The following is a 57,671-nucleotide window of genomic DNA, read 5'->3' as shown; positions in this document are numbered from 1 at the left end:
CCGAGCGGCAGACCGATCGCATACGAGATAACGGTCGAAACAATGACCATATACAGGGTTTCCCAAAGGCTCTGCGCCCAAACATTAAACGGAAGCATAATCGGCTACCTCCTCTGCGTGTACGTTCTGGGTTTCGAGGTACGCCAGTGCGCGTTTTGCCGCGCGTTCGTCCTCGGGAAGCTGCAGGATCATCTGACCGTAAGCCTTGCCATCCATGTTCTTGGTGTCCGCGAACATAATATTTACCGGCGCCTTGCACTCGAGCACCATGTTGGAGATCACCGGCTCGAACGACGAATTGCCGTCAAACACAATGCGGCAGTACCGCTTGCCGGTCGCAAGAGAATTGCGCTTGCCGTCCGGATAGATAAGCTGCTTGGCCATTGCGGATTTCGGTCGGGTGAACACCTCGTCCACCGTGCCGACCTCGGCAATACGGCTGGAATCAATGATCGCAACTCTCTGGCAGATCTCCTCGATGACCGCCATCTCATGCGTGATAACGATGATGGTGATGCCGAGCGTCTTGTTGATCTCCTTGAGCAGCGCGAGAATGGAGCGCGTTGTCGTCGGGTCGAGTGCGCTTGTCGCCTCGTCGCACAGCAGGATTTTCGGGTTGGTTGCAAGTGCTCGTGCAATCGCCACACGCTGCTGCTGACCGCCGGACAGCTGGCTCGGATAGTTATCCGCTCGGTCTGACAGACCGACGATCTCGAGCAGCTCACGCGCCCGTTTTTCCGCATCTGCTTTGCTCGTTCCCGCAATCTCCAGCGGAAAACAGATATTCTGCAGTGCGGTTCTCTGCTGCAGCAGGTTGAACTGCTGGAAGATCATACCCATCGACCGGCGAGCCTCGAGCAGCTGCTTTTTGCTCAGTCTGCCGAGTTCCTCTCCGTCCACCGTTACCGTGCCCTCGGTGGGCTTCTCCAAAAAGTTGATACAGCGTACCAGTGTGGACTTGCCTGCGCCCGAAAGACCGATAATGCCGAAAATCTCGCCGCGATAGATATCAAGGTCGATACCGTTCAGCGCAACTACCGTTCCGGCTCTGCCGCGAAAGGTCTTGTTCAGGCCCTGAATCCGGACGATCACATCCTGTGCCACATTCATTCCTCCTTACATTTTCAAAAGAAAAGCGGAAAGCAGGTTTCTGCTTTCCGCCCGTTTTCTGTATCAGCCGCATGAAAAGCGGCCCGCCTATGCGTTTCAGCCTTACGGCTGCTTCGCAGAAAAACGAGCAGAACCACACATCATGCACATTTCCATTCGAACTGCACGCACTGTGATTTCCTCCTTTTCCTACGGTTTTATAAATAATCTAAGCTGTGGGATAAGTATAGCTTTTTGCAGACGATTTGTCAAGTAGTTTTGTCCAAACAGAACGCAAAATACGATCACTCGATCAAATACTGCTTAACCAGACGGGCATAGAACATATTGCCGTAGGCATAGCGCCAGCCACCGTTTTCCTTCACCGCCATCGGATTGTCGTACTGGACAGTGTTGCCGCCGGACTGCTCCTCCGCGAACTTTTCCGCCAACTCGGTGCTGTAAACGCCGTTGAACTTAGCTGCATAATCGAGAAAACCGCTGCCGTAATTATACGCCTGAATGATGCAGTCCAGATCACAGTCCAGCGATTTGCCCTTGCGCAGCAGGTGTGCAAAATAGGTGCATCCCTGCCGGATCGAGCTCTCCTCCTCGAGTGAATCGTTCGGCAGACCCGCGCTGCCGGAGGACTGCATGATATCGGTCAGCTTGCCGCCGCTCTCCACCTGCATGATAGCCAGCAGTACATCCGTGTACTCCGGAATGCTGTTCTGTTCGGCGTATTTCTGCACCACCGGCTGATAGTACATAACCGACTGATAGACATTCACTGCCTTGGCTACCTGCTTGACCTCCTCGGTCGCGCTCGTGCCGGAATTGCCGGTATCACCGTTCGCGCCGCTCTGCTGCGGTGCGCTGATCAAATGCCGAAAGGCGAAAATAAGCACAACGAGCAGGACTGCCAGCCCGAGCAGTGCAAACTGCCGACGGCGTGCCCGCTGTCTGCGGCGCACTTCCGCCTCAGGCAGACAGCGTCTGACCGTTTTCTGCGTTCTTACCGGCTGCATATGCCGCGTACTGCGATGTGCATGGGCGGATTTCCGCCGATAGCTGCCTCTGTTATGTCGTTTTTGTTGCTTTCTTGCCATGTTATCGCTTTCCTGTGACAAAGTGGTTGTCTCTCACCGGTGACCGGGCGGAACCTTCCCTGTCACCATTGGCATTATTGGCTATTTTACCACAACATTGCGTTTTGAGCAACATTTCAGGCGATTATCATGTAATATCTTCCAATTTTGATTTGCTCCGCAGCAGCCCCTCCTGCTGTGCCCAGTCGCGCAGCACGCGGTTTTTTTCGTTGACCGGACCGAACAAATCCAGACAGCAGACCGCATTTCCGCACTGCCGTACAAGCGCCTGCGCACGTGCGTAAGCGTCCTCGCCGATTGGCTGATACGCCCGCTCGGTGACGGTCTCGACCGCCAGAGCACGCGCCGTCGGCAGCTCTACATCGTTCTCCGGCAGAACGCCTGCCGCGAATGGAATGCCGCGCCGCTGCAGTCTGCGGTACAGTGCCGTTCCGCTTCCGCCGCCGCCGATAACGAACACGCGCGGCTCGCCTGTCACCCGCTCGAGCTCCAGACTGCCGAACTGCTCGTTATAAGTGCCGCGCTCGAGGTCATACAGGGTGCGGATGTAATCGCCGGTGAATACCTGCTCCGGCGTACCGCAGCGCTCAATTCTGCCGTTGTGAACGCAGATGAGCCGATCGGACAGCTTCTGCGCCAGATCAATCTCATGCAGCGAGAGAATGACCGCCACCTGCTTTTCGCGCACCAGCTGCTTGAGCACGGTCAGCAGTTCCAGCTTGTAGCGAATGTCGAGGAAGGAGGTGGGCTCATCGAGCACAATGACCTCCGGCTCCTGGCAGATGGCGCGGGCCAGCAGCACACGCTGCCGCTGTCCATCGCTGATGCAGGAAAAATCGCGGTCGGCAAGCTCATCCGCGCCGACAAGCGCAAGCGCCTCGTCCACCTTGGCGCGGTCCTCGTCGCTGAGCAGACCAAGCCGTCCGGTGTACGGATAGCGGCCTGCAGCCGCCACATCCCAGCAGGTCATCAGCTCTGGCCGCACATGCTCGGTGAGCAGCACGGACATCGTGCGCGCAAGATCACGCTCGGGCAGGGTCTGCAGCGATTTACCGTCCAGATACACCGTACCGCCGATGAGCGCCAGCTGACGAATGAGGCTTTTGAGGATGGTCGATTTACCCGAGCCGTTCGGACCGATGAGCGTTAAAATCTCACCGCGGTGAACACTCAGGGCGATGTCGCGGATGAGCGGCACACCGCGGTAGCCGACGGTCATTTCTTTTGTTTCGACAAAAGGATGGGACATTTTGTACCTTCTTCTTTAACATGATTGCTTACGAAGCAAGAGAATCTTGCCTACCCGGCAGGGGCGCCGTGCCCACAGCGAGGGGCATAAGGGTGGACACCAAGGTTTCCACCCTTATGAATCCCGTTTCCTTTTGGGATAGCACGGCGAAATTTGCAGAACTGAGACTCGCAAAGGAACAACAGTCGGGTTACTTTTGCGTGTCTTTCTCCGCCTTTTCGCAGTTCACAGATAACATACTGCTACACATGCGGGCTACTCTACGCTGGGCGCGACATGCCCGTGTCGCGCAACTCTTTTACGCGTTATTCCAGACAACACCTGCGCAGATAGATTATACCAAACCGATAAATCCGCAGGTGCTGTCTATATACTCCAGGCTAACGACTTGCGCGGCACTGTCATGCCGCGCCTGCGCTGATTGAACCGCCTGTGTAGCAGCAAGGAATCTGGCACTGCGTATGGGTTTCGACATGGGAGCACACTGTGCTCCCCTACGATAGGAAAAATCGTCTGCCGTTCCTCCTTTTCGAAGCGGTCGCCGGTCTCTGGTATGCGCCAGACTATCTAACAATAGGAAACTGGAGTTCCAAGAGGATAGAAACCTTGGTGTCTATCCTTTTGGTCCCCAAGCCAAGGGTTGGCACCCACTCCCTCTGCGTGAGGACGCAGACTCACCCTCTGGAGGACTTCCGGTGCACCATAATATAGATAACGACCGGCGCACCAAACAAAGCTGTCACGGTGCTGATACTCAGCTCCGTCGGTGCAAACACCGTCCGCGCGATGAGATCGCACAGCAGACAGAATCCCGCACCGCCGAGAAAGCACGCCGGTATCATCAGGATCGGTTTTGCCGTGCCGAACAGGCTTTTCGCAAGATGCGGAACCGCGATGCCGACGAACGAAATCGGTCCGGCAAACGCCGCTACACACGCCGAGAGCACACTCGACAGCAGGATCAGCACCACGCGGAACGCGGTGATATTGACGCCCATGCTGCGGGCATACCCCTCTCCGAGCTGGTACGCGCCGATCGGCTTGGACAGCAGAAACACGCACACGAGCGCCGCGAGCACGACCGGCGTCATCACGCGGATATTGTCCCAGGAAATGCCCGAAAAGCTTCCCATAGACCAGTTATGCAGGTTGACAATATTGGAATCCTCGGCAAAGGTAATGACGAAATCCGTCACCGCCGAGCAGATATAACCGATCATCACGCCGCTCACGACCAGCAGCGGCATCTGCCGCACGCGCTGCGCGATGAGCAGCACAAAGCCCATCGAGAGCATGGCTCCCGCAAAGGCAGCTGTTATCATGACAGCAGAGCCGAGCACGCGCCCGCAGGACAGGGCGCCGATCATCGTCAGCGCAACCGTCAGCTTGGCGCCCGAGGAAATACCCAGCACGAACGGTCCCGCGATCGGGTTGGCGAAAAAGGTCTGCAGCAGAAAGCCGGAGACCGACAGCGCACCGCCGAGCAGAATGGCCGCGAAGATACGCGGCAGACGAATCTCCCACACGATGACCGCATTGTCGCCGCTGTGCGTCAGCAGAATCTGCGCGACCTCTCGCACTGACAGGTGCAGGCTGCCCGAGTTGACATTCCACACGAACAGCACGGCCAGCAGTGCCAGCAGCACGGCAAACGCGCCCGCATAGCGCATTTTAGGCTGCGGTTTCACGGGAAATCCTCTCCTTTCAGGACAGTTTGTGTAAATATTTCAGCGTGGACGGGTCTCCATCTGCAATGACGGTATGGAAGTCGCGGATCAGCTCGTCCAGTTCCATTGTGGACTGGTACAGGTTCTTCTCCGTACACCACACATTACCGGTTTTCACGGCCTTGAAGTCCGCAAGCAGCGTACTTTTTTCCAACAGCTGATCAAGCGTCTGCAGCTCACTGTCGATTGTGGCGTTGTAGATCATCACATCCGCGTCCCTGGCTCCGGCGTAAAAGCTTTCCATCTGCATATTGACGGTGGACTTTGCCGTATCATCCGTCAGATCATCAAAAATGTACTTTCCTCCTGCCAGACTGAGCATCTCCGCGATATAATCCGTGGATTTGCGAACATTGACCGCACCGTTTGACGTGATGTAAAAGAACGAAACCGTCTTGCCGGCTGCCGGCTTCTGTAGGATGTCCACAATGCCGTCCACCTTATCCGCAAACAGCTTTTCCGCCTTGTCCTCGCAGCCGAGCAGCGTGCCGTACACCTTGATCCATTCCATGCGGCCGAGTGCGTGCGGCTCGTAGCTGGAACGCTCGACAAACACCGGAATACCCAGCTTTTCGAGCTGCTCCTTTACCTCAGGCGTATGGTAGATCATGGTGTTCTCAATAGCAAGATTGCAGTCAGCGGAGTAGATGGTCTCGTAATCCGGCGCGCTGTACTTACCCGCGTAGACGATTTTTCCGTCCGCCATCGCCTGCTTGGCCTCATCGATGTACCAACCGTCCTGCCTGGTGCCGGACAGTGAAATGCTGTCCAGCGCATCCAGTGCAACGAACTGGTCCATGACACTTGAGGAGACCAGATAAATGCTGTCCAGCGGCTGCTGCAGCACCGTAATATCCGTGTCCAGACCGTCCGGCACGGACGTGTTTTCCGGAACGACCAGATAACGTGCGTCGTCCTTCACGGTAATGAGCGAATAGCCGCCGTCATAGTGATCGACCGAGAAGCACTCGGCATACTCCAAATCCATGCTGTCGGTCGGCTGCATGTCGCTCCACGAGACCGCCGCCTGCGTCTGTGCGGTCGATTGCCGGGCAGTTCCGCAGCCGGACAGACCGCCGAGCAGCAGTGCTGCACTCAGGCACCATGCTGTAATTCTTCTCATTTTGCTGCCGGAGCGATGGACGCAGAGTCAAAACGCAGCGTATACTCGATCTCATGCGGCTCACTCATTGCGGTGGTGTCGGCTACGACCGGCATCGCCCAGTCAAAGCCCGCAACCGGAATTTCAAACGTGGAGTGCTCATTTTCGATCACAGCATCGTACTTTTCGTCGTTTACCTTCATGTAATCGTAGTTTTTGCTGCTCCAGATGATCTTAGCCGTCACCTTGCCGCCCGAAACGGTCAGCGCTGCAGGAGATTCCACGCTTGCACGGCCGGAGCCGCCGGAAAGCGTTACGTCAGCGGTGTAGGTGCCGTCTGCGAGAGACAGGCTCTCAGCGGTGGTCATTACGCCGTCTGCCAGTGCGTCTGCCGGCAAAGAGTCCGAACGGAACACCAGAGTGCGGTCGTACCACTTCTCCTTCTTCTTGCTGAAGGCTGCGCAGTCAATTCCCTCATCAAGCGCCTTGACCGGAACGGTAAAGCTGTGTGTGCCGTCGGCTTCCTCGGTAAACGGAATGTAGCCGGCCTCAGCGGCAGCGGCAGCCTCCTCGCCGGTGCCCATATAGACGTACAGATAACCGGTACCGCCCATGTGCATCTTAGCGGTCATTTCGCCGTTCTTGACGGTCAGCTCGCATGCGGTAACGTTGAACATGTTGGAGCTGGAATCGACGGTTACATCGTAGGTGCCGTCCTTCACTTTGTCGCCGGTGATCGGCGTCATGCCGTCCTCAACAACGTCCTCGACACCGGCCATATCGGACGCAGAAGCGACCTGAGAGGTGGTGCTGCTGTCCTGCGCGGAGGTATCCTGCTGGGTGCTGCCGCCGCAGGCGGAAAGCAGCATGAATGCCGCAAATACGGCGCTTAACAGTGCTTTTTTGTTCTTCATTGTGGTTTCTCCTTTGTTCTGCGATATAAAAACGGGATTTTGATGAATGGCTGCCATTCGGGGCATTTGCGCTTGAGAAGCGAACGGAATCTTGCCTACCCGGCAGGGGCACAAGAGGGGAGACACCAAGGGTTCCACCCTCTTGTGAATCACCCCTTTCCTATCATAGCACGGCGAAAATCAGAAAGACGAGACCGCTCTGAAAAAAGGAATGGCAGTCGGGTTACCGCAGCGTGTCTTTCTCTGCCTTTTCGCAGTTCACAGACAGTGTACTGCTACACAGGCCGGAAGGTCTGCGCAGGCGCGACATAACCGTGTCGCGCAACTCTTTTACGCGTTGTTACTCGCAGCACCTGCGAATTACACCTATCACGTTCTCTTCACTCTGAGTATAATTTTCCATTCTCCATTTTCAATTCTGCACACCGAAATCGACAATCAAAATCTCACAAAAACAGGGTCCGTCCGCATTCCACGGCTCGGACCCTGCTGTTTACTTGATTTACTTCAGGGAATCAATCGCTGCCTGTGCGTGTGCAACAAACAGATCCTGAATTGCCTGCACAGAGCCAAGGCCCTCAACTACGGTGGTTACCTCGAATCCTGCCTTCTCAAACTCGGTCTTCCAGGAGCCGTCCTCGTCGCCTGCCATATCGTTATTGGCATGGTCGCCTGCAACGATCATCAGCGGACGCAGAACAACCTTCTTATAGCCGCCTGCCTTAACGGCTGCGATTACGTCATCGAGGGACGGAGTTGCCTCAACAGTGCCGACAAAGTAGTTGTCGTAGCCTGCGGCCTTGAGGGTTTCCTGCATCTTGGTGTAAACGCTGTTGGAATCCGCCTCGGTGCCGTGACCCATGAAGCAGATTGCGGTCTCGCCGTCGTCATACTCCTTGGTTGCGTCTACGATGGCATTCATAACCTTCTGGAAGTCGTCGTCAGAGGTCAGCAGCGGCTCACCGAGCACGATCTTCTCAAAGGAATCCGAATAGCCTGCCAGCTCATCCTTGAGGTCGTTATACTCCAGGCCGTTCATCAGATGGGTCGGCTGAACAACCAGAGTCTTTACCTTGTTAGCTACGGCGCGGTCCAGTGCCTCGGTTACGTTGTCAATCTTCTCGCCGTCACGCTTGTTTACATGGTCGATGATGATCTGGCTGGTGAAGCCGCGGCGTACTGCGTAATCCGGGAACGCCTTCTGCATAGCCTTTTCGATGGCGCCGATGGTCTCACGGCGGCTGTCGTTATAGCTGGTGCCGAAGCTGACTACGAGCAGCTCGGTATCGCCAATTTCATCCTGATTCAGCGGATCATCCAAGGAAGCGTCACCTGTTTCATAATTTTCGTCCGGATCGGTCTGATCCTGTGCATCGGTCTGTGCAGTGGTGTTATTGTCCTTCGTGTCGTCCGCAGCTGCGGTCTTGCTGCCGCCGCAAGCGGTCAGCATGGACATCAGCATGCCGGAAACGATCAGCATAATGCCGAGCTTCTTCAGTTTGCTTACTTTGCTCATGGTTTTCCTCCTTCATTTTGCTCGCAAAGCGAAAGCGCACACTTTGAAAGAAAAAGGGTACGGAAAACACACAGTCCCCCCATCAATATATGATGAAAGGGACTGCCTGAATCAAAAATCATGCGGTATCAGTACAATCAATAACTCGTGATCCGGAAGCAGCTTCCCGTACCAACAGACCGGCAGGTTTCCTGACTTGCGGCTCTTAAGGCAATACCACATAATTGAACAAGGGCGATTTGCGAGTAAATTCTCGCGTACTGACGAGGCGTGGTTTTGCGGTAATACTTGATGTATTACCGTGAAATCACAACGAAGTCAGAACACAAAATTTCCGCAAAGCGCCGCAGCTTTCATCATGCGATGTTGCCTTAGAACTGCCGCCTTCCCGATACCGTAATATCAGTGACGTAAATGGCAGTCCATTCCCCGCTTACAGTGACGAGATCGTGCAGGATTTGCACCTGCTTCCCTTTTACCCGCTGCTCCTTTACAGACAGCGGCACCGACTGTTCGCTTATTTACTTATTGCGCGGGAAATTCCCGCATTGCACGAGTATTATACTATATTTAACCGTCAATTACAACCGTTTTCCGGAGAAAAACGCGCGCTTATATCTCCTGCGGCCGGAAAACCTTTTTCCGCACGATCAGGTAGCACACAAAGTGCGCCAGGATGGTCAGTATCCACGAGATCGGGTAGGACGCATACAGGATGAACAGCGTATGCTGCACGCGAAAGACCGTAAAAATCCAGATGATACGGAACACACATGCGCCAATCAGCGAGACGATCATTGGCAGCATGGAATAGCCCAGACCGCGTATTGTGCCCGCGAGCACATCCATCATGCCGCACAGGCAGTAGGTGACGCTGATGACCGACAAACGCTGCATACCGAACGAAATGACCTCCATATCGTCCGAGTAGATGCCCAAAAGGTGGTTGCCGAGCAGATGCGCGCCGTTGCCGAGCACCAGACCGATCAGTGTGACGATGCACATGCAGCGCACGAGTGTCTGGTCGATGCGGTGATAATTCTTTGCACCGAGATTCTGGCTGGTGAAGCTGATGGAGGTCTGATAGAGCGCGTTCATCGAAATGTACACAAACCCCTCAATGTTGGCGGCTGCCGTGTTGCCCGCAACCGTTACTGCGCCGAAGCTGTTGACCGAGGACTGAATGAGTACGTTCGAGATATTGAAGATAACGCTCTGCATACCGGCAGGCAGACCGACCTGCATGATTCTCAGGAACTTATCCATGTGGAAGTGCAGACGGCGCAAGTCGAGATGGCACATGCCGTCCGATTTTACAAGGCACAGCACGGTCAGCGCCGCAGAGACACACTGGCTGAGCACGGTGGCGATCGCAGTTCCGGCAACGCCCATGCCGAGCAGGCACACAAACAGCAGGTCGCCGAGGACGTTCATCACGCCTGCCGCCATCAGGAAGTACAGCGGACGCCGGGTATCGCCCACGGCACGCAGCACGGCCGCACCGAAGTTGTAGATCATGGTTGCCGGCATACCGATGAAGTACACCTGCATGTACAGCACGGCCTGGTCGATAACCTCGTCCGGTGTGGCCATCAGCGTCAGCATGGGACGTGCGAGCACAACGCCGAGCACGATCAGTATCGTGCCGCCGATTAAGCCAGTGAGCAGCGCCGTCTGGATGGTCTGCTGCACACCGTCGTAATCCCGCTCGCCGTAATGCCGCGCGACAAGCACGTTCGCACCGACCGAAATACCGATGAATGAGTTGACCAGCAGGTTGAACAGCGAGGTGGTCGAGCCGACCGCCGCCATCGCATTGCTGCCCGCAAATTTGCCGACTACGACAATGTCGGTCGCGTTGAACAGCAGCTGCAGCACACCCGAAAGAATCAGCGGCAGCGAAAACAGCAGGATTTTGCTCAGCAGCGGACCGCTGCACAGGTCCATCTCGTAGCTGCGTTTCATTCGTTGAAGCACTTCCCTTCTTGCGTAAAGTTTTCCTATTGCCTATATTATCTATCGGAATATCGGTGGTGTCAATGGGTGATTGTGTTTCGGACGCATTCATGGTATAGTGAAGTCACAGTAGAATGATAAATCGAGATTTGATAAAGGAGCGTGATTGCATGAAAAAAGGTGTCATTCTGAAAGTGATTAGTATTGTTTTTGCTCTCATAACCATTTTAGCAATCGCCTGTGCTATTACAGGTTCAGGAAGTGGCTTCTTGGATTTGAGCAATATTGCGAGAGCCGTATGCATCGGAGTTGCTGTAATCTGCGGTATTCTTGCATTTGTAACTTGGAAATGCTCTAAGTCAAAAGCTTGACCAATTCCAGTTTGATCAAACAAAGAAATTATTGGAGGGGAAAAATAAGGAATTAGAAAGCGAAAAGAAAGTGATTGCAGATAAAGCAGCATCCAAGGAGACGATTATATGAAAAAACGCCTGTTATCTGTCGTTTTGGCGCTGGTTCTATGTGCTTATCCCGCTATGGCGGCTGATTTCGACACGCTGACAATCTCCTCCGACCGTGAGGTCATAGATGATTCTGTACTGTATGAGCTTACCGAAGCAGACGAACCCCGCACGCTCACCTTGCACACACCGAACGGTGAAACCGGCTCTCTGACGTTCGATGGAACAAAGTATCACCTGCAGCCGTGCGGACAGACTGACGAATTCATCTATTCGGTTTTGTTTTCCGCAGACGGCGAAAACGCCTATGGTCTCCCCTACACCGAATGGTTTATGGCCGATTCCGACATTGGGCAGCACATTTTTGATCCGGTGACCGAGTGGGACGCACGGCATATCTGTTCTGTGCCGCGCTGGCGCGACTGTGGTACACTGCGCCTGACCGGACAGAACAAACTCAAGCCGCCGTATACGCTGCTGACGCGCTTTTTTGCAATCCATCGAGACCGGACTGCCGCCATTTCTCTGGAAATGCAGCCTGCTCTGGGACTGCCCCTGTTCCTTGCATACCATAACGGAACTTACACGCTGACCGAGATCGGTCCGGACCGGTTTATCCGCACCGAGTGGACACAGCTTGTGCCGCTTCCTACGAATGACCTGCGCACGCTGTCCCTCACGCTAATCAACGCCATCGGCGAACAGCGCCCGCTGTTTACGTTTCCGTATCCGGTAACGTATCTGACATTACCTTCTATTGTGTAACAATCAAATTTGCAGGAGAGTCCCCCGCTATGATTAGAGAATTACGAAAAGCAGATATCAATCAAGTTGCCGATATATGGCTGGATACCAATATAAAGGCACATTATTTTATCCCTGCCCAATATTGGAAAAGTAATTTGGAGCTTGTGAAAGAACTGCTGTTGCAGGCAACTGTCTATGTCTATGAGGACAATCAGAAGATACAAGGATTTATCGGGCTGAATGGCGAATATATTGAAGGCATTTTTGTTTCTGAGGCAATGCAGTCGCAGAGTATTGGTAAAATACTGCTGAATTATGTAAAGAATACAAGAAGCAAACTGATTTTGAATGTATATCAAAAAAACACACCAGCAATATCTTTTTATCAAAGAGAAGGATTTGAAATTCAGTACAGCGGCCTGGATGAAGCTACCGGGGAAAAAGATTACGGAATGGCGTGGCAGCAGAAGTAAAAATACAGTTTTTCAAACAGTTATAGAAACACAAACCCCCGTCAAAGACGGGGTTTTGTTATGCCTGAAAAGAAAGAGTGGAAAGCGCTTCACTCTCCACTCTCAAACTTTCACTCTAAATTAGCGGCTCTCCAGCAGACGGGTCGTCTCGGAGGAATCAATCAGGTTGGTCATGCTGCGCAGGCTGATGCCCAGCGTAGACAGGTTGTGCATCATCGCAGAGGTTGCGGGAGCCAGCACGCCGGCAACGCCCAGACCGATCAGCGAACCGTTAAAGCCGATTACAAAGCGGTAATTGGAGTTGATGCGGCTCATCAGACCCTGTGCGATACGGCGCAGCGCAACCAGCTCAAACAGATTCTCGGCTGCGATGGTGATGTCCGCAATCTCACGGGCGATGGCAGCGCCATCGCTGATGGCTACGCCAACGTTAGCCGCCGACAGCGCCGGAGAATCGTTGATACCGTCGCCGAGCATGATAACCGTATGGCCTGCCGCGCGTTCCTGCTCGACAAAGTTTGCCTTGTCCTCCGGCAGAACCTCAGCGCGGTAGTCGTCCACGCCGACCTCAGCCGCGATAGCCGCTGCCGTGCGCTCACTGTCGCCGGTCAGCATAACCGTGCGCTGAATGCCAAGGGCACGCAGTGCCTTCATCACATCGCATGCTTCCGGACGGAGCGGGTCCGCGATGCAGATAACAGCCGCCAGCTCACCGCCGATCGCCAGATACAGATGAGAAAACTCAACCGGAAGTGCATCGTACTTCTCCTGCTCACCGACCGGAACCGTGCACTTCTCATCCTCGAAGATAAAGTGTGCACTGCCGATAACGACCTTCTTGTTTTCAACCATGCTGGAAATGCCGTGCGCTACGATATACTCAACCTGCGAGTGCATTTCCTCGTGCGCCAGATTGCGCTCACGCGCAGCGCGGACAACGGCGTTTGCCATGGAGTGCGGGAAGTGCTCCTCCAGGCAGGCTGCAACGCGCAGCATGTCGTCTTCGGAGCGACCGCCGAACGGGATAACCCTGGCAACAACCGGGCAGGCATGCGTCAGTGTGCCGGTCTTGTCAAATACAATGGTATCTGCCTGCGCGACAGCCTCGAGGAACTTGCCGCCCTTGACCGTGATATGATACATGCTTGCCTCACGCATGGCGGACAGGACCGCCAGCGGCATAGCCAGCTTGAGCGCACAGGAGAAGTCAACCATCAGCACGGACAGTGCACGGGTGACATTGCGGGTCAGTGCGTAGCTGAGCGCACTGCCGACCAGCGTATACGGCACCAGCTTGTCCGCCAGATTGGCGGCATGGCTCTCCGCAGCACTCTTCAGCTGCTCGGACTGCTCGATCATGGAAACGATCTTGTCGTAGCGGCTCTCGCCGGAGGACTGTGTGACCTCGATCACGCAGTCGCCTTCCTCGATGACCGTGCCGGCGTAAACCTGCGTACCCGGACGCTTTGCAACCGGCATGGATTCTCCGGTAAGCGACGCCTGATTAACCATGACTTCGCCTTCAACAACCTCACCGTCCAACGGGATAACGCTGCCCATGCGAACCAGAATACGGTCACCGACAGCGATGTTGGACAGCGGTACAAGCACCTCTGCGTCATCGGTCTTGAGCCATACTCGTTTTACGTTGAGCGACATGCAGCGTGCCAGATCGTCAACCGACTTTTTATGCGTCCACTCCTCGAGCAGCTCGCCAATATCCAGCAGGAACATAACCGAACCTGCCGTGGAGAAGTCCCGGCGTACCATCGAAACACCGATGGACAGCGCATCGAGCAGCTCAACCTTCAGCTCTCTGTGAATCAGGCGCTTGAGGCCGCGGCCGAGGAACGGCAGCGACAGCCAGATCGTGCGTGCAATCTGCAGCGGCGCCGGCAGGAACAGCGTGCAGGCAAACTTCGTAATAACCTTGCCGACCAGCTTTTCCTGATACTCACGGTTGAGCGCACGGCCGCTGTGGGTCGGCATCAGCGCCGTAACAGACGGTGCAGTATAGTTAAACTGAGCGATCGCGCGGATGATATTCTCGCGGTCACCGATGTAGCGGATGACAGCACAACAGGTGCGCTCGTGCACGGTTGCGCTGAGTACACCCGGCTGATTCTGCAGATACGCCTCCAGCAGATCAGCCTGCTCCAACGTCATGCGGTACTGCTTCATGCGCACACGAAGCCGTCCGCGGCTTTCGTGTTCAATGAATGCTTTCATAGTAAAATTACCTCCAGCTTACTTCCGGTAGATAGGAAAAGAGGGGCTCTGCCCCTCTTTGATATTCGTCCCATGAAAACCGGGAACATGTACCTCGGTTTTCATTCCCTAAGAGGGAGAAAGCTTCCGAACGGGAACTTTCGGGCGACTTTGGAACGGCTCACAGTCCGTTCTTCCTGTCCGCCAAACCACGGTTTGGCGACAGGTTCTTATGCCTCAACCGGAGCAGCAGTCGGGTCCTCATCGGTCAGCTCAACCTCAATGTCTGCATCCTCAACAGCAGCAGCCTCTGCCTCAGCAGCGCGCTTCTCGTTGATCTCCTCTGCGGAAGCGAGGATGTCGCCGACGTTCTCCTTAACGCAGTCAACGGTGTTCATAACGGTATCCTTCATGCGAAGAACCGCTGCGGTAGCATGGGTATATACGTTCTTAGCATCCTTGCTGCTCAGCAGCTTGATACCTGCGGAACCGAACAGAGTGCCACCAACAAATACGGCGATGTCCTTGTAAATCTTCTTCATAATATGTTCCTCCTATCAATCTCACTTGCGCTTACAGCCGGTAATCATCGTCATTACCATGCAGAACAACGCGGCCCATGCCCAAAAACGATGCTGCTTCATACAGTACACCTCCAAACATGGTGTGTTTTTTTGTTTGCGATTATCATATCACAATTTTCCCTGCTTGTCGCACAGCTTTAGACATGAAACGCACGGAATCGGACATTTTCGCAGTTTGTTGCCGCTAATTTTTAGTTTTATCATCAAAATAGTTGCATTTTGCTAACTTTTTCGAGCTTGTCGGCGGTACTGTGAGGGCGTCAGCTGATAGCGGCGCTTGAACGCCACACCGAACTGACTGGCGCTGTTATAGCCGACCGCCGCTGCAATATCCACGATGGAGAGCGGACTCCGATGCAGCAGTTCGGCAGCATGCTGCACCCGCTTTTCAAGCAGATACTGGTGAATCGGACGACCATAGGTCTGCCGAAATATATCCTTCAGGGCGGTTGGCGAAATGCGGAACCGTGCAGACAGCTGGTCGATTGTAAGCGGGTCGGACAGGTGCGATACCATATACTCCTGCACCTGCCTCACTGTATCGGTCAGATAGTGATCGCGGGAGACGGATTCCGGCGGTATCGTCAGCAGCGGACTGTCTGTACTGATGAGGTACAGCAGCTCAATGGCTTTGATTGCACTGTAGGCGGCTCTGTCCCGCTCCGGAACGGATTGCAGTGCCGCAGCCAGATTATCAATCCACACCGCGCTGCGCAGCACTACGCAGCCCAGATGCGGAGTGACTCGTGCTCTGATTCGTGCTGTGTTGACCGTCAGACGGCACGGTGCCGCTGCGCTCTGCTCGATGAGCACCAGCTCACCGCTGAACAATCCGTCCGCGACCGAAAGGCTCTGCACACTTGCGCCGAGCAGCAGCAGTACCTCGTGCTCATGCAGAAACACTTGCCGCCCATTGGTCATGGTCAGCCGCAGACCGCCCTGCCGGCAGAACAGCACCTCGCACGGCACCTCGGATGGCTCCGCAGGCATGGCCGGCGGCACGGTCAGCGCGCAGTCAAAATCGCACACGCGCACGCCATCCATCGGCTGGGTCCAGCGTACGCAGCCGGACAGCGATGCGCCGGTATTCGGTTTGAGCAGAGTTTCCAGCACTGCGATTTCCTCCGTTGGTATATATCGGTTTATTAGGTTAGATTTTGCTAACCTGTGTTGAAAAGCAAAGCCGCTGCAAGGCGGCCTTACTCTGCTCATTTATGCAGAAAGGAAAACAGTCCCTTTTTCTCATATCGCTCCTTGGAAAAGGACGTAACGGTGTAGCCGGTAGCGTTTACCGCATCGCGGACAGCCTGCTCATCGAGATCCTGCTCAGTGAGGATAACCGTCTGCCCCTTGCCGTGAGAGGAAGTGACCTTCTTCACGGGAAATGCCTTGCGAACCGCATCGTTGACATGGCTTTCGCACATGCCGCACATCATGCCGTCAACGCCGAGAGTAATTTTCAACATGGGTGTAATGCTCCTTTTGTACCCGAGCTGGTTAGCTTTTACTAACTAACAATATATCACGAAATAGCGCAGATTGCAAGGGGGAATCCTTAGTTTTGCGTAGGAGTTTGCTCATACAGGATTCGCCGCACCCGCGGCAGGGGCAAGAGGGGAGACACCCGCGGGTTCTACCCTCTTAACTCCCGTTTCCCTTTATTTCTTAGTCTGGCGCAAACCAGAGACCGGCGACCTCTTCGATAATGGGGAACGGCAGAGGATTTTTTCTTCCGTATCTTTCTCAACCTGTTCGCAGGGTCAGATAGTATTCTGCTACACAGACCGGAAAGTCTGCGCAGGCGCGACACAAGGTGAATTGCCCGTAGGGCAAGAGAGGGTCCCCTGGGGGATAACAGTGTCGCGCAACTCTTTGGCGCGTTGTACCGCACGGCACCTGCGGATTAGGCATTTGGTACAATTTATCCTCGTAGGTGCTGTCTATCATAACGCGCTAACGAGTTGCGCGGCACGGTTATGCCGCGCCTGCGTAGAGTAGCTCGTCTGTGTAGCAGAACGGTATCCAGCACTGCGTATAGGTTTCGGCATGGGAGCACACTGTGCTCCCCTACGGAAGAAAAAATCCTCTGCCGTTCCCCATATTTCGGAGCGGTCACATATCGGTAATCTGCACCAGGCTATCCAAGGGAAAGGGGTGATTCTCAAGAGGGTGGAAACCGCAGGTGTCTACCCTCTTGTGCGCCCGCGCGGCGTCAGCGCAGATTCCCTCGCTTCGCAAGCGCCCCACTCCCGATGAGCATATAATCAAGATTGACAAATACCCGCAAAAAGGGTATACTAATCTTACCTGCGGGTATGGCGGAATTGGCAGACGCGCCAGATTTAGGTTCTGGTGTCCTCGACGTGCAGGTTCAAGTCCTGTTACCCGCACCAGCAAAAAAACGCTGTGGAATCTCTCCACAGCGTTTTTCTTTTGCCGATTTTTACTTGGACAGCTTGCTCTGTGCCTTCTGCTCAAAGCGCTCCTTGGCTACGATGGCGCGCTGGTGCGTGCCTTCACCGATCAGGCCTGCCTCATCGTATGCGGCAACCTTGAAGGTAAGCATCTTGCCGTTCGGCGCGATCTCGGTCAGCTCGGTCTCGATGCGGACTTCCATGCCCTCCGGCGTAGCGGCAACGTGGCTTACGTTTACCAGCGTGCCGACCGTGGTCTTGCCCTCTTCCAGCTCACCGGCTACACTGCCTGCAGCAGTGTTCTCGATGGCTGCAATCATCATCGGGGTTGCAAACACGGATACCAGACCGCTGCCGACATTGCATGCCAGCTGATCCCTGGTTACGGTAAACTTCTTCTCGCCCTTAATACCAACCTGCATTGGAATCTCTCCTTTTTTCTATAGTAAGGTAAATTACTTTCTGCGGATCTCAGTCATGCCGCCCATATACGGCTGCAGCGGCTTCGGGATTGCAACCGAGCCGTCCTCACGCAGGTTGTTCTCGAGGAATGCGATCAGCATACGCGGAGGTGCAACAACGGTGTTGTTCAGCGTGTGTGCGAAGTACAGCTCCTTCGGATTCTCCTTGCTGCGGACACGGATGCCCAGACGGCGAGCCTGTGCGTCGCCAAGGTTGGAGCAGGAGCCGACCTCGAAGTACTTCTTCTGACGCGGAGACCATGCCTCTACGTCGCAGGACTTAACCTTCAGGTCAGCCAGGTCGCCGGAGCAGCACTCGAGCGTGCGAACCGGAATGTCCATCGAACGGAAGAAGTCAACCGTGTTCTGCCACAGCTTGTCATACCACATCTTGCTCTCTTCCGGCTTGCAGACAACAACCATTTCCTGCTTCTCGAACTGGTGAATACGGTATACGCCGCGCTCCTCGATGCCGTGTGCGCCGACTTCCTTACGGAAGCACGGAGAGTAGCTGGTCAGGGTCTGCGGAAGGGTTTCCTCATCGTTGATGGTGTCGATGAACTTGCCGATCATGGAGTGCTCGGAGGTACCGATCAAGTACAGGTCCTCGCCCTCGATCTTGTACATCATGTTCTCCATTTCCTTAAAGGACATAACGCCCTTAACGACATCACCGTGGATCATGAACGGCGGAATGTAGTAGGTAAAGCCGCGGTCGATCATGAAGTCGCGTGCGTAGGACAGGATGGAGGAATGCAGACGGGCAATATCGCCCTTCAGGTAGTAGAAGCCGTTGCCGGAGGTGCGGCGTGCAGCATCGAGGTCGATGCCGTCGAAGGACTCCATAATATCAACGTGATACGGAACCTCGAAATCCGGAACGACCGGATCGCCAAACTTCTCAATCTCAACATTCTCGGAGTCGTCCTTGCCGATCGGAACGGACGGGTCAATGATGTTCGGGATGACCATCATACGGTTCTTGACTTCCTCAGCGAAGGTCTTTTCATCCTCCTCGAGCTTGGTCATCTCATCGGCCATTGCCTTAACCTCGGCCTTGATCTTCTCGGCTTCTTCCTTCTGGCCCTTTGCCATCAGACCGCCGATCTCCTTGGACTTCTTGTTGCGCTGTGCACGCAGCTCGTCACAGCGGGTCTTGGCTGCACGGTACTTCGCGTCAAACTCGATGACCTCGTCAACCATCGGGATCTTCTCGTCCTGGAACTTCTTCTTGATGTTTTCCTTTACCGCATCCGGATTGGTGCGGACAAATTTGATATCCAGCATTGTTTCTATATCTCCTTTTACATTATATACATATTATTCTGCCGTGTCGTTCGGCTCTGCATCCTGCGCTTGCTCAACCTGCTCCAGTGTCGCTTTGGCCGACTGGAACAGTTTGCTGATGTTCTCATCAAAGCCATCCTCGCTGCTGCCCAGCAAACGCTCCTCGCTGTATTTCGTCAGCATTTCGTCGTAGGTCTTGCGGGCATCCGCGGTCTGCTTAGCCGCCAGAGAAACGCCGATCTGCGCAAGGTACTGGTACACCTCACGCTCCTCCATACGCCGCTCGGTCGCGCCGACTACATCGGTTGCCGCCTGCTCACTGTCGAGCGTCTTGCGCACCTTATCCAGTGCAGTATTCTGCATGTCGTACTGCTTCTGCAAATCTTCCACTTTCTGGGTTGCGCCCTGTGCCACGGTCTGCTGCTGTGTCAGCTGCGAGCTCAGGTTTTTGACCTGCTTGTCCGCACGCGACTGCGCCACATAGCTGATCAGAATCAGCGCAATTGCTACAGAAAACAGTCCGACGATATAAAAGGTCAGCGTGGTGCGGCTGAGCTTTTTCTCCGGTTTGTTCTGTTCCGGCTGCTTATTCTGCTCGTCCATTGCTTGCCTCCTTTATACACGCAGGTTTCGGAGTGCTTCACTGAGCCGCTCCAAATCTTCTGCGCCGTAATATTCCAGCGTCAGCTGGCCGCTGTGCTTGCCCTGCTGAATGCTGATCTTGCGTCCGAGGACGCCCTCCAGCTCCTTCTCCAGCTCGGCAATGTAGTCCACGGAAACCTCAGGCGGCTGCTCAAGCTTTTCGACCGGTTTTTTGTTCATGCGCTTGGCCAGCGCCTCCGACTGACGGACCGACAGGCCGACCATCTGTCTGGCTGCCTCTACGCGCTTATCCTCCTCGTTTACCGCAAGGACTGCCCGCGCGTGACCGCCGGAGATTTCGCCTTCGCTGACCATCGTACGCACCTCGGTCGGCAAAGCCAGCAGACGCAGTGCATTTGCTACCGCCGAACGTGACTTGACCACGCGCTTGGAAACCTGCTCCTGCGTCAGTCCAAACTGCTTCATCAGACGCTCATAACCTTCGGCTTCTTCGATCGGGTTCAGGTCCTGCCGCTGCAGATTTTCGATCAACGCCAACTCCATGACCTCGTCTTCCTCGGCCTCAATCACCATCGCAGGAATATCTTCCAAGCCTGCCTGACGTGCTGCACGCCAACGGCGCTCACCTGCAATGATCTGGTAGTAGCCGTCCTTCTCGCCCTTGCGCACTGTGATTGGTGTGATGACGCCGTGCAGGCGAATGCTCTCTGCCAGCTCGTCCAGAGATACCTGATCAAAGGCCTTCCTCGGCTGATCGGGATTCGGCTCGATTTTTGCCAAAGGCAGTTTTTTTGTGCCGTTATCCAGACTTTCTTCCATCAAATCGCTGGTATCACTGCCGAAAAGGTTGGACAAGCCGCCTCCCAGACCCATTTTTGCGCCTGCCATCAGCTTCTCCCCTTTCGGTCATTTTTCTTCAGAATCTCGTCCGCAAGAGCCAGATAAGCCTCTGCGCCGCGGCACATTCTGTCGTAAGCTGTTATGGGCTTGCCGTGGCTGGGTGCTTCGCTCAGGCGTACGTTACGCGGCACAACAGCCGAAAATACCTCGCCTGGGAAGTGCTTTTTCACTTCCTCAACCACCTGAATCGACAGATTGGTGCGTCCGTCAAACATAGTCAGCAGCACGCCTTCCATCACCAGCTTGCGGTTGAGCGCCTTCTTTACCATGCGCACGGTCGTCATCAGCTGACTCAGACCTTCGAGCGCGTAATACTCGCACTGCAACGGCACCAGAAAGCTGTCGGCTGCACACAGGCAGTTGAGAGTCAGCAGACCGAGTGACGGCGGACAGTCGATAAATACATAGTCGTAATCGTCCTTCACCTGATCGAGTACGTTTTTCAGACGATACTCTCGGTCGGACATTCCAATCAAATCCAACTCAGCGCCCGCCAGATTAACATTTGCGCCCAGCAGATCAACCCACTTAGTCGATACGATAGCGCTCTTGACATCCGGTTGGTCGGCTACGATCAGGTCGTAAATCGAAGTTTCCAGTGAGCGCGGATCCACGCCAAAACCGGAGGTTGCATTGCCCTGCGGATCGAAATCACACAGCAGAACGCGCTTTTCGCGCTCCGACAACGCTGCCGCGAGGTTGATAGCGGTTGTAGTTTTTCCCACGCCGCCCTTTTGATTGGCAAACGCGATAATCTTCCCCATAGTCATTTCCTCTCGTCCATGGTTTTTTTCTACGGATTTCATTATATCACATTGCACTTTTAATTGCAAAGCAATCGCAGTATTTTTACAGCTGTTTCACGTGAAACATCAAGTATTTTGCCGTTTTATAGGATACAACTGGTAAATCAGCCGGCTTTTGTTTCACGTGAAACAAAAGAGAGCCGTTCGGCTCTCTTACCTTATTATATATATGTATATAATATATATGCGTTACACACTTTCCAATCTGCACACACTCTTATCCAGCAGTGCCGTCCGTAATAAACAATAAAAACCGTTGGGAAACACTGTCATGTTGCCCCTGTATAGGCTAAACCGCATGTGTAGCCGTACGTTATCTGTGAACTGCGAATCGTTTACGAAAGCCACGTAAGAGTAACCCGACTGCCGTTCCCCTTTTCGCAGCGATCGCCGCTCTCCGATTTTCGCCGTGCTATCTAAGGGGAAAGGGGAGAAAATCAGAGGGTGGTACTCATTTAATCCGCGCACGGCGCGGAAAAAAGGTTTAGTGGCCTACGGGCAAACCTTGGTGTCTACCCTCTTGTGCGCCCGCGCGGCATCAGCGCAGATTCCGTTTGCTTCGCAAGCAACTATCCCATGTTTCACGTGAAACAAAATCCGCCCTCCTGTGGAACAAAAGTGTTTCACGTGAAACATCAGCTCTTTGCGTGCGGAATATTGATTGTCAGCGTAATTCCATCCTCGTTTTCCTGCCGGTCTACGGTTGCACCGATTCCGGCATCCACCATTACGCCGACCGCCCGATTGAGCGTATTCAGGAAAAAACGCACATCCTTAATAAGCCGCACAACATTATCCTTATGCGGCGGCTCCGCTAACTCCGGATGCTTTTTCTGCTCCAGCAGGTTCTCGATGTACTCCTCCGATCGGCTGACGTTTAATTCGTTCTCGATAATATAGTGCGTTGCGTTCATCCGTTCCTCATCATCATGCAGACGCAGCAGACAGCGCGCGTGCCGCTCTGTAAGGTTCGCACTGCGAATCAATTCCATATTTTGCGGAGAAAGCCGCAGCAGACGCAGCTTATTCGCCACCGCAGACTGTGTTTTCCCCACTTTGCGCGCGGCTTCCTCCTGCGTCAGTCCGTACTGATCAATCAGACGCTTGAAACCGTAGGCTTCCTCGAAAAAGTCCAGATCACGCCTTTGCAGGTTCTCCACGAGCGCAATCGCCGAGGAATCTTCGTTATCCGCCGCAATCAGCAGACACGGTACGTCGTTGAGCCCCGCAACACGCGCAGCGCGCAGTCTCCTCTCCCCTGCCACCAGCTCGTAACCGCCTCCGGGCGCACGCCGTACGGTCAGCGGATTGAGTACGCCGTACTGCCGAATGCTCTCTGCCAGCTGCGCAATTGCCTCCGGATCAAAATATTTCCTCGGCTGATTGGGATTGCGCGCAATCTCACTCACACGAATACGCCGCAGCGTGCGATCCTCTTTGCCGGAAACCAGCGTTAATACAGACATCATGGTTAACCACTCTCCAATTCGTCTTATTCGTTCATTTTATTCGCGCTTATCTCTGCCGCACCACCAGCAGAATGTCGCCCTCGGTAATAGATTACCATATAATTACATATTGACAAGTAAAATCGACCGCGTAATCTGCAAAATTCAACGAAAATATGACAAATTATATCTGATATCTATAATTTTTCCCTATTTTCGGGCAAAAAATACCCTCTGTAATTTTCCGTACAGAGGGGTACTTTCCGTATATTTCTCGCCTGATTTACAGCGGCGAAGTCTGTATTTTCTTGAAGCGGCGCGGATACTTTTCCGGTGTTTCCTGCGTTTTCTGCAGGCGCACGATGGCGCGGGAAACCTCATCGAACGGCACAGTGTAGTGCAGCACTTCAGCGTCCGGCGCACCGAGAATCGTGCGGGCGTTTGCCGCTGCTTCGACTTCCTCTGTGCAGTCCTCGGCCTTCATGGCAAGGAACGCACCGCCGACCTTGACCATCGGCAGCGCAAGTTCACTCAGCACGCGCAGATCGGCTACCGCACGCGACACCGCAAGATCAAACGTGCCGCGGTTGTCTCTGGCGTAATCCTCCGCACGGGCATGCACCGCCGTAACGTTGGTCAGGCCCAGTTCAGCGATGACCTCATTTAGAAAATCAATGCGCTTGCGCAGTGCATCGAGCAGCACAAACTCGGTCTGCGGGCACAGAATCGCCAGCGGCATGCCCGGAAAACCGGCTCCCGTTCCCACATCGAGCACGCGTCCATCCTGCGGCATATACGGTGCAAGTGCCGCGCAATCGAGGAAATGCCGGGTCACGATTTCGGTCGGATCGGTAATGGCAGTCAGATTCATAACCTTGTTTTTCTCGCGCAGAATCTCGGAATAACGCAGTAAGTTGTCCGCTGCAGACGGACACTCTGCGACGCCCAGCTCGCGCAGACCGGCGGTCAAAAGCTCGCGTTCGGTCATGCCTTTTCCTCCTTTTTATGGGTCTCGATGTAGATCATCAGCGCCGTGATATCCGCCGGTGAAACGCCCGAAATACGGGCCGCCTGACCGAAATTCAACGGCTTGACGGCGTTCAGTTTCTGGCGTGCCTCCAGTCGCAGCGAGTCCACCTCGTTGTAGTCCAGATCGAGCGGCAGCGGGCGGCTCTGCAGCTTACGGTACTGCTCCACATCACGCATCTGGCGCTCGATATAGCCCGCGTATTTGACGCGAATTTCCACTTGCTCACGGATAACAGCAGGCAGCTCCGGACGCTCAGGATCGAACATTGCAAGGTCCGCATAGCTGAGTTCCGGACGGCGCAGCAGGTCGATCAGCTTACAGCCCGCCTTGAGCGGTGTGGAGTTTTTGCCCGCAAGAAAGCCGTTCAATTTATCGCTCGGCGCAACGCCGACCGAGGCTGTGCGGTTGATCTCTGCCTGCACGGCTTCGTACTTTTTACGTACTTTCTCTCCGCGTTCCGGCGGATTTAAGCCAACTCGAACACCAATCGGCACCAGACGCTCATCTGCGTTATCCTGCCGCAGAAGCAGGCGGTATTCCGAGCGTGAGGTCATCATGCGGTAGGGTTCGCTCGTGCCGCGCGTCACCAGATCGTCGATCAGCGTACCGATGTAGCCGTCCGCACGGTCGAGTACAAGCGGCTTCTCACCCTTGATTTTGAGCGCAGCATTGATGCCCGCAACCAGTCCCTGCGCAGCCGCCTCCTCATAACCGGACGAGCCGCAGAACTGGCCTGCGCCGTACAGTCCGGGCACCTTTTTCGTCTCGAGCGTCGGCCGCAGCTCCAGCGGGTCGATGCAGTCATACTCGATGGCGTACGCCGGCCGCATAATCTCCGCGTTCTCCAATCCCTTGACCGAGCGCAGCATCTCCCGCTGCACGTCGAACGGCATGGACGACGAGAAGCCCTGCACATAGACCTCCTCGGTGTCCAGACCCATCGGCTCAAGGAACAGCTGGTGGCGCGGCTTATCCGCAAAGCGCACCACTTTGTCCTCGATAGACGGACAATAGCGCGGTCCCACGCCCTCAATCTGGCCGCCGTACAGCGGCGAACGGCTCAGATTTGCGCGGATGATTTCATGTGTTTTCGCGGTCGTGTAGGTCAGATAACACACCGCGCGATTGTCCGGCGGGTGGTCGGTATCGAACGAAAACGGGATGATCTCATCCTCACCGGCCTGCTCCGCCAGATCGGTATAATTAATTGAACGGCGATTGATGCGCGGCGGCGTACCCGTCTTAAACCGCTGCAGCCGCAGTCCCAGACCGCGCAGTGACTCGGTGAGCGGCTTGGCTGCCGCCATGCCGTCCGGACCGGATTCGCGGGTGTACTCGCCGATGATAACGCGTCCGCCGAGGAATGTGCCGGACGCAATGACAGCCGCCTTGACCGGATGGCATGCACCGATAGCGGTAACAACCGCAGAAACGGCACCGTTCTCCACCTCAACGGACACGATCTCGTCCTGCATGAGAAACAGGTTTTCCTGCCGCTCAAGCGTGTGCTTCATATACTCTCTGTATTTAATACGGTCGGCCTGTGCACGCAGCGAGTGCACTGCCGGTCCCTTGCCGCGGTTGAGCATGCGGTACTGAATGCAGGCCGCGTCAGCCGCACGCGCCATCTCACCGCCGAGCGCATCTATCTCGCGTACAAGGTGTCCCTTGGCTGTGCCGCCGATCGCCGGATTGCATGGCATATTGCCTACGGCGTCCAAATTGATCGAAAAACACGCTGTTTTTGCACCCAAACGTGCTGCAGCCAGTGCCGCCTCAATACCGGCATGACCGGCGCCGATCACCGCTACATCAAAACTCTCCGCCGGAAAAACCGTCATTGGCGCTCTCTCCCCTTTCAAAAAAATCCTGTGATTTCGGTTGTGTGAAACCTGTGCGTAATTGTTGATAACTCTGTGGATACTGTTGATAACTTGTGAGTTTTTGACCACAATATTATACTTAATGTTTTATTTATAAATTATTATTACATATAGTTGTTAAATATAGGGCATTTTTTTTAGTTATCCACTATATTTCGTATGCCGCCCGCAGAAAGCTGTGCACAAGGCAAATTCCCCGCTTTTTTCCTGCGGACATACAGTATATATCATACACGATTTCAGCATAAAATAAAAGAGGACGTTTGCACAGATTGCAAACGTCCTCTCTGAATTTTAAGTGCAATTTCTCTTAATAACAGCTGCAGCAGCATCACTTTCCGACGCAGAAGTCGCTGAAAATGCGGGTAACGACCGCATCGGTCACGGTTTCGCCGGTGATCTCGCCCAGTGCGGTAATCGCGCCCTCGGCATCCATCACGACCGCATCCGGCGTCATACCGGATTGCGCCGCATACAGCGCCGCTTCACAGCGTTCGGCAGCACGCGCCAGCGCCGCCGCCTGTCTTGCGTTGGTGATGAGCGCACCGTCAAACGCGCCGTCTCCCAGACCCACGGTTCGCGGAATAAGATTGAGCAGCTTATCCAGTCCGTCACCGGTTTTCGCAGAAAGCGGCACGATGTGCAGGAAGTGCTTCTTGAGCAGCTTTTCATCCAGCTGCTGCGGCAGATCGACCTTGTTCACAACCGCGATCGCGCGGTGGCCTGCCGAGCGTGCCAGCACGAGCATATCCTCGTCGCTGATGGGCTTGGAGCCATCAAACACAGCCAGGATGAGCGAGGAAGCCGAAGCCTCCGCCATCGCCCGGTCAATGCCCGCCTGCTCGACCGGATCGTCCGTGTTGCGCAGACCCGCCGTATCGGTCACGCGAAGCAGAATCTGTCCGACCTTGACATTCTCCTCGATGAGATCGCGGGTCGTGCCCGGAATATCAGTCACGATCGCCCGCTCGCGACCGAGCAGCGTGTTCAGCAGCGTGGACTTGCCCGCGTTCGGTCTGCCGAGGATGACGCACGGTACGCCTTCTCTAAGAATACGGCCGCGCTCGTAGCTTTCCGCCATGCTGTACAGACGGCTTGTTGTGCGGTGCAGCAGCGCCGCCGCGTCCTCGAACAGCACCGGATCAATGTCCTCGTCCGGGAAATCCACGACCGCGTGAAAATGCGCCACCATGCCGAGCAGCTCATCGCGCATCTGCTGCACGGGAGAGCCGACCGCGCCCATGACCTGTGCCGCCGCATTCTGCGCCGCCTCAGCGGTACGCGCGGTGATCAGATCATGCACGGCTTCGGCCTCAGAAAGGCCCATTTTGCCGTTTAAGAAGGCGCGGCGAGTAAACTCACCTGCCTCTGCCTGCCGCACGCCCTGCGCGAACAGAGCGTCCAGACCGGCACACAGCACGGCTGTCGAGCCGTGGCACTGCAGCTCCGCCATCGTTTCACCCGTATAGGTGTGCGGTGCGTGCAGCGCGACAGCGTAGCAGCAGTCGATCACATTGCCGGACTTGTCCGTCAGCGTGCCGTAAACCAGCTTCTGCGAGGGTGCTTCCGTAAGCGGCTTGCCGTTCTTCGCCTGAAAAACGGCATTTATCGCTTCGATTGCGCGTTCACCCGACACGCGGATCAAACCGATCGGTCCGCCGGAGGAGGAAATTGCGGCAATCGTATCGTTCATAACGAATACCCCGATTTAACCGCGGTCACGGTTGCGATAGCTGTTATCCGGCGCAATAACAACGCGGCGACCCGGCTCGGTGCCGGTCGAATAGGTGGTCACACCGTTGAATTCCTGCAGCGCGGCATGGATAATGCGGCGCTCATACGGGTTCATCGGCTCGAGCGTCATGGAACGATGCGCCTTAACGACCTTCATCGCCATCTTGCGGGCCAGACGCTCCAGGCTTTCCGCGCGCTTCTCGCGGTAGTTTTCGGTATCGACAGACAGACGAACGTGCTCATCCAGTGCGTTATTCAGCACCAGAGAGCCGAGGTACTGGATGGCATCCAGCGTGTCGCCGCGGCGGCCGATGATCGGGCCCATATCCGGACCGGAAATCTCCAGACGGAGCTGGTCGCACTCTACCTGCGGCAGGGTCTTAACCTGACCCTCAACGCCCATCTTTGCCAGCAGACCGGTTACAAAATCGGTAGCCAGCTTTTCCGCCTGCTGCATGCCTGCTTCGGAAACCGGGATCAGCTCACGCTCCTTGGGAACGGACGGTGTGATCGGACGGTCCTCACGCGGGCGGCGCGGACGGCGGTCACGGCCATTGCGGTCGCCGCGGTCACGGCGCGGACGGTCGCTGCGCTCACGGCGCGGCGGACGCTCAAACTCCAGCTTTTCCGGTACAAAGTCTGCCGGAGCAGCCTTTACCAGACGCGGCGTGTTATCATCCGTGGTGATGGACAGCTTCTGCGGCTTCTCTGCGGGTTTCTCCTGCTTCGGAGCCGGCTTTTCTGCCTTGACAACAGGCTTCTCCTGCTGCTTGGGTTCGGTCTTGGGCGCAGGCTTGCGCTCCTCCTTCTTAACCTCCGGCTTTGCCGCCGGAATGTCCGGTGCTTCGTAGGTTACGCGCACGCGTGCCGGCGTTGCGCCGATACCCAGAAAGCCCTTTTTGCCGATCTCGAGTACCTCTACCGATACGTCGTCACGCTCCAGACCGAGCTGCTTGAGAGCATTCTCGACTGCTGCGTCACGGTTTTCACCGGTAGCCTCAAAAAACTTCTGCATGATTTACTTGTCCCCCTTTTTGTTCTTTGCGTTCTGGGACTGCTGCTTCTGTGCAGCCTTGTGTGCTTCACGCTTGGCCTGCTTCTCTGCCTCGATGCGGGCAGCCTCAGCAGCCTGCTTGGCCTCCTGCTTGCCGCGGAGCGTCTTGGTGAGGATGATCTCCTGTACGCAGGTAAATACGTTGTTGAAGATCCAGTAGATGCCGATCGCACCCGGAAGAATGAACGCAAAGTACAGCGACATCAGCGGCATCATAAAGTTGAGCATCTTCATCTGACCTGCTGCCGCAGAGTTCTGCGTGCCCTGCATCTTCTGCATGATGTAGGAGGACAGGAATGCGGTCAGACCGGACAGGATCGGAATGATCCAGATAATGCTCGGATGAGAGATAGACGGCGTATCAGCCAGATTCAGACCAAAGAAGTGGAAATCCAGCGGGAAAATGGTCTCGCCGCTCTGCAGGCAGTTGGTAACAGCATCCGAGAAATGGCCGCTTCCGTCCACGAAAGCGTTCAGCTTCTCGGCGATCAGGATCTGAACGGTGTAGTTTGCGCCCGCAAGCTGATCCAGACCGATCATCTGCGCCAATGCGATAACTGTCTCGCGGCTCAGGCCGACGATGTACTGCAGCGGCTGCTGAACCGCGTAGTACAGACCCATCATGATCGGCAGCGGGATGAGGTTGGGCAGACAGCCGCTCATCGGGCTGACGCCGTGCTTCTCATACAGCTTCTGCATCTCCTCGTTGAGCTTGACACGGTTGTTCGCGTACTTCTTCTGCATCTGCTGGAGCTCGGCGTTCATCGCGCTCATGGCGAGCATACTCTTCTTGCTCTTGATGGTCAGCGGGATGCAGACCAGCTTTACCAGCAGCGCGAACAGGATAACGGCGATACCGTAGTTCTGCACGATGCTGTACAGCCACTGCAGCAGCAGGCCGAACGGTCGAACGATCAAAATACCGAACAGCTTCGGATCTTTGATCAGGTTAGAAAGTTGATCCAGGGTCATAAAAACCTCCATGTTAAATTGTAAAACGACACAGTGAAAAGGATTTTGCAAAGCAAAATCCTCACTTTACCGCCGTAAGGCAGTATAAAACATGATCCCGTTCCTATTATGGAACCGGATCATAGGGTCCTCTCTTAGAGAAAGGATTGCAGCGGCAGATGCGCTTAAACGCCAGCCAGCCGCCCTTAATCGCGCCGTATTTCTCGATGGCCTCGATCGCGTACTGCGAGCAGGTCGGGATATACCGGCAGCAGGGCGGTTTGTTTGGAGAAATATACCGGCGATAAAACCGGATCATCGCCAGCAGCAGCCGCTTCATGTCCGAGCTGCCGCAACCTTGTTGTCCTTCAAGGCGCGCAGCAGCGATTTTTCGATTTCCTGATAGCTTGCGCCTACGGCCCGTACCCGTGCGACCAGCACAAGGTCGATGCCGTCGGCAAATTTGTCCTCGTTGAGACGGTACGCCTCACGAAACAAACGCTTGATGCGGTTTCTTTTCACCGCACACGCCAGCTTGGCACTGACGGTGAGTCCCAGCCGGTTGTAGCCGAGCTTGTTCCTGCGGCAGTAGATCACAACGTGTTTTCCTGCCGTGGACACGCCACGATGATACAATCGGCGGAATTCGTGGTTTTCCTTTAAGGATACTGTTTTTTTCATCTTCTGATGCTCCCGTTTTTTCCTGATGCCCTCGAAAAAAACGTATTTTTTCTTTGCATCTGATGGTTTGCAAAGCTGATTTTACTGTTTCGTTCGTTTCGGTCAGTAAAATCCGAACCTGAATACCGTATTTTCGCTGCATGGACTGCACCCTAAACAGGGTGACACCGCTCCAGACAGCGATTGCTTGAGTGGTGTTGCCCGTAAACGAAAAAACGAGCCGCACGAATGCGGCTCGTTACGAACTCTTTTGCGCCGCTGGCGCGAATTTTCAGGAAGTCTGAATACTTCCTTTACAGGCTGTCATTAAGCAGACAGCTTAGCGCGACCCTTAGCGCGACGGCGTGCAAGTACCTTGCGGCCGTTGGACGTGGACATACGCTTACGGAAGCCGTGCTCCTTGGAGCGCTGACGCTTCTTCGGCTGGAACGTTCTCTTCATAACTTTGTGCACCTCCCTGTTCTAAAATTTACAGATGGGCACCGGCATAGGTCCGGCGCAAGACGCGGGCATATGCCGCTGCCTGTCTGCATAATAGGATACGATATTTATTATCCTATATAGGTTCGATTTTGTCAAGCATTTTTTCCGACCCTCGGAATGGATTTCAGCAGTTTGCACAGGTTGTCAACATGTTGTGGATAAGTAGAAGCATCTGCTCAATGTCTTGCGTAATCACGGTTTTCGGCAATCTGTGGATTTTCGGATTTTCGCGGAAAAGCCGCCAATTTTCGATGAATTTTTGCATAAATTCCGCAGTTTTCATAAAAAACGCCGTGCATTTTTTCAAACCGGCTTTAATTTTCGATTATTTCGACGCAAAAAACGCCGATTTTTTTTAATTCTGCGAAGTAAATAAACCGGTTCGACTGTTCAAAATCATGCTGCCGCGCGGCACGCCGCCGGACAGTTATCCACATCGACGCATTGAACTTGTGGATAAAATATGCTATTATAAAATAGAATCATTATCGACAGGAGGCGCCCTATGGCAAACAATATATTGGAGATGGCGCTCGAGCAGCTGGACTTCCCTCCTTCCACCATTTCCGCTTGGTTTGACGACGTAACGGTCGTTTCCTTTGGGGATAATCGGCTGGTGCTGCACTCTCCGGTACCCTTTAAGAAAGAATTTATCGAGTCCAAATTTATCGCTCCTCTGCAGGAGGTGCTGCACAACCTGACCGGCGACCCGATCACGGTCGTTGTAGTGACCGGCGAATACACCGCGCCGAGCACGAGCACTTCTCCGTATGACGACTACACATTTGAGCGTTTTATCGTTGGTTCGAGCAACAAATTCGCGCATGCGGCTGCACTTGCGGTTTCGCAGCGCCCGGCGGCAGAGAACAACCCGCTCTTCATCTACGGCAACTCAGGTCTGGGCAAAACGCATCTGATGTATGCGATCGCAAACGTGCTGCGCCGCACCCATCCGGAATACCGCATTATATATGTAAAGGGTGAGGATTTCACCAACGAGCTGATCACCGCCATCCAGGAAGGCAACGTACAGGCGTTCCGCAACAAGTACCGCATGGTTGACCTGCTGCTGCTGGACGACGTGCAGTTCATCGCCGGCAAGGAGCGCACGCAGGAAGAATTTTTCCATACCTTTAACGCGCTTTATGAGGCAAAAAAGCAGATCGTGCTCACTTCTGACCGTCCGCCGAAGGAAATCAACACGCTCGAGGACCGCATGAAGACCCGTTTTGAATGGGGTCTGCTGGCTGATATTCAGCCGCCTGATTTTGAGACCAGAATCGCCATTATCCGCGATAAAGCGGTCAAAATGGGCGTTGAACTGCCCGATGACGTATCCAACTACATTGCAGAGAATATTCAGGCAAATATTCGCCAGCTCGAAGGCGCAGTCAAAAAAATCAAGGCCATGCACGAGCTGATGGGCGAACGCATCACGGTTTCGCTCGCGGAAAACGCGATCGACGCACTGCGCACCGAGAATCCGGGTCTCAATCCGACACCGGAGCGCATTATGGAAGCGGTAGCGAACTACTTCTATATCCCGGTCGAGCAGATGATCTCGCAGAACCGCTCCAAGGATGTGGCCTACCCGCGGCAGATGGCGATGTACATGATCCGGCAGGAGCTTGAATACTCCTTCCCCGATATTGCAAAGATATTCAAACGCGACCATACCACCGTCATGCACGCCTGCAACAAGATCGAGGAGGAGCGCAAGAACTCCCGTGAGACCGAGGACGTCATCAAAAAGCTGCATAATAATATCCGCGGCGACGGCTGATCTTTGCCGTGCATTCGTGCAAAACGGCTTTTCCACAGTCTAAAAATGCACAGTTCAGTTATCCCCAGCCATCCTGTGGATTCCACATGGATAACTCTGTGGATAAATAACGGGGTTATTTTCGCTGTGTATCGTTTATTTTTTCATCCACAACCTCCTGTGTACGACATTTCCCGCGCCATACCTGAGGATTTTTGGGTTTTCCCCAATTTCCCCAGGTACTACTACGAATACTATATCCTATCCTTCTGTTATGTGTGATCTTTCGAGTCTCTGGCGACGCAGGCCAGAAGCTGTTCGCCCACTGCGGACATGGTCATTAGATGATGTGTGCAATCGCACAGTATTCGCTGGTGTATATTTATAAATATGCAAACACTGCATAAATCGACTCTTTTTTTATTTCCAGTTCTGAGAGGAGCAACTATGAAGTTTTCCTGTGAAAAAGAAACCCTGCTGAATCTGCTCAACATCGCCTCCCGCGCAGTAACCGGCAAAAGCTCGATGCCGCTGCTCGAAGGTCTGCTGCTGGCAGCCGATGCAGATACCCTGACCATCACCGGCTACGACCTGTCCATGGGCATTCGCACGACCGCTCAGGTCGATGTGGTAGAACCCGGCAGAATCGTACTGAATTCCCGTCTGTTCTGCGAAATCGTGCGCAAGCTGCCGCAGGACGTAGTCTACCTTGAGACCGACGACAAGCTGATGACCACCATCAAGTGCGGCCGTTCGGTATTCAACCTGATGGCCAGCGAGGCCGACGAGTATCCGGCTCTGGCTGATGTGGCCAGCGACAAGGGGCTTTCTCTGCCGCAGCCCATTCTCAAGAGCATGATCGCGCAGACCATTTTCTCGGTTTCGGACAACGAATCCAAGCCCATCCATACCGGCTGCCTGTTTGAAATCGAAGGCAACCGTCTGAACGTCGTGGCCGTTGACGGCTACCGCCTGTCTGTACGCCGCGAGACCGTCGAGGGCGTTCCCGGTGATATGAAGTTTGTTGTGCCGGGCGCGTCCCTGCGCGAGATCGAACGAATTCTGGGCGATGATGACGATATTGTCGAGATTTTTCCGGATTCCAAGAACATTTTGTTCCGCATCGGCGGCACGACTCTCATTACCCGTCTGATCGACGGCGAGTTTCTCAACTACCGTGCAGCCATTCCGAAGGAGTTCGAGCACGAGGTTTCGGCGGATCGCCAGGAGCTGATCCAGTGCATCGAGCGTGTCTCCCTGATCGTGTCGGAAAAGCTGAAAAACCCGATCCGCTTCCATTTTGACGGCTCGTATGTGCAGATGTCGTGCGTGACCGCGATCGGCAAGAGCTATGACGAATGCCCGTTTGACGGCTCGATCGAGAACCTTGAGATCGGCTTCAACAATCGCTACATTCTGGAGGCGCTGCGCGCGGCCGGCGATGAGCAGGTGAAGCTGCAGCTCAAGGGCGCACTCAACCCGATGATCATTTCGCCGATGGAAGGCGATAAATACACCTATCTTGTACTGCCTGTGAGACTGAAAGCCAATGACTGAAATTAAAATTGAAACCGAATTCATCAAACTTGATGCACTGCTCAAATTTGCAAACCTGGTAAGCTCCGGCGGCGAAGCGAAGATCCGCATTGCCGAGGGCGAAGTGCTGGTAAACGGCGAAATCTGCACCATGCGCGGCAAAAAGCTGCGTTCCGGTGATACGGTGGAGCTGGACGGCGCGAAGGTCTGCATCAAATAAAATAAACACTGCGTACGATAACGAACGCAATTTTGTGTGTTCGTTATTGTACAAATCGTCTGATATGGAGAAGCCCATGTACATCAAGTCGTTAAAACTGCAGAATTTCCGCAACTACGCGGACGAATCGTTTGCGTTCGATCCGGCGGTCAACCTGATCTGCGGCGAAAACGGACAGGGCAAAACCAACCTGCTCGAAGCGGCAGCGGCCTGCTCGACCATGCGGCTGTTCCGCACGGCCCAGAAAAAAGAGGGGCTGCGGTTCGGAGAGAATCATGCTTTCATCTTTGCGGATTTTCTCGCGCAGGAGCGCGATGTTTCGCTTGAACTGCGGTTTTCCCGCACCAAAGCGATGGAAATCTACAAAAACGGTGTGCGGCAGAAACGCCAGTCGGACGCACAGGGACTGCTCAAAACCGTGCTGTTCTGCCCGGAGGATCTGATGCTCGTCCGTGCCGGAGCGGCGGCTCGCCGCCGATTTATCGATACCGCGCTGTGCCAGATGCGGCCCAACTACGCACGCTATCTCGAGGAATACAACCGTCTGCACGAGCATAAAACGCGCATTCTGCGCGACAGTGAAGAAAAGCCTTCCCTGCTCTCCATGTGGGAGGATTTCTCGCTTCGCATGGCGCATATCGGCGCGCAGATTATCCGCTACCGCGCGTACTACTGCCGTAAGCTGCTCAGGGCTGCGGCCGCCGTCTATGCGGATATTGCGCCGCACGAGGTGCTCTCCGGTGTATATAAGACCGTGTCGAGTGTCAGCGACCCGTTTACAGACGCACGGACGATCGAAAAGCAACTCATCGACCATGCGTTCAGCCATAAGACCGCTGAGATTGCAGCAAAAAGCTGTCTCTCCGGTCCGCATAAGGACGATTTGGAGCTGTTACTGGATGGCCGCAGTGCCGCTTCCTTCGGCTCTCAGGGACAGGTGCGGACCTGCACATTATCGCTTAAACTCGCCGAGCGTGAGCTGTTCTTCGACGAGGACGGCGAGTATCCGGTGCTGCTGCTCGACGATGTGCTCAGCGAGCTTGATCGCCGTCGTCAGGACTTTGTGCTCAACCGCATATCGGCGGGTCAGGTCATGATCACCTGCTGCGAGGACGGTATCTCGGAAAAACTGCGTGCAGGCGCGGTTTTCCATATCCAAAACGGCAAAAAATCCGCAGAAACACACTGAAATCACATATTTTTACAAACTATTGCACGGCGGGAACAGATACCACCTCGAAATTCCCTGCCGTGCCCTTGTTTTCTTTCAAAAAAACAGAGAAATATTTGTTTTTCCTTAGGTTTAGGGTACACAATTAGTGAAAAAAGTGGTATAATTAAATCTAGTTAGTAATTAGAAATTGGGGTGTCGCGCACCGCGCGATTATTGAAACGGATAGAAAATCCGCAGGACTTTAATTACGCATTACTAATTTCTAATTATTCCGGAGGAATAGAATGTATTTACATTTAGGTCAGGACTACATCGTGCCCTTGCAGAGCGTAGTTGCGGTGTTCGATATGGACACGGCGACCGCATCCAAGCGCACGCGCCTGCTGCTCGAACGCCTGCAGGACGAGGGACGGATCATCGAGCTGTACGACGATCTGCCGCGCGCGGCTGTGCTGTGCGAAAACGCCCTCGGTGAGACCCTGTACCTGACGCAGCTTTCTCCGCAGGCTATTCAAAGACGTGCGGAAAAGGGCTACGCCGTTTGATAATTGAAAATTGAGAATGGGTAATGGAGAATGAAGGTTCGGCGCGGTGCGCTGTGATTTAATAAAAGCATAACCGCGCAAGGATAGAGGCATTTTCCATTTTCAATTCTCAATTATTTTGTTCCCGCAATTTCTGGAAAGGAAATTTAACGATATGAGTGAAGAAATCGAAATCAAGGACGAAGTGCTCGACCTGAAGGTTACCGAGACCTATGATGAAAATCAGATTCAGGTACTCGAAGGCTTAGAGGCTGTCCGCAAACGCCCGGGTATGTACATCGGCTCTACCTCGGCACGCGGTCTGCACCATCTGGTGTACGAAATCGTCGATAACTCGATCGACGAGGCGCTGGCAGGCTACTGCACGCACATCGAAGTTACGATTGAAAAGGGCGATATCATCCGCGTTGCCGATAACGGCCGTGGTATTCCCTGCGGTATTCACCCGCAGATGGGCATCCCAACGCTCGAGGTTGTACTCACCGTCCTGCACGCAGGCGGCAAGTTCGACGGCTCCGGCTACAAGGTATCCGGCGGCCTGCACGGCGTTGGCTCGTCCGTTGTAAACGCGCTGTCTGACTGGCTGGAGGCCGAGGTACGCGATGGCCATACCAAGCACTACATGCGCTTTGAGCGCGGTGTAACGACCGTCAAGATGCGCGATACGCCGTGTGAGAGCGAGACCGGCACGACCATCCGCTTCCACGCGGACCCGGAGATCTTCGAGACTACGGTCTACGAATACGATGTACTCGAAAAGCGTCTGCGCGAGCAGGCGTTCCTGAACGCCGGACTCAAGATCACGCTGCGCGACGAGCGCGACGATGAGCCGGTCGAGGAGGTCATGCACTACGAGGGCGGTATCCGTCAGTTCGTGGAGCACCTCAACCGCACGAAGACGCCGCTGCACGATCAGGTGATCTACATGGAGGGCAGCCGCGATACCTCGATGGCCGAGGTTGCCATGCAGTATACCGACAGCTACAGCGAGCTGATGCTGTCCTTTGCCAACAACATCAACACCACCGAGGGCGGCACGCACGAGACCGGCTTTAAGGCCGCTCTTACCCGTGTACTCAACGATTACGGCAAGAAATACAAGCTGCTCAAGGACGATGAGTCCTTCAAGGGCGAGGACGCGCGTGAGGGTCTGACCGCGATTATCTCGGTCAAGCTGCAGGAAGCGCAGTTCGAGGGCCAGACCAAGACCAAGCTGGGCAACAGCGAAATGCGTGCGCTGGTGGACGCGATGGTTTCCGAGAAGCTGATGACCTTCTTTGAAGAGAACCCGCAGGTGGCCCGCACCATTATCGAAAAGGCGCAGACCGCCGCGCGTGCCCGCGAGGCTGCAAAGAAGGCGCGCGAGATGACCCGCCGCAAGTCTGCACTGGATTCGGCTTCCCTGCCGGGCAAGCTGGCGGACTGCATTGAAAAGGACCCGACCTACACCGAAATCTACATCGTCGAGGGTGATTCCGCAGGCGGCTCCGCCAAGGAAGGCCGCGACCGCCGTCATCAGGCGATCCTGCCGCTGTGGGGCAAGATGCTGAACGTCGAAAAAGCGCGTCTCGACCGTGTTTACGGCAACGACAAGCTGACTCCGATGATCACCGCGTTCGGCGCAGGCTTCGGTGATGATTTTGACCTCGCAAAGCTGCGTTACGGCAAGATCATCCTGATGGCCGATGCCGATGTGGACGGCAGCCATATCCGCACCCTGCTGCTGACATTCTTCTTCCGCTTCATGCGCCCGCTGATCGAACACGGCCATGTGTTCATCGCGCAGCCGCCGCTGTTCAAGAACGAAAAGGGCAAGGATGTCCGCTACACCTACACCGAGGAGCAGCAGCGCGACTGCATCGCTGAAATGGGCGACAATGTGCGCGTACAGCGCTACAAGGGCCTCGGCGAGATGGATCCGCAGCAGCTGTGGGAGACCACTATGGACCCGGAGCATCGTACACTGCTGCAGGTTACGATGGAGGACGCGGCAGCCGCCGATGAAACCTTTGCGCTCCTGATGGGCGAAAAGGTAGAACCCAGACGCGAATTTATCGAGCGAAATGCAAAATATGTAATGAATTTGGACGTATAAGGGAGAAAACTATGCTGTTTTTTGAAAATGATTACGGTTATGGCGCACACCCCAAGGTTTTAGAACATCTGGCACAGACGAATATGGAGCCGGTTTCCGGCTACGGCAACGATAAATTTACCGCTTCGGCGGCAGAAAAGATCAAAAAAGCGGCGGACTGCCAGGACGCTCAGGTGTATTTTCTGACCGGCGGCACACAGACCAACATGGTCGTCATTGATACGCTGCTCCGTCCGTATGAGGGCGTTGTGGCGTCCTCCTGCGGGCATGTGAATACGCATGAAGCCGGCGCCATCGAGTCCACCGGACACAAGGTGCTGACCGTTCCGCATAAGAACGGCAAGCTGGATGCGGACGATCTCCGCGAATATGTTCAGACCTTTTACGCGGACGCAAGCCATGACCATATGGTATTTCCCGGCATGGTGTACATCTCCCATCCGTCTGAATACGGCACGCTTTACACGAGAAACGAGTTGGAGCGCATTTCTGCCGTTTGCAAGGAGTTTGCCATGCCGCTGTTTCTGGATGGCGCACGCCTCGGCTACGGCCTCACGGCGGATACCGATGTGACGCTGGCAGACATCGCAAAGCTCACTGATGTGTTCTACATCGGCGGCACCAAATGCGGCGCACTCTGCGGCGAAGCCGTTGTGTTCACGCACGGAAATATGCCGCGCCAGTTTGTCACGATGGTCAAGCGCCGCGGCGCAATGATCGCCAAGGGCCGTCTGAACGCGCTGCAGTTCGACGCCCTGTTTACCGACGGTCTGTACGAGAAAATCTGCGCACCGGCGGTCAAACTCGCCATCAAGCTGCGCGATGGGCTCAAGGCCAAGGGCTATCGCTTCGCGATCGAGTCCCCCACCAACCAGCAGTTCATCATTGTAGAAAACAGCAGACTGCCTGAACTGAAAACCAAGGTAGTTTACAGCTTTATAGAGAAATATGACGCGGAGCATACGGTCATCCGTCTGGCGACCAGCTGGGCGACGACCGAGGAGCAGGTGGACGAGCTTCTCAGTATCCTCTAAGCGATAAAAACAGTCGTTTTCGGCTGAAAGCCAACACTTTTGGAGGCAAAATTAAAATATGAGTCAAGAATACGAACAGCAGAAAATCATGCAGGTCGATCTCGAACGCGAGATGAAGAAAAGCTATATCGACTATGCAATGAGTGTTATTGTCGGCCGCGCGCTGCCTGATGTGCGCGACGGCCTCAAGCCGGTACACCGCCGCATCCTGTACGCCATGTACGAGGACGGCCTGACCTCGGATAAGCCCTACCGCAAGTCGGCAACGACCGTCGGTAATGTGCTCGGCCGCTACCATCCGCACGGTGACGCATCGGTTTATGACGCGATGGTGCGTATGGCGCAGCCGTTCTCGCTGCACTATCCGCTGATCGACGGTCACGGCAACTTCGGTTCCGTGGACGGCGACCCTCCGGCAGCTTACCGTTACACCGAGGCCCGCATGGCCAAGCTGGCAAACTACATGCTGGCGGATATCAAGAAAAACACGGTCGATTTCCAGCCGAACTTCGATGAGGAGCGCCAGGAGCCGGTCGTACTGCCTTCCCGCTTCCCTAACCTGCTGGTGAACGGCTCGTCCGGTATCGCGGTCGGCATGGCGACCAACATCCCGCCGCATAATCTTTCCGAGGTCATCGACGGCACCTGCTATGTCATCGACCATCCGGAAGCCGAGATGGACGAGATCTGTCAGTTTATCAAGGGCCCGGACTTCCCGACCGGCGGCGTTATCATGGGCCGCAGCGGCATCCGTGCGGCTTATGCAACCGGCCGCGGCAAGATTAAGGTTCGCGCAAAGACCGAAATTGTTGATCTGCCGAACGGAAAGAGCCAGATTATCATCACCGAGATTCCGTACATGGTCAACAAGGCGCGTCTGGTCGAGTCCATGGCAAATCTCGTCAAGGATAAGCGCGTGGAGGGTATCACGAATATCCAGGACCATTCCTCGCGTGAAGGCATGCAGATTGTGGTCGATATCCGCCGTGACGCGAACGCGCAGGTCATCCTCAATCAGCTGTTCACCTACTCTCAGCTTGAGGATACCATTTCGATGATTCACATCGCGCTCGTGCCGGGTGCGGGCGGCAAGCTGCAGCCGCGTGTGCTGACGCTGCGCCAGATTCTCGATCAGTATATCGGCTTCCAGAAGGACGTTGTCGAGCGCCGCACGCGTTTTGATCTCAAGAAGGCGCGCGACCGTGCACACATTCTGGAAGGTCTCAAGGTCGCAACTGACAATATCGACCGCATTATCGCAATTATCCGTGCCTCCAGGAACGAGGCCGAAGCCAAGGAAAACCTGATGGCGGAGCCGTTCTGGATCGACCAGATTGCGCTGCTCGGCATCGTGGACGGCTCGGAGCACTTCGAGTTCCACCTCGACGAGCCGCAGGCGCAGGCCATCGTAGATATGCGTCTGGGCCGCCTGTCCGGTCTGGAGCAGGAGAAGATCAACGACGAGTATAAGGACCTCGAGAGCCGCATTGCGGGCTTTGAGGAAATTCTGTCGTGCGATGCGAATATTCTTGCTGTTGTCAAGCAGGAGCTGCAGGAAATCAAGCAGAAATACGGCGACGAGCGCCACACCCGCATCGAAAATGTAGCAGATGAGATTGACATTGAGGATCTCATAGAGCAGCAGGACTGCGCCTATACCCTCACCCACTTCGGCTATATCAAGCGCCAGCCGACCTCGGTTTACCGCGCACAGCGCCGCGGCGGCCGCGGTGTTTCTGCGATGAGCACCCGCGAGGAGGACTTCGCGAAGGACATCTTTACGGCCTCCACGCATGATACCATCCTGTTCTTCTCGGACAGAGGCAAGGTATACAAGCTCAAGGGCTATCAGATCCCGGAAACCGGCCGCTCGGCAAAGGGCATGAACATTGTCAACCTGCTGGAGCTTGAAAACGGCGAAAAGATCACCGCCATGTTCCCGATTCAGGAGTTTGCGGACGATAAGTTCCTGTTCTTCGTCACCCGTCAGGGTATTGCAAAGCGTATCGTGCTGAGCGACCTGCAGAACATCCGCCGCGCGGGTCTGCGTGCGCTCAACCTCAACGAGGACGACGCACTGGTTGACGTTCGCCTGACCGACGGCGAGCAGAACATCCTGATCGCCACCCACGAGGGCAAGGCCATCTGCTTTGACGAAAACGAGGTTCGTGCAATGGGCCGTGTGGCTACCGGCGTGCGCGGCATCAAGCTGGCCGAGGGCGATTACGTTATCGGTGCGGCGCGTGCCCGCAAGGACGCATATGTGCTCTCCATCACCGAGAACGGCTACGGCAAGCGTACCCCGGTCGAGGAGTTCACCGTGCATCATCGCGGCGGCGGCGGCATGATGCTGCATAACCTGACCGAAAAGACCGGTCTGGTGGCAGGCATTGCGGTCGTGGACAGCGAAAACGACGTGATGATTATCACCGATGACGGCGTTATCATCCGTACCGGCGTTGAGGAGATCCGCGAATGCGGCCGCGGCTCGCAGGGCGTTATTGTAATGCGCACCGGTGAGGACGTGAAGGTTATCTCGATTGCCCGCACGGACAAGGAGGAGGAAGACCCGGCAGAAGCCGAGGAAGAAACCTCTGAATCCGCTGAAAACGCAGAGTCCACCGAAGCAGCTGAAGAATAAACAGCAAAAGACGAGTCCGTTTGGACTCGTCTTTTTGTGCCTGAAAAACAGAAAAACCGCCTGTAAAGGCGGTTTTTTGACTTATACAGTTTTACGCGGTAGCGACTGCAGTATCCTCGACCTGCTCGTAAACGATGCTGATGATAGACAGCACCACGGTAGCGGTAGCGATGCAGATATGCTGCAGATCGTCGTTGATGCCATGCGGCTTAGTCGAAGTGCGGTAAGCCTCGTGCATCGTGGAAATGCGGTTCACGAGTGTGTCCACGGTCGTGGGCGGAATAATGGGACTTGCCCATTTCTCAAACTTATCTTCGGTCATACGGCGGCGAATTACCAGTGCAACGCGCTTTTCATAAACATAATGTGCGAGCAGATTGTGCTCGTAGATATCGTCGTTGTGCGGGTAGGTGAAAAAGTCGGTCATGTAGTGGCAGATTTCGCCGAGATCGACCGACAGCTCGCGTCCGTTGGTACGCCCGATGGTATACTTGTGCGTAAAAGTGCGGATTTTTTCCATCACCTCATCCATCATAATGGACGGGTTATGGCGTTTGGTGAGGTAAGTACCGGTCAGATCCGGTTTCAGATTGCCGTAAATAAAACCGCTCTGATCAAAGGTCACGCCGCAGGTCTGCTCAACGTAATCCATCAGCAGATTTGCAACGCGAATGTGGGATACGGAATCCATTTATCAGTCCTCCAAGACGGAACATATGTTAATGCTAACAGTAAATATTAAATTAACAATTTCTTAACACCCGAAAAGCATCCTCTCCGCTTTTCACGATTAAAGGTAGTATAGCACACTTTTTGCACATTGTCTCGCTTTTTTGAAAATTGTAACGCAAACAACACAGAATGTTAACAATTTTGCGGATTATCACAATTTAAGTTGCATTAAATTGGTTATCTTGCCCGGTATTGCTCGCTCTTGAATTTGATTTTGCCCTCAAGTGCCTTGCGCAGACGTGCACACATGGCTTCCTTGTCCTGATTGAGCGTGCCCGCCAGATTAACGTAGTTAGACGCGTGATTTGCACGGAAAACACTGCCCTCGGAGTCGATATGCTCGAGCAGGATGAGGGTTTCGTGCGCAATTTCAATCGGGTTCATCAGGTAGAAACGGCCCTCCTGCCAGTCGCGCATGAGCGGCGTCGGCAGCTCAAACAGCAGGGTCAGCAGGCCAATGTACTCCGGCTTCATGCGGGAGAGCGCTTCTGCGGTCTTGATGGCGTGCTCCTCGCTCAGCTCCAGCGAGCCGAGACCCGCAATGCAGGTAACGGACAGCTTCATGCCGGCTTCCTTGACCATCAAACCCGCATGAACGATCTCATCGGCGGTTTCGCCCTTGTTGATGCGGCGCAGTACCTCATCCGAGCCGGATTCCAGACCCAGATAGATCATATCCAGACCCAGATCGTGCAGCATGTTCAAATCTTCCTGCTTTTTGCACAGAATGGACGCCGGAGAACCATAGCTGGTAACGCGCTCGCACTCCGGAAATACCTTCTTGATGTAGCGCAGGATTTCTGCCATGTGCTCGGGACGGCACATCAGCGCATCGCCGTCTGCCAGAAAAATACGGCCGACACGGCGGTATATGCGGCGTGCTTCATCAAAATCAGCCTTGACCTCCTCCAGCTTGCGCACGCGGAAACGCTTTTCCTTGTACATATCGCAGAAGGTGCACTTGTTGTGGCTGCAGCCGATGGTGACCTGCACAATCAGGCTGTATGCCTCAGAGGGCGGACGAAAAACTCTGCCTTCGTATTCAATCATGGGTAAAACTCCTTATTTTAGCTATTTGGATAAACAAAACGGACGGAGTATTCCGTCCGTTTGCTGGTAACATTGGGTTAGTCCTCTTCGGCTTCCGGCTCTTCCTCGGCCTCAGTCTGAGGCTCCTCAGCCGCCGGTTCAGCAGCCTTGGGGGCATCGTCAAATGCATCCTGATATACCGAAGTGTCCGCGCACTCCTCTGCACATGCGCAGGAGGCACAGTCGGACTCGGCACGCATCATTTCTTCCAGCTCATCCATGGCCTTCAGTTCAGCCTCGTGGTAAACTTCCTCTTCACGCTTTTTCTGAAGCATGACAAGCGCTGCGGTAGCACCGGCTGCACAGGCAAGGCTGGTCAGCAGCAGACCTGCTTTCACCTTGGTAGAATTTTTCACGGTATCCACTCCCTCTCAAATGATGCGGAACTATTTTCATAATAAAAATCAATTAAACAAAATACAGCGTAAATGCCGATTAAGTGCTTTGCCTATACTTTACCATACGGACGGGGTAAAGTCAATGCTAATGGCACATTTAGCCGAGCTCATAGGCGCGCTTAATGCATTTATCGCAGGCTTCCGACACGATTCCGTACAGATCGCGGTCCTCAAGCACCTTCATGCCCTCAATGGTGGTGCCGCCGGGCGAGCACACCGCGCGGATCAGCTCTGCCGGCGTCTTATCACGGCGCAGCAGCATTTTGGCCGAGCCGATCATGGTCTGACAGATGAGCGTCAGCGCGTCGTCCTCGTTGATACCATGCTGCTTCGCACTCTGCACGAACGCGTCCGCGTAGGCATACAGGTACGCCGGAGCCGAACCGGCATACGGAATGACCTCATTGAGCATGTTCTCCTGCTCAAACGTGACGGTAACGCCCATGGTGTTGAACAGTTCACAGAGTTCGGACAGCTGCTTGTCGGTTGCGGCCGCATTCTTAACCAGCTGGGTTGCGCCCTCGCCGAGCATAAGCGGCGTGTTCGGCATCACGCGGATCATTGCGGTGTCCGCGCCGAGCGCACCCTCCAGCTTGGCGAAGGTCACGCCTGCGGCAATGGATACGACAAGCGGCTTTTCTCCTTCAAATTTCGCCAGATTCGGCAGGATTTCGTCGAAATTCTGCGGCTTGACGGCCAGCAGCACGATCTCGCTTTCTGTGTAGACCTCGGTATAGTCACCCGTGACGGCGTAGCCCTTGGCTGCATGAGCGGCGCGTTTTTCCTCGCTGCGGTTGAACATCAGCACCTGCTCAGGCGCAAAACGGCCTGCGCGCACTGCGCCTTCCGCGATGGCGGTACCCATGTTGCCGGCACCGAGAACACCGAATTTGTATTTTTTCATGTCAATACACCTCATTTATGGTTTATTTTCATATATGCTTAAATGATAGAAAGCAGCCCGTTCTGCGAAAGGAATGCTGCCGTTTCTTTCAAATTATGGCAGATAAAACAATCATATCTGATAAAAGATATTATAGCACAATGGACTTTTCCTGCAAACAGCTTGTGAAAAACTTTCGGATATGGTACAATAAAAATACTTTTATTTCATTATGGCTGTCATTTCGGACAGGCTAAAAGATATTGTATGTAAGGGAGTAAAACACAAAACATGGAACAAAAAAAGAGAAGCAGCTTCTCCAGCCGAATTGGTTTCGTGCTGGCGGCGGCAGGCTCGGCGGTAGGTCTGGGCAACCTTTGGCGATTCCCCTATCTGGCGGCACGGTACGGCGGCGGTATTTTCCTGCTGGTGTATCTCATTCTCGCGCTGACGTTCGGCTTTTCGCTGATGATTACCGAGATTGCCATCGGACGAAAGACCCGTCTGTCCTGTATCGGTGCGTACAAGGCGCTTGATAAGCGGTTCGGATTCCTCGGCTGGCTGGCGGCGTTCGTGCCGTTCATCATCACGCCGTATTACTGTGTTATCGGCGGATGGGTTATGAAATACCTGTTCACCTTTATCAGCGGCAACGCACTGGAGGCGGCCGACAACGGCGGATTTTTCAGCAGTTTCATTGGCTACGATGCGGGTTCGCTGTCCTCGACGATTTTCAGCTTAAATGGACCGACCCCGTGGTTCATCCTGTTCGTGCTCGCGACCACCATTGTCGTTATCTTCGGTGTTGAAAAGGGTATCGAGAAGGCGAGCCGTATCATGATGCCGATTCTCGCCATTCTGGCGGTCGTTATCGCAATCTACTCGCTGACCATTCCGGGTGCGCTGCATGGCCTGAAATATTATATTCTGCCCGATTTCTCGCAGTTTTCGGTATCTACCGTGCTTGGCGCGATGGGACAGATGTTCTACTCGATGTCGCTGGCAATGGGTATTATGATTACCTACGGCTCCTACATGCAGAAGGAAAATCTGCTTGAGCACTCTGTCACTCAGATTGAGATTTTCGACACGCTGTTCGCGTTTGTGGCCGGTCTGATGATCATTCCGGCGGTTATCGCGTTCAACGGCGGCGATCCGTCTCAGGTAAACAGCGGCCCGGGTCTGATGTTCATCACTCTGCCGATGGTATTCGACTCCATGAAGTTCGGCACCATTATCGGCGCGGTATTCTTCCTGCTCGTACTGTTTGCGGCGCTGACCTCCTCCATTTCGCTGATGGAAACACTGGTTTCCGTGCTGATGGACAAGGCACACATGAAGCGCAAGACGGCTACCATCGCTATTACGGCAAGCTGCCTGATCATTGGCATGCTGTCCTGTCTCGGCTATGGTCCGTGGGCAACGATTACCATTATCGGTATGCAGTTCCTCGATTTCTTTGACTTTATCTCCAACTCCGTGCTCATGCCGATCGTGGCGCTGCTCACCTGCATCCTGATTGGTCATGTAGTCGGCGCCAAGGTCATCGCAGACGAGGTAAAGGAGGGTGCCGGTTCGTTCCACCGCGAGAAGCTGCACCGCGTTATGGTGCGCTGGGTGGCTCCGGTGATGCTGGCAGCGATCCTCGCTTCGGAATTGGCAACAAAGGTATTCCACCTTTTCACAATTTAAAATCACTCTCACAGGAGAAAACCAATGAAAACTGTAACCATTTACACAGATGGTGCGTGCTCGGGCAATCCGGGACCCGGCGGCTGGGGTGCGATCCTGCAGTACGGCAAGGCGGAAAAGGAGCTTTCCGGCTCCGAGCCGTCCACCACGAACAACCGCATGGAGCTGCTCGGTGTAATTACCGCCCTCGAGACCCTCAAGGAGCCGTGCTCGGTCGATCTGTATTCGGACAGCAAGTATGTTGTTGACGGTATTACCAAGGGCTGGGCCAAGGGCTGGCGTGCGCGCGGCTGGGTTAAAAGCGATAAGAAACCCGCAAAAAATCCGGAACTCTGGGGGCGTCTGCTCGATCTGCTGGATAAACACGAGGTGCGGTTCCATTGGGTCAAGGGTCACGCGGATAATCCGTATAACAACCGCTGTGACGAGCTTGCCGTCGGCGAGTATCAGAAGTATAAGTAAGGCTGTCGCGAAACTACAGTTTCGCCGACAAGCAGGAACGGACCGTGGGCCGTTCCAAAGTCGTCCGAAAGTTCCTATACAGAAACTTTCTCCCTCCAGAAGTGTAAAAACCGAGATATATGCTCCCGGTTTTTACGAATTTGCGAAGCAAATTCTATTTTACGCGCGCTACAGCGCGAATTTGATGGAGCGACAGGAATATCCACTCTTTAGACAAACTGAACACCTTCTTCACATTTGGTGAGGAAGGTGTTATTTTTTGCGTAAAAAGGTCTCTTTTACGCCGATATAGAGTAAAACCACGCCGAAAGCACGCCGCAGCAGATCGGTGTCCACTCTTGCGGCAAGCAGCGCCGCAAGCACGGACGTCACCACGCCTGCCGGTACGCAGCATTTGACAGCTTCCCTTTCGATGAGTCCGTTTTTGCAGTGTGAAATCAGCGCTGCAGGCGCACACGAGAGAAAATACAGCAGGTTGATGCCGCCCGCCTGATACTGCCCTGTCCCTTCAAAAAGTGTCAGATACAGCAGCAAAAGTGAGCCGCCGCCAATGCCGAAGCCGCTTAAAATACCGGTCAGCAGACCGATTGCGACCGCAAGTACCGCGCTCACAGCAGCAGGACGGCACGGATGCCGCCATAGAGAATCAGCACGCCGAATGCACGGCGCAGCCAGTCCGCCTTTACCCTGCCGAATAGCTTTCCGGCCAGCACGCCGCCTGCCGCGCCGCCGAGCAGATACGGCACCGCCTGCCCAATCGGCAGACCGCCCTTTAGCCAGTAAATCACCGCTGAGACCGCGCACAGCGGGAAAATTACCGCGACTGAGGTCGCAAATGCGCGCTTCTGCTCCATGCCGCACCAGGAAATCAGCAGCGGCACGAGAAATAACCCGCCGCCCGCCCCGAAAAATCCGTTTGCTGCACCGGAAAGTGCACCGGTGACCGCATATTTTACTGAAATTTTCATAAAAGAAACCCTCCGGTGACAGTTTGCACCGAAGGGCTTGCTTTTATGTGTATTATTTGTCGGCTTCGCGCTCGCGTTCCTCTTCCTTTTTGAGCTTCTGCTCGTTGGCGTAAACACGGTTCTGCAGACGGCACAGCTCCTGTGCAAGCGGGTCCGGCAGGTTGATCTGGTCGAGCGCATACGCCGGAGACGGACCGACACGCTGACCGGCAATCTTAACGACGCGCGCCTTGATGCCGACAACCGTGGAATCCGGCGGAACCTCCTGCAGTACGACAGCATTCGCGCCGATACGGCTGTTGTCACCCACCTTGAACGGTCCGAGAACCTTCGCGCCGGTCGAAATGAGCACGTTGTTGCCAATGGTCGGATGACGCTTGCCGGTGTCGTGACCGGTACCGCCGAGCGTTACACCGTGGTAAATCGTGCAGTCATCACCAATCTCGGCGGTTTCACCGATAACGATGCCCATGCCGTGGTCAATAAACAGGCGTTTGCCGATCTTTGCGCCCGGGTGGATCTCAATACCGGTCATATGCCGTGCAAACTGCGACAGTGCACGCGCAAGAAAGAAATGCTTGTGCTTGTACAGCCAATGCGCCTGACGGTGGTAAAACAGGGCATGAAAGCCCTGATAGAGCAAAACAACTTCCAATGTGGTGCGTGCTGCCGGGTCACGGTCCCGGATCGAGCGTGCATCCTCGAGCAATCCCTTAAAAATCATAGTATCCCTTCCAAACTTTAGGGGTATAAAGCAGTATATGCAATCGGAAGATAAAAGGTTCCGATTGCCGTTTATGATACTTGCATAAACGAACGATAGTATCATTATAGACTCTTTTCGGTGAAAATTCAAACACTACGTTGAATTCCGTGAAAAAAGTGATATAATGTAAGAAGATTATGCTGAACGAGGTACGAAAATTATGAAAATTACTGTCATGGGACTGGGTTATATCGGCCTGCCGACGGCGATTACGCTGGCTGAGGCCGGTTTTGAGGTCTGCGGCTTTGACGTAAACAAAAATACCATCGAGACCCTGCAGGGCGGTCATATCCATATTGTAGAGCCGGGTCTGCAGGAAGCCTTTGAAAAGGCTGTTGCACACGGTCATCTGCATTTTTCCGAAGAGCTTGGCAAGTCCGATGTATTCTATATTTCGGTTCCGACGCCGTTCTTCAAGGACGAGAACGGCAGCCACAAGGCCGATCTGCGCTTTGTAGAGTCTGCAGGCCGTATGGCAGGCAAGGTGCTCGAGCCGTCCAATCTGGTCATTCTGGAGTCCACCGTGCCGCCGCACACCTCCGAGATGCTCGCGCGCGTACTGAGCGAGGAATCCGGCATTCCGATGAATGAGATTCACGTTGCACATTGTCCGGAACGCGTTATCCCGGGCAACATGATGTACGAGCTGAAGAACAATGACCGCATCGTCGGCGCCCGCACGCCGGAGGCTGCTGAAATGGCGGCATCCATCTACGAGAAGGTGCTTGAGAAGGGTGTCGTTCACAAGACCGACGATCTGACCGCCGAGATGTGCAAGCTGACGGAGAACACCTTCCGTGATGTCAACATTGCTTACGCAAACGAGCTGTCCGTCATCTGCGACAAGATGGGCATTGACGTTTTTGAGCTGATCAAGCTGGCAAACTGCCATCCGCGCGTTAACATCCTGACCCCGGGTGTCGGCGTTGGCGGCCACTGCATCGCAGTTGACCCGTGGTTTATCTACGAGCAGTTCCCGGCGGAGGCGAAGGTTATCCTTGCGGCACGCGAGCGCAACGAGAACAAGCCGCACTTCGTCGCTGACAAGGTTGTAGCAAAGATGAAGAAGGTAACCGACACGGTCGGTGTGCTCGGCCTGTCCTATAAGCCGGACGTTGACGACCTGCGTGAGTCGCCGTCTATCGAGCTGTGCCACATCCTGCAGGAAAAGGGCGTAAAGGTTATCGCGTGCGAGCCGTTCGCCAAGGATACTGAGGTGCAGAACATCCCGAACGTATCGTTCGAGGAGGTTCTCAAGGCAGATTATCTGGTCATCACACTCGGTCACACGCTGTTCAAGGAGAACAAGGACAAGATTGCAGAGAAGCCGTACTTCGACTGCGTTGGTATGATGGAATAATTTCGCAAATAACAGAAAGCCGCCTGTCCGGGCGGCTTTCTGTTATTTGAAGTAGGAATTAGTCGTTAGAAATGAGTCATTATGGGTGTTCTGCCGCTGAAATCCGGTTCATATAATGCGGAACAGGGGAGAGGTGGGATGCCGATGGACGATATCTTACAAGTAAATGAGCGGCTGCGCGGCCTGATATGGGGCGCGCCCATGCTGATTCTGCTGCTTGGCACCGGATTGTACTTCACGGCGGTGACCGGAGTTTTTCAGGTGCGGTACTGCGCGCTCTGGCTGCGGAAAACGCTGTTTTCCTGCTTTACCGGTGCCGCAAGACGGACAAGCGGCGGCGTTTCTCCGTTTGCGGCCATGTGCACCGCACTTGCCGCAACGGTCGGTACGGGCAACATCGCAGGCGTGGCAACCGCGCTGACGCTCGGCGGTCCGGGCGCGGTGCTCTGGCTGTGGGTGAGCGCCTTTGTCGGTATGATGACGGCTTTTGCGGAGAACACGCTCGGCATGCTCTACCGTGAAAAGGGAAGCGACGGCAGCTGGCGCGGAGGAGCCATGCTGTACCTGAAAAACGGTCTGCGCAGTCCGCTATTGGCGGGAGCCTTTGCGCTGTTCTGCGTGCTGGCCTCGTTCGGTATCGGCAATATGAGTCAGTGCAACTCAATCGCGCAGGGACTTTCCGGCTCGTTCGGCATACCGAGCGGGATCGTCGGCGCGGTGACAGCGGTTTTGCTCGGCGCGGTGCTGCTCGGCGGCCTCAAACGGCTGTCCCGCGTGACGGAAACGCTCGTACCGTTCATGGCGCTGTTCTACATGGGCGGTGCGGTCGCTGTGCTGTGGGTGCATCGGGCGGCGCTGCCGCAGGCATTCGCGCAGATTTGCTCGATGGCATTCGATACGCGGGCGGGCACAGGCGGCGCGCTCGGCTACGGCATGACGCAGGCCATCCGCGCGGGCGTGTCGCGCGGCGTATTTTCAAATGAAGCCGGGTTGGGCTCGTCCGTCATGGTGCATGCCGCCGCAGACGCAAAAGAGCCGTGTGAACAGGGGATGTGGGCGGTTTTTGAGGTGTTCTTCGACACGATTGTGATGTGCAGCGTCACCGCGTTCGTCATTCTCACGAGCGGGGTATATGACGTAAGCCGCTACGCGCTCGCGTCCGGAACGCCTTTGCTTTCTCAGCTGACAACCGGTGCACAGCTTACCGCAGAGGCGTTCTCCACCGTATTCGGACGGTTCGGCGGGGGCTTCGTTGCGGTGTCGCTCGCGCTGTTTGCATTCTCGACCCTGCTCGGCTGGTCGTATTACGGGCAGCGTGCAGCGGCCTATTTGATGGGGGAGCAGGTAATTCCGGTCTATAAGGCGGCCTTTCTTCTGGCGGCGGTAGCGGGCTGCATGATGCGGCTGGAGCCGGTGTGGGCGCTCAGCGACACGTTCAACGGCCTGATGGCGCTGCCTAATCTGGCGGGCGTGCTGGCACTTCGGCGGCAGGTGATTGCGGAATGGTGTCGCTATAAACACGATTTATGACGTTAAACCATTGCAAGTTGCACAAAAATATCCTTTCGGACGGAAAAAACAGGATTAGCACTTGTAAATCCGGTTAAATCCATATAAAATAGAATGGAATTGCGGACACGATTTGTCTGCGTATAAGGGGGAAATAAGGAATGGACGTTACGGCAACTGTTTGGACACTGCTGCCACCGATCATCGCAATCGCGCTTGCACTGATTACGAAGGAGGTTTACTCCTCGCTGATGATCGGTATTCTTTCGGGTGCGCTGCTCTATACGGGCTTCCATCCGCTGAAAGCCGTCGAGACGACTTTCACCATCATGGGCAGTAAATTGGGAGATAATATCAATATTTGTATCTTCCTTGTATTGCTCGGTATTCTGGTTTCACTGATCACAAAATCGGGCGCATCACGCGCATACGGTGAGTGGGCGGTCAAAACCATTCGCAGCCGGCGCGGCGCGTCGTTTGCGACCTCGTTCCTCGGAATGTTCATTTTCGTGGACGATTACTTCAACTGCCTCACCGTCGGCACGGTCATGCGCCCGGTGACGGACAAGTACAGCATTTCCCGGGCAAAGCTGGCGTACATCATCGATGCAACGGCGGCTCCGGTCTGCATCATCGCGCCGATCTCCTCGTGGGCGGCGGCGGTCGGCTCGTCCCTGCCGGAATCGAGCACGCTGGACGGCTTCTCGCTGTTCCTCAAGACCATCCCGTTGAACCTGTACGCGCTGCTCACGCTGGCGTTCCTCATCTGGCTGATGGCTGCTGATTTCGACTTCGGCCCGATGAAAAAGTACGAGCTTGCGCATAAGGATGATGATCTCTCTCTGATTGAGGAGACCCACGTTGTAGCCGGCTCGGGCAAGGTTTACGACCTGATCCTGCCGATCAGCGTACTGATCGTGCTCTGCATTGCAGGCATGCTGTACACCGGCGGCATTCTGGACGGCGCAAACGTTGTTGAGGCGTTCGCAAACTGTGATTCTTCCACCGCGCTGGTGCTCGGCTCGTTCTTCACGCTGCTGTTTACCTTTGTGCTGTACATCCCGCGCAAGGTGCTGTCCTTTGGTCAGTTCTGCGAGGCTTTCACTGAGGGCTTCAAGGCGATGGTTCCGGCCATCCTCATCCTGACACTGGCGTGGACGCTGTCCGGTGTGTGCCGCGACGAGTACCTCAACATCGGTGGCTTCGTATCCTCTGTGGTGAATGCGGAATCCACCATCGGTATGTTCATGCCGGCGGTATTCTTCCTCATCGCGCTCGGTCTGGCCTTTGCGACCGGTACCTCCTGGGGCACGTTCAGCATCCTGATTCCGATTGCTATTGCGGTATTTGGCGATGCACCGTCCACCATGCTGGTCATGACCGTGGCAGCCTGCCTGTCCGGTGCGGTCTGCGGCGACCACATCTCGCCTATCTCGGATACGACCATCCTCGCCTCCGCGGGTGCACAGTGTAACCATATTGATCACGTTTCTACGCAGATGCCGTACGCGCTGATGATCGCGGCGATTAGCTTTGTCGGCTTCCTCGTCGGCGGTGTGACCGGAAACGGCATTCTGGCGCTTGGCGTAGGTGCGGTACTGTTGGTGCTCACCATTGCGGTTATTACCGCACGGCAGAAGAAAAAGGCGTAACAACGTCAATTAAAGTCGTAAAATTATGCTCTCCCTTCGGGGAGAGCATAAAATTGCAATAAACCCCATTTTATCCGGTCAAAACCGGATAAGCAGACTCCCGAAAGAAGGTATCCCGTTTGACCACTGACCTTACCGTCGGAAAAACGTCACAGAAGCTGTTCTGGTTCTCGATTCCGCTGCTGCTCAGCGTCGCGTTCCAGCAGCTGTACCAGATGGCTGACTCCATCATCGTAGGCCGTTTTGCCGAAACTGTAGAAGCCGGTGAGCTGGCGCTGGCCGCCGTCGGCGCCAGCTATCCGATCACACAGCTGTTTGTTGCGGTCGCAACCGGTATCAACATCGGTACCGGCGTGCTCGTCTCGCAGCTGTTCGGCGCAAAGCGCTATCTGCGCATGAAGACCGCCATCTCGACCGCACTGCTCACCACTACGGCGGTAGCGCTGCTGCTGACGCTGATCGGCGCTGTCGGCACGACGGGCATTATGAATGCGCTGTCCACGCCGGAGAATATCTTTGCGGACGGCTCACTGTATCTGCGCGTGTATGTGTTTGGTCTGCTGTTCCTGTTTATCTATAACGTGTGTACGGGTATCTTCAATGCCATGGGCGACAGCCGAACGCCGCTGATCCTGCTTGTGCTGTCCTCGGTCGGCAATGTCATTCTGGATATGGTATTTGTTGCCGGTTTACACTGGGGCGTTGCAGGCGTTGCATGGGCGACATTTATCGCGCAGGGCGCGTCCGGTATTCTGGCGTTTGTGCTGCTGCTGCGCCGTGTGCGCTCGTTTGATACGGGCAACCATTTCGTGCTGTTCGCGCCCGAAATGCTGCGCCGCCTGACCAACTACGCCGTGCCGTCTATCGCACAGCAGAGCTTCGTATCGGTCGGCAATGTTGTCATCCAGTATTACATCAACCTGTGCGGTGCGACCGTTATCGCGGGCTTCTCGGCGGCAAACCGCGTCAACCAGTTTGCGCTGACCTGCTGCATGTCGTTCGCTTCGGGTCTGTCGAGCTACGTTGCGCAGAATATCGGCGCCCGCAAGATGGACCGCATCGGTCCGGGTCTCAAATGGGGTGCGGTGTATTCGCTCGGCCTGTCCGTGGTGTTTATGGCGATCTATCTGCCGTTTGCGAACAAGATCATCAGCCTGTTCGTTCCGGCGGGCAGTGCCTCCGGTGTTATTGATGTCGCACGAGGCTACCTGTTCACGGTTGTGCCGTTCTATCTGGTCGTATGCACCAAGTTCGTATGCGACAGCGTCCTGCGCGGCGCCGGCGCAATGCGTCCGTTCATGGTAACGACGTTCTCCGACCTGATTATCCGCGTGGTGCTGTCCATTGCACTGTTCTATGTGGTCGGCAACGAGCACGGTATCTGGCTTAGCTGGCCGATCGGCTGGTTCCTCGGCTCGGGTCTGTCGGTGTTCTTCTATAAGTCCGGCGCATGGAAAAAGAATCTGCCTACATTCTAACCGGCCGTAAAATTGTAAATGAAAGGGTTTCCTATCGGGAAACCTTTTTTCATGCCTGTTTATTAAGAATCTGCATAACGACACGGCTGACAATTTCTCGCTTTAGGGCAGGGGATTTCTACATTTCATTCCCCTAAAACTGCATTTCGTGAAAAAGACGTTCCGGCTGATCGAAAATCTGCTATGGTATAAGCACAGCAGACAACGCGGAAGGCGCGGACAGCACTGTCGGGTAACGGCTTCGATACCGGCTGATGAATTGCAGGGTCGCAGCTTCCGCAATATGAAGAACAACTCCTCATAATTGAGATACCCCGCCGGATGGAAAGCGAGTATAATTCCATTCGGCGGGGTACTGTTTTGCACGGAAAAAACGAGGCGCGCATGCCGTTCACAGGAATGGTGGGAGCACCAGGGTTTTGAAATTGCGTGACGATTGCGACTCTGTGTGATATGATGGAGAAAACAGCAGGAGGCGTTTTGGTGAGGATACTTTTTGTTTGCCACGGCAGGATTTACCGGGCATGATGAAAAATCTCAAATCGTCTCATAAGCCCCGTTTTTAAGCGTTTTTTGTGTTTCAGTCTCAAATTTACCAAAGATTTACCAATATTTCTGGAGAGCCAGACTTGCAAAAAAATGAGCCAGAATGAGGAGATTAAAACATGGGCGAATTGAAATCAAGAATAACGGAAAACGGAATTGATTATATCCTTGTTGGGGATTACTACATCCCAGACTTGAAACTGCCGGAGGAACACCGCCCCATTGGAAAGTATGGACGGCTACACCGGGAATATTTAAGAGAAGCCCACCCAGCCAGATTGAACACATTGACACTGACCGGGGAGTTATGGACATACCTTGCAGACCTGAACGAACAAGCACAGGAACGGTTAGCCACCATCATGGAGCAGATGAAAGCTGTCGAGGGCGTGACAGAGGAATTAAAGCGCACTTCTCAAATGGAATGGGTGCAGCGTTGCAATAACATTCACAACCGGGCAGAAGAAATTGTTTTGCATGAGATGATTTATTCATAACGGTATGATAGAATGATTACTGTTAAATTAGAATTGGGAGATGCCTATGAACAAGTTTTTGAATGATATAAGGAGTGCCGAAAATCCTATATCTGGTAATAGAAAAATTATAAATACCATAGCTGTATTGTTCCTTGGAATAGCTTTGGGGACTTTTTCAAAATTTTTGGATTTTCGTCAAACTGAACTGCCAAGTGTGCTTATGGCAATAGATGGGGCATTAGATGTTCATAATTTCCTTGGGCGTTTTGAAATTTGGGTATTGATTGCACTGTGTATTTCTATTTATAGTAATTCTGCAACAAGAGCAAGTGTTAATGTTTTTGCGTTTTTTGCTGGCATGGTTGCAAGTTACTATTTGTATTCAAACTATGTCGCAGGATTTTTCCCAAGAAGCTACGCTATGATTTGGTTTGGCTTTACCATGATTTCTCCGTTCTTGGCATTTGTCTGTTGGTATGCGAAAGGAAAAAGCAGACCTGCATTTATGCTATCAGTATTGATTTTAGCAGTATTGTTTAACATGACTTTCGTATATGGATGGGGATATTTCGAAGCACGCTCTGTTTTAGAATTGATAGTCTTTATCATCGGACTTACTGTTTTGAGGAGGGACACATTGAAAAGTTCTGTGCTAATGGGAACAATTAGTATAGTTCTTGCAGTTTTACTTGATATGGTTATTCCATTTCATTTTGGATAAACAACTTCCAGTGTCGTTCTAAAAATTCAACTGAATAATCCCAGCAAAAACCGCTGCTACATGGAAGCCAACAAACCATGCAACAGCGGTTTTTCTTTACCGTTTTTTCCTCTGGCTAATAGGCGTTCCCATTTTCTTTGATTTTTTGAGAATCCGAATCAGCCAGCGAAATTCTTCGTCTGACAGATTTTTATAGTTGATACCAAGCTGCTTGCAGTAAAGAACAACCAGCTTTTCATCCCGGCTGCCCTTGAAATTTTCGACCGCTTCCAGATTTTCTTTCAGTTCATTAGCAACGGTGGTCTGGGGTGCACTCTCGCTGTCCTTTTTATGGGCTTCCCGAATATCCCGGATAATGAGATTGAGGTCATCCAGAACCATGTGGCTGAAATATTCATCATCACTGATATGGGCGGCTTGCAACACTTTCAAATGGGGGTCGTCTTCGCCAGGGCGATACCGTTCAATGATTTCATGCCGGACGGTATCGACAAGGGCGTTGAGGTTCTGAATCTGCATGGTGGCAATCCCATCCACATAAATCTCAATATCCGCAAGAAACTTGATAAAGTCCTTATGGGTGGCAAGTTCGCACAGCAGACGGTTGTTAATCCGACCGCTTTTCAGAAGTGCTACCATCTCATCACTCAAATGCAGCTCCCTTAATGGCGTGTTGATCTCCGCCCGGTTCTCTGTCCGGCAAAAGAGATAATCGAGGGACACCCCATAAAAATCTGCCAGCAGGATAAGGTTGCCATGATTGATTTCCTTATAGTCATCTTTTTCATAACTGCCAAGAGCCGATTTTGAAATACCCGTTTGCTCAGCCAGTTCTTCCAGTTTTAATCCTTTGTTTAATCGTAAATCTTTTAGCCGTTCCTGTATTGTAGTAGCTCCGTTCATTGAAGCAGTTCCCCCTTCTGACAACATTTATAACCGTTGAATTGATTATACCATATCAATTCCGCAATCGTGGAAATTTCTGATTTTTACCCCTAATTCCTACTTTGTGGACATACGGCATAGGGCACAAAAATGTTCTATGATACAGGTAGTTCA

54 protein-coding genes, 1 tRNA gene and 1 riboswitch (1 of these 56 running past the window's edge) are annotated in these 57,671 nt (G+C 54.2%); of the genes, 20 read left to right on the top strand and 35 right to left on the bottom strand.

The genetic code is table 11. The annotated features are described in order from the left end of the window. The 9 genes from PG722_RS08955 to PG722_RS08915 all read right to left on the bottom strand — a co-directional run. Window positions 1-98, bottom strand: the 5' end (the start) of a protein-coding gene (locus PG722_RS08955) for a methionine ABC transporter permease (protein ID WP_270580320.1). It extends 556 nt beyond the left edge of the window; only the first 98 of its 654 coding nucleotides appear in the window; its start codon is at window positions 96-98; its stop codon lies beyond the left edge, outside the window. Then, window positions 85-1,110: a methionine ABC transporter ATP-binding protein gene (locus PG722_RS08950; RefSeq protein ID WP_118564341.1), complete on the bottom strand. Its 1,026-nt coding sequence runs from the start codon at window positions 1,108-1,110 to the stop codon at window positions 85-87. Before PG722_RS08950 ends, PG722_RS08955 begins: the two co-directional genes overlap by 14 nt. 284 nt (window positions 1,111-1,394) lie before the next feature. After that, entirely contained in the window at window positions 1,395-2,117 is a 723-nt protein-coding gene (locus PG722_RS08945; RefSeq protein ID WP_270580319.1) for a lysozyme family protein, read from the bottom strand. Between the two features lie 208 nt (window positions 2,118-2,325). Continuing rightward, window positions 2,326-3,447 carry an ABC transporter ATP-binding protein gene (locus PG722_RS08940; RefSeq protein ID WP_270580318.1) on the bottom strand — a complete coding sequence of 374 codons (1,122 nt, stop codon included), beginning with the start codon at window positions 3,445-3,447 and terminating at the stop codon, window positions 2,326-2,328. A gap of 674 nt (window positions 3,448-4,121) precedes the next feature. Continuing rightward, on the bottom strand, window positions 4,122-5,117 hold the full coding sequence (locus PG722_RS08935; protein WP_270580343.1) for a FecCD family ABC transporter permease: 996 nt from the start codon (window positions 5,115-5,117) through the stop codon (window positions 4,122-4,124). 34 nt (window positions 5,118-5,151) lie between these two features. After that, window positions 5,152-6,297 carry an ABC transporter substrate-binding protein gene (locus PG722_RS08930; RefSeq protein ID WP_270580317.1) on the bottom strand — a complete coding sequence of 382 codons (1,146 nt, stop codon included), beginning with the start codon at window positions 6,295-6,297 and terminating at the stop codon, window positions 5,152-5,154. Next, the gene (locus tag PG722_RS08925; RefSeq protein WP_270580316.1) at window positions 6,294-7,190 is read right to left on the bottom strand and encodes a hypothetical protein; all 897 of its coding nucleotides are present in this window, start codon (window positions 7,188-7,190) and stop codon (window positions 6,294-6,296) included. Before PG722_RS08925 ends, PG722_RS08930 begins: the two co-directional genes overlap by 4 nt. Window positions 7,191-7,692: 502 nt before the next feature. Next, entirely contained in the window at window positions 7,693-8,706 is a 1,014-nt protein-coding gene (locus PG722_RS08920) for a sirohydrochlorin cobaltochelatase (RefSeq protein ID WP_442861279.1), read from the bottom strand. Window positions 8,707-8,870: 164 nt separating this feature from the next. Continuing rightward, window positions 8,871-9,231, bottom strand: a riboswitch (cobalamin riboswitch). Window positions 9,232-9,318: 87 nt separating this feature from the next. Next, entirely contained in the window at window positions 9,319-10,671 is a 1,353-nt protein-coding gene (locus PG722_RS08915; protein ID WP_270580315.1) for an MATE family efflux transporter, read from the bottom strand. A gap of 161 nt (window positions 10,672-10,832) precedes the next feature. On the opposite strand from PG722_RS08915, the gene PG722_RS08910 reads away from it, so the two are divergent. The 3 genes from PG722_RS08910 to PG722_RS08900 all read left to right on the top strand — a co-directional run bounded on the left by PG722_RS08910 (window position 10,833) and on the right by PG722_RS08900 (window position 12,343). Then, on the top strand, window positions 10,833-11,033 hold the full coding sequence (locus tag PG722_RS08910; RefSeq protein ID WP_270580314.1) for a hypothetical protein: 201 nt from the start codon (window positions 10,833-10,835) through the stop codon (window positions 11,031-11,033). A gap of 108 nt (window positions 11,034-11,141) precedes the next feature. Further along, window positions 11,142-11,888, top strand: coding sequence for a hypothetical protein (locus tag PG722_RS08905; RefSeq protein ID WP_270580313.1), 747 nt, complete (start codon window positions 11,142-11,144; stop codon window positions 11,886-11,888). A gap of 29 nt (window positions 11,889-11,917) precedes the next feature. Beyond that, window positions 11,918-12,343, top strand: a complete 426-nt coding sequence (locus PG722_RS08900; RefSeq protein ID WP_110435740.1) for a GNAT family N-acetyltransferase — start codon at window positions 11,918-11,920, stop codon at window positions 12,341-12,343. Window positions 12,344-12,463: 120 nt separating this feature from the next. On the opposite strand, the gene PG722_RS08895 is transcribed toward PG722_RS08900, so the two are convergent. From PG722_RS08895 to PG722_RS08880, 4 genes are all read right to left on the bottom strand, one after another. Continuing rightward, window positions 12,464-14,572, bottom strand: a complete 2,109-nt coding sequence (locus tag PG722_RS08895) for a heavy metal translocating P-type ATPase (protein ID WP_270580312.1) — start codon at window positions 14,570-14,572, stop codon at window positions 12,464-12,466. A 209-nt stretch (window positions 14,573-14,781) separates the two neighbouring features. Beyond that, entirely contained in the window at window positions 14,782-15,093 is a 312-nt protein-coding gene (locus PG722_RS08890) for a DUF6110 family protein (protein WP_116705070.1), read from the bottom strand. Between the two features lie 264 nt (window positions 15,094-15,357). Beyond that, window positions 15,358-16,248, bottom strand: a complete 891-nt coding sequence (locus PG722_RS08885; protein WP_270580310.1) for a helix-turn-helix domain-containing protein — start codon at window positions 16,246-16,248, stop codon at window positions 15,358-15,360. Window positions 16,249-16,343: 95 nt separating this feature from the next. Then, window positions 16,344-16,601, bottom strand: coding sequence for a heavy-metal-associated domain-containing protein (locus tag PG722_RS08880; protein WP_116705072.1), 258 nt, complete (start codon window positions 16,599-16,601; stop codon window positions 16,344-16,346). A gap of 843 nt (window positions 16,602-17,444) precedes the next feature. Between PG722_RS08880 and PG722_RS08875 the strand changes: the two genes are divergently transcribed. After that, window positions 17,445-17,528: transfer RNA gene (locus PG722_RS08875), tRNA-Leu, on the top strand. Between the two features lie 50 nt (window positions 17,529-17,578). Here PG722_RS08875 and PG722_RS08870 read toward each other — a convergent pair. From PG722_RS08870 to rpmH, 14 genes are all read right to left on the bottom strand, one after another. Beyond that, window positions 17,579-17,971 (bottom strand): thioesterase family protein, encoded by a 393-nt coding sequence (locus PG722_RS08870; RefSeq protein ID WP_117491156.1) that lies wholly within the window; start codon window positions 17,969-17,971, stop codon window positions 17,579-17,581. A gap of 33 nt (window positions 17,972-18,004) precedes the next feature. Continuing rightward, a complete protein-coding gene (gene serS, locus PG722_RS08865) occupies window positions 18,005-19,297 on the bottom strand; it encodes a serine--tRNA ligase (protein ID WP_110435746.1) in 1,293 nt (430 codons plus the stop codon). A gap of 33 nt (window positions 19,298-19,330) precedes the next feature. Continuing rightward, a complete protein-coding gene (locus tag PG722_RS08860; protein ID WP_270580309.1) occupies window positions 19,331-19,900 on the bottom strand; it encodes a hypothetical protein in 570 nt (189 codons plus the stop codon). A gap of 12 nt (window positions 19,901-19,912) precedes the next feature. After that, complete coding sequence (locus PG722_RS08855; RefSeq protein WP_270580308.1) at window positions 19,913-20,788, bottom strand: ParB/RepB/Spo0J family partition protein; 876 nt, start codon at window positions 20,786-20,788, stop codon at window positions 19,913-19,915. After that, window positions 20,788-21,564: a ParA family protein gene (locus PG722_RS08850; protein WP_110435749.1), complete on the bottom strand. Its 777-nt coding sequence runs from the start codon at window positions 21,562-21,564 to the stop codon at window positions 20,788-20,790. The genes PG722_RS08855 and PG722_RS08850 overlap by 1 nt, the downstream gene beginning before the upstream one ends. Window positions 21,565-22,241: 677 nt before the next feature. Beyond that, a complete protein-coding gene (locus PG722_RS08845; protein ID WP_243022086.1) occupies window positions 22,242-23,075 on the bottom strand; it encodes a ParB/RepB/Spo0J family partition protein in 834 nt (277 codons plus the stop codon). 262 nt (window positions 23,076-23,337) lie between these two features. Continuing rightward, window positions 23,338-24,042: a 16S rRNA (guanine(527)-N(7))-methyltransferase RsmG gene (gene rsmG, locus PG722_RS08840; RefSeq protein ID WP_270580307.1), complete on the bottom strand. Its 705-nt coding sequence runs from the start codon at window positions 24,040-24,042 to the stop codon at window positions 23,338-23,340. Then, on the bottom strand, window positions 24,039-25,925 hold the full coding sequence (gene mnmG / locus PG722_RS08835; RefSeq protein ID WP_270580306.1) for a tRNA uridine-5-carboxymethylaminomethyl(34) synthesis enzyme MnmG: 1,887 nt from the start codon (window positions 25,923-25,925) through the stop codon (window positions 24,039-24,041). Before mnmG ends, rsmG begins: the two co-directional genes overlap by 4 nt. A gap of 373 nt (window positions 25,926-26,298) precedes the next feature. Then, the gene (gene mnmE, locus PG722_RS08830) at window positions 26,299-27,660 is read right to left on the bottom strand and encodes a tRNA uridine-5-carboxymethylaminomethyl(34) synthesis GTPase MnmE (protein ID WP_110435752.1); all 1,362 of its coding nucleotides are present in this window, start codon (window positions 27,658-27,660) and stop codon (window positions 26,299-26,301) included. Between the two features lie 15 nt (window positions 27,661-27,675). Further along, window positions 27,676-28,716, bottom strand: a complete 1,041-nt coding sequence (gene jag / locus PG722_RS08825; RefSeq protein ID WP_270580305.1) for an RNA-binding cell elongation regulator Jag/EloR — start codon at window positions 28,714-28,716, stop codon at window positions 27,676-27,678. A 3-nt stretch (window positions 28,717-28,719) separates the two neighbouring features. Continuing rightward, on the bottom strand, window positions 28,720-29,727 hold the full coding sequence (locus tag PG722_RS08820) for a YidC/Oxa1 family membrane protein insertase (RefSeq protein ID WP_270580304.1): 1,008 nt from the start codon (window positions 29,725-29,727) through the stop codon (window positions 28,720-28,722). A 106-nt stretch (window positions 29,728-29,833) separates the two neighbouring features. Next, window positions 29,834-30,046 carry a membrane protein insertion efficiency factor YidD gene (gene yidD / locus PG722_RS08815; RefSeq protein WP_110435755.1) on the bottom strand — a complete coding sequence of 71 codons (213 nt, stop codon included), beginning with the start codon at window positions 30,044-30,046 and terminating at the stop codon, window positions 29,834-29,836. Then, window positions 30,043-30,387 (bottom strand): ribonuclease P protein component, encoded by a 345-nt coding sequence (gene rnpA, locus PG722_RS08810; RefSeq protein ID WP_110435756.1) that lies wholly within the window; start codon window positions 30,385-30,387, stop codon window positions 30,043-30,045. Before rnpA ends, yidD begins: the two co-directional genes overlap by 4 nt. Before the next feature lie 306 nt (window positions 30,388-30,693). After that, entirely contained in the window at window positions 30,694-30,828 is a 135-nt protein-coding gene (rpmH, locus tag PG722_RS08805; RefSeq protein WP_110435757.1) for a 50S ribosomal protein L34, read from the bottom strand. Window positions 30,829-31,375: 547 nt separating this feature from the next. On the opposite strand from rpmH, the gene dnaA reads away from it, so the two are divergent. The 8 genes from dnaA to gyrA all read left to right on the top strand — a co-directional run bounded on the left by dnaA (window position 31,376) and on the right by gyrA (window position 41,877). Further along, entirely contained in the window at window positions 31,376-32,653 is a 1,278-nt protein-coding gene (dnaA, locus tag PG722_RS08800; RefSeq protein WP_243022900.1) for a chromosomal replication initiator protein DnaA, read from the top strand. A 426-nt stretch (window positions 32,654-33,079) separates the two neighbouring features. After that, window positions 33,080-34,189: a DNA polymerase III subunit beta gene (dnaN, locus tag PG722_RS08795; RefSeq protein WP_270580303.1), complete on the top strand. Its 1,110-nt coding sequence runs from the start codon at window positions 33,080-33,082 to the stop codon at window positions 34,187-34,189. Continuing rightward, window positions 34,182-34,388 (top strand): S4 domain-containing protein YaaA, encoded by a 207-nt coding sequence (gene yaaA, locus PG722_RS08790; protein ID WP_110435759.1) that lies wholly within the window; start codon window positions 34,182-34,184, stop codon window positions 34,386-34,388. The genes dnaN and yaaA overlap by 8 nt, the downstream gene beginning before the upstream one ends. Before the next feature lie 64 nt (window positions 34,389-34,452). Then, entirely contained in the window at window positions 34,453-35,577 is a 1,125-nt protein-coding gene (gene recF, locus PG722_RS08785; protein ID WP_270580302.1) for a DNA replication/repair protein RecF, read from the top strand. 269 nt (window positions 35,578-35,846) lie between these two features. Next, window positions 35,847-36,107, top strand: a complete 261-nt coding sequence (remB, locus tag PG722_RS08780) for an extracellular matrix regulator RemB (RefSeq protein ID WP_110435761.1) — start codon at window positions 35,847-35,849, stop codon at window positions 36,105-36,107. Between the two features lie 154 nt (window positions 36,108-36,261). Beyond that, window positions 36,262-38,202, top strand: coding sequence for a DNA topoisomerase (ATP-hydrolyzing) subunit B (gyrB, locus tag PG722_RS08775; protein ID WP_118360549.1), 1,941 nt, complete (start codon window positions 36,262-36,264; stop codon window positions 38,200-38,202). Between the two features lie 11 nt (window positions 38,203-38,213). After that, window positions 38,214-39,236 carry a threonine aldolase family protein gene (locus PG722_RS08770; RefSeq protein WP_270576586.1) on the top strand — a complete coding sequence of 341 codons (1,023 nt, stop codon included), beginning with the start codon at window positions 38,214-38,216 and terminating at the stop codon, window positions 39,234-39,236. A gap of 58 nt (window positions 39,237-39,294) precedes the next feature. Further along, window positions 39,295-41,877, top strand: a complete 2,583-nt coding sequence (gene gyrA / locus PG722_RS08765; RefSeq protein WP_270580301.1) for a DNA gyrase subunit A — start codon at window positions 39,295-39,297, stop codon at window positions 41,875-41,877. A gap of 91 nt (window positions 41,878-41,968) precedes the next feature. On the opposite strand, the gene PG722_RS08760 is transcribed toward gyrA, so the two are convergent. The 4 genes from PG722_RS08760 to proC form a co-directional block, all read right to left on the bottom strand. After that, the gene (locus tag PG722_RS08760) at window positions 41,969-42,568 is read right to left on the bottom strand and encodes a zinc dependent phospholipase C family protein (RefSeq protein ID WP_118360546.1); all 600 of its coding nucleotides are present in this window, start codon (window positions 42,566-42,568) and stop codon (window positions 41,969-41,971) included. Between the two features lie 218 nt (window positions 42,569-42,786). After that, window positions 42,787-43,656, bottom strand: coding sequence for a radical SAM protein (locus tag PG722_RS08755; RefSeq protein ID WP_442867841.1), 870 nt, complete (start codon window positions 43,654-43,656; stop codon window positions 42,787-42,789). 80 nt (window positions 43,657-43,736) lie between these two features. After that, complete coding sequence (locus tag PG722_RS08750; protein ID WP_110435767.1) at window positions 43,737-44,054, bottom strand: hypothetical protein; 318 nt, start codon at window positions 44,052-44,054, stop codon at window positions 43,737-43,739. A gap of 139 nt (window positions 44,055-44,193) precedes the next feature. Continuing rightward, window positions 44,194-45,000 (bottom strand): pyrroline-5-carboxylate reductase, encoded by an 807-nt coding sequence (gene proC / locus PG722_RS08745; RefSeq protein WP_270580299.1) that lies wholly within the window; start codon window positions 44,998-45,000, stop codon window positions 44,194-44,196. 270 nt (window positions 45,001-45,270) lie between these two features. Here proC and PG722_RS08740 point away from each other — a divergent pair, with 270 nt between their 5' ends. Both PG722_RS08740 and rnhA read left to right on the top strand, forming a co-directional pair. Next, window positions 45,271-46,671, top strand: coding sequence for a sodium-dependent transporter (locus PG722_RS08740; RefSeq protein WP_270580298.1), 1,401 nt, complete (start codon window positions 45,271-45,273; stop codon window positions 46,669-46,671). Between the two features lie 24 nt (window positions 46,672-46,695). Then, the gene (gene rnhA, locus PG722_RS08735) at window positions 46,696-47,133 is read left to right on the top strand and encodes a ribonuclease HI (protein ID WP_110435770.1); all 438 of its coding nucleotides are present in this window, start codon (window positions 46,696-46,698) and stop codon (window positions 47,131-47,133) included. A gap of 252 nt (window positions 47,134-47,385) precedes the next feature. Here rnhA and PG722_RS08730 read toward each other — a convergent pair whose 3' ends face one another. The 3 genes from PG722_RS08730 to epsC are packed head-to-tail and all read right to left on the bottom strand — an operon-like array spanning window position 47,386 to window position 48,930. Further along, window positions 47,386-47,745: a sulfite exporter TauE/SafE family protein gene (locus PG722_RS08730; protein WP_270580297.1), complete on the bottom strand. Its 360-nt coding sequence runs from the start codon at window positions 47,743-47,745 to the stop codon at window positions 47,386-47,388. Further along, the gene (locus tag PG722_RS08725) at window positions 47,742-48,101 is read right to left on the bottom strand and encodes a sulfite exporter TauE/SafE family protein (protein ID WP_118360541.1); all 360 of its coding nucleotides are present in this window, start codon (window positions 48,099-48,101) and stop codon (window positions 47,742-47,744) included. The genes PG722_RS08730 and PG722_RS08725 overlap by 4 nt, the downstream gene beginning before the upstream one ends. A 52-nt stretch (window positions 48,102-48,153) precedes the next feature. Continuing rightward, window positions 48,154-48,930, bottom strand: a complete 777-nt coding sequence (epsC, locus tag PG722_RS08720; RefSeq protein WP_118761402.1) for a serine O-acetyltransferase EpsC — start codon at window positions 48,928-48,930, stop codon at window positions 48,154-48,156. A 97-nt stretch (window positions 48,931-49,027) separates the two neighbouring features. Here epsC and PG722_RS08715 point away from each other — a divergent pair, with 97 nt between their 5' ends. The 6 genes from PG722_RS08715 to PG722_RS08690 all read left to right on the top strand — a co-directional run bounded on the left by PG722_RS08715 (window position 49,028) and on the right by PG722_RS08690 (window position 56,612). Then, window positions 49,028-50,227: a nucleotide sugar dehydrogenase gene (locus PG722_RS08715; protein WP_270580296.1), complete on the top strand. Its 1,200-nt coding sequence runs from the start codon at window positions 49,028-49,030 to the stop codon at window positions 50,225-50,227. 144 nt (window positions 50,228-50,371) lie between these two features. Next, the gene (locus PG722_RS08710; protein WP_270580295.1) at window positions 50,372-51,757 is read left to right on the top strand and encodes an alanine/glycine:cation symporter family protein; all 1,386 of its coding nucleotides are present in this window, start codon (window positions 50,372-50,374) and stop codon (window positions 51,755-51,757) included. 140 nt (window positions 51,758-51,897) lie between these two features. Beyond that, window positions 51,898-53,388 carry a Na+/H+ antiporter NhaC family protein gene (locus PG722_RS08705; protein WP_270580294.1) on the top strand — a complete coding sequence of 497 codons (1,491 nt, stop codon included), beginning with the start codon at window positions 51,898-51,900 and terminating at the stop codon, window positions 53,386-53,388. Between the two features lie 119 nt (window positions 53,389-53,507). Next, complete coding sequence (locus tag PG722_RS08700) at window positions 53,508-54,866, top strand: MATE family efflux transporter (protein WP_118646646.1); 1,359 nt, start codon at window positions 53,508-53,510, stop codon at window positions 54,864-54,866. A 665-nt stretch (window positions 54,867-55,531) separates the two neighbouring features. Next, entirely contained in the window at window positions 55,532-55,909 is a 378-nt protein-coding gene (locus PG722_RS08695) for a TnpV protein (protein WP_090140870.1), read from the top strand. Window positions 55,910-55,955: 46 nt separating this feature from the next. Further along, window positions 55,956-56,612 (top strand): hypothetical protein, encoded by a 657-nt coding sequence (locus PG722_RS08690; RefSeq protein WP_090140868.1) that lies wholly within the window; start codon window positions 55,956-55,958, stop codon window positions 56,610-56,612. Window positions 56,613-56,708: 96 nt separating this feature from the next. Here PG722_RS08690 and PG722_RS08685 read toward each other — a convergent pair whose 3' ends face one another. Next, on the bottom strand, window positions 56,709-57,515 hold the full coding sequence (locus tag PG722_RS08685) for a helix-turn-helix domain-containing protein (RefSeq protein WP_002594811.1): 807 nt from the start codon (window positions 57,513-57,515) through the stop codon (window positions 56,709-56,711). Window positions 57,516-57,671: the final 156 nt, after the last annotated feature.

Origin of the sequence: Butyricicoccus sp. OF27-2pH9A, assembly GCF_027693185.1 — a bacterium.
Lineage (GTDB): Bacteria > Bacillota > Clostridia > Oscillospirales > Butyricicoccaceae > Agathobaculum > Agathobaculum butyriciproducens.
Note: the sequence above shows the minus strand (reverse complement) of the source record. Positions and strands in the feature narration are given on the sequence as shown.

Coding starts and splice junctions, on each gene's coding strand:
- PG722_RS08950 (WP_118564341.1), bottom strand. CDS start 1,110: ATGAATGTGGCACAGGATGTGATCGTCCGGATTCAGGGCCTGAACAAG.
- PG722_RS08945 (WP_270580319.1), bottom strand. CDS start 2,117: ATGCAGCCGGTAAGAACGCAGAAAACGGTCAGACGCTGTCTGCCTGAG.
- PG722_RS08940 (WP_270580318.1), bottom strand. CDS start 3,447: ATGTCCCATCCTTTTGTCGAAACAAAAGAAATGACCGTCGGCTACCGC.
- PG722_RS08935 (WP_270580343.1), bottom strand. CDS start 5,117: ATGCGCTATGCGGGCGCGTTTGCCGTGCTGCTGGCACTGCTGGCCGTG.
- PG722_RS08930 (WP_270580317.1), bottom strand. CDS start 6,297: ATGAGAAGAATTACAGCATGGTGCCTGAGTGCAGCACTGCTGCTCGGC.
- PG722_RS08925 (WP_270580316.1), bottom strand. CDS start 7,190: ATGAAGAACAAAAAAGCACTGTTAAGCGCCGTATTTGCGGCATTCATG.
- PG722_RS08920 (WP_442861279.1), bottom strand. CDS start 8,706: ATGAGCAAAGTAAGCAAACTGAAGAAGCTCGGCATTATGCTGATCGTT.
- PG722_RS08915 (WP_270580315.1), bottom strand. CDS start 10,671: ATGAAACGCAGCTACGAGATGGACCTGTGCAGCGGTCCGCTGCTGAGC.
- PG722_RS08910 (WP_270580314.1), top strand. CDS start 10,833: ATGAAAAAAGGTGTCATTCTGAAAGTGATTAGTATTGTTTTTGCTCTC.
- PG722_RS08905 (WP_270580313.1), top strand. CDS start 11,142: ATGAAAAAACGCCTGTTATCTGTCGTTTTGGCGCTGGTTCTATGTGCT.
- PG722_RS08900 (WP_110435740.1), top strand. CDS start 11,918: ATGATTAGAGAATTACGAAAAGCAGATATCAATCAAGTTGCCGATATA.
- PG722_RS08895 (WP_270580312.1), bottom strand. CDS start 14,572: ATGAAAGCATTCATTGAACACGAAAGCCGCGGACGGCTTCGTGTGCGC.
- PG722_RS08890 (WP_116705070.1), bottom strand. CDS start 15,093: ATGAAGAAGATTTACAAGGACATCGCCGTATTTGTTGGTGGCACTCTG.
- PG722_RS08880 (WP_116705072.1), bottom strand. CDS start 16,601: ATGTTGAAAATTACTCTCGGCGTTGACGGCATGATGTGCGGCATGTGC.
- PG722_RS08870 (WP_117491156.1), bottom strand. CDS start 17,971: ATGCAGGTTGGTATTAAGGGCGAGAAGAAGTTTACCGTAACCAGGGAT.
- serS (WP_110435746.1), bottom strand. CDS start 19,297: ATGCTGGATATCAAATTTGTCCGCACCAATCCGGATGCGGTAAAGGAA.
- PG722_RS08860 (WP_270580309.1), bottom strand. CDS start 19,900: ATGGACGAGCAGAATAAGCAGCCGGAACAGAACAAACCGGAGAAAAAG.
- PG722_RS08855 (WP_270580308.1), bottom strand. CDS start 20,788: ATGGCAGGCGCAAAAATGGGTCTGGGAGGCGGCTTGTCCAACCTTTTC.
- PG722_RS08850 (WP_110435749.1), bottom strand. CDS start 21,564: ATGGGGAAGATTATCGCGTTTGCCAATCAAAAGGGCGGCGTGGGAAAA.
- PG722_RS08845 (WP_243022086.1), bottom strand. CDS start 23,075: ATGATGTCTGTATTAACGCTGGTTTCCGGCAAAGAGGATCGCACGCTG.
- rsmG (WP_270580307.1), bottom strand. CDS start 24,042: ATGACCGAACGCGAGCTTTTGACCGCCGGTCTGCGCGAGCTGGGCGTC.
- mnmG (WP_270580306.1), bottom strand. CDS start 25,925: ATGACGGTTTTTCCGGCGGAGAGTTTTGATGTAGCGGTGATCGGCGCC.
- mnmE (WP_110435752.1), bottom strand. CDS start 27,660: ATGAACGATACGATTGCCGCAATTTCCTCCTCCGGCGGACCGATCGGT.
- jag (WP_270580305.1), bottom strand. CDS start 28,716: ATGCAGAAGTTTTTTGAGGCTACCGGTGAAAACCGTGACGCAGCAGTC.
- PG722_RS08820 (WP_270580304.1), bottom strand. CDS start 29,727: ATGACCCTGGATCAACTTTCTAACCTGATCAAAGATCCGAAGCTGTTC.
- yidD (WP_110435755.1), bottom strand. CDS start 30,046: ATGAAGCGGCTGCTGCTGGCGATGATCCGGTTTTATCGCCGGTATATT.
- rnpA (WP_110435756.1), bottom strand. CDS start 30,387: ATGAAAAAAACAGTATCCTTAAAGGAAAACCACGAATTCCGCCGATTG.
- rpmH (WP_110435757.1), bottom strand. CDS start 30,828: ATGAAGAGAACGTTCCAGCCGAAGAAGCGTCAGCGCTCCAAGGAGCAC.
- dnaA (WP_243022900.1), top strand. CDS start 31,376: ATGGCAAACAATATATTGGAGATGGCGCTCGAGCAGCTGGACTTCCCT.
- dnaN (WP_270580303.1), top strand. CDS start 33,080: ATGAAGTTTTCCTGTGAAAAAGAAACCCTGCTGAATCTGCTCAACATC.
- yaaA (WP_110435759.1), top strand. CDS start 34,182: ATGACTGAAATTAAAATTGAAACCGAATTCATCAAACTTGATGCACTG.
- recF (WP_270580302.1), top strand. CDS start 34,453: ATGGAGAAGCCCATGTACATCAAGTCGTTAAAACTGCAGAATTTCCGC.
- remB (WP_110435761.1), top strand. CDS start 35,847: ATGTATTTACATTTAGGTCAGGACTACATCGTGCCCTTGCAGAGCGTA.
- gyrB (WP_118360549.1), top strand. CDS start 36,262: ATGAGTGAAGAAATCGAAATCAAGGACGAAGTGCTCGACCTGAAGGTT.
- PG722_RS08770 (WP_270576586.1), top strand. CDS start 38,214: ATGCTGTTTTTTGAAAATGATTACGGTTATGGCGCACACCCCAAGGTT.
- gyrA (WP_270580301.1), top strand. CDS start 39,295: ATGAGTCAAGAATACGAACAGCAGAAAATCATGCAGGTCGATCTCGAA.
- PG722_RS08760 (WP_118360546.1), bottom strand. CDS start 42,568: ATGGATTCCGTATCCCACATTCGCGTTGCAAATCTGCTGATGGATTAC.
- proC (WP_270580299.1), bottom strand. CDS start 45,000: ATGAAAAAATACAAATTCGGTGTTCTCGGTGCCGGCAACATGGGTACC.
- PG722_RS08740 (WP_270580298.1), top strand. CDS start 45,271: ATGGAACAAAAAAAGAGAAGCAGCTTCTCCAGCCGAATTGGTTTCGTG.
- rnhA (WP_110435770.1), top strand. CDS start 46,696: ATGAAAACTGTAACCATTTACACAGATGGTGCGTGCTCGGGCAATCCG.
- PG722_RS08725 (WP_118360541.1), bottom strand. CDS start 48,101: ATGAAAATTTCAGTAAAATATGCGGTCACCGGTGCACTTTCCGGTGCA.
- epsC (WP_118761402.1), bottom strand. CDS start 48,930: ATGATACTATCGTTCGTTTATGCAAGTATCATAAACGGCAATCGGAAC.
- PG722_RS08715 (WP_270580296.1), top strand. CDS start 49,028: ATGAAAATTACTGTCATGGGACTGGGTTATATCGGCCTGCCGACGGCG.
- PG722_RS08710 (WP_270580295.1), top strand. CDS start 50,372: ATGGACGATATCTTACAAGTAAATGAGCGGCTGCGCGGCCTGATATGG.
- PG722_RS08705 (WP_270580294.1), top strand. CDS start 51,898: ATGGACGTTACGGCAACTGTTTGGACACTGCTGCCACCGATCATCGCA.
- PG722_RS08695 (WP_090140870.1), top strand. CDS start 55,532: ATGGGCGAATTGAAATCAAGAATAACGGAAAACGGAATTGATTATATC.
- PG722_RS08690 (WP_090140868.1), top strand. CDS start 55,956: ATGAACAAGTTTTTGAATGATATAAGGAGTGCCGAAAATCCTATATCT.
- PG722_RS08685 (WP_002594811.1), bottom strand. CDS start 57,515: ATGAACGGAGCTACTACAATACAGGAACGGCTAAAAGATTTACGATTA.